63 protein-coding genes and 1 riboswitch (2 of these 64 cut by a window edge) are annotated in these 54,541 nt (G+C 45.5%); of the genes, 41 read left to right on the top strand and 22 right to left on the bottom strand.

The window, feature by feature from the left end; translation table 11 throughout:
* The 18 genes from rpsQ to rplQ all read left to right on the top strand — a co-directional run.
* Positions 1-225, top strand: partial view of a 30S ribosomal protein S17 gene (gene rpsQ, locus ATB76_RS08655; protein ID WP_038864900.1) — the 3' portion only. It extends 30 nt beyond the left edge of the window; only the last 225 of its 255 coding nucleotides appear in the window; its start codon lies beyond the left edge, outside the window; it ends in the stop codon at positions 223-225.
* A gap of 162 nt (positions 226-387) precedes the next feature.
* On the top strand, positions 388-759 hold the full coding sequence (rplN, locus tag ATB76_RS08650) for a 50S ribosomal protein L14 (RefSeq protein ID WP_005489425.1): 372 nt from the start codon (positions 388-390) through the stop codon (positions 757-759).
* 13 nt (positions 760-772) lie between these two features.
* Positions 773-1,090, top strand: a complete 318-nt coding sequence (rplX, locus tag ATB76_RS08645) for a 50S ribosomal protein L24 (protein WP_005435084.1) — start codon at positions 773-775, stop codon at positions 1,088-1,090.
* A 23-nt stretch (positions 1,091-1,113) separates the two neighbouring features.
* On the top strand, positions 1,114-1,653 hold the full coding sequence (gene rplE, locus ATB76_RS08640; protein ID WP_005528536.1) for a 50S ribosomal protein L5: 540 nt from the start codon (positions 1,114-1,116) through the stop codon (positions 1,651-1,653).
* A 17-nt stretch (positions 1,654-1,670) separates the two neighbouring features.
* A complete protein-coding gene (gene rpsN, locus ATB76_RS08635) occupies positions 1,671-1,976 on the top strand; it encodes a 30S ribosomal protein S14 (RefSeq protein WP_004410442.1) in 306 nt (101 codons plus the stop codon).
* Positions 1,977-2,005: 29 nt separating this feature from the next.
* A complete protein-coding gene (rpsH, locus tag ATB76_RS08630; protein ID WP_005450567.1) occupies positions 2,006-2,398 on the top strand; it encodes a 30S ribosomal protein S8 in 393 nt (130 codons plus the stop codon).
* 12 nt (positions 2,399-2,410) lie between these two features.
* A complete protein-coding gene (rplF, locus tag ATB76_RS08625; protein ID WP_038864901.1) occupies positions 2,411-2,944 on the top strand; it encodes a 50S ribosomal protein L6 in 534 nt (177 codons plus the stop codon).
* Positions 2,945-2,953: 9 nt separating this feature from the next.
* Positions 2,954-3,307 (top strand): 50S ribosomal protein L18, encoded by a 354-nt coding sequence (rplR, locus tag ATB76_RS08620; protein WP_005435088.1) that lies wholly within the window; start codon positions 2,954-2,956, stop codon positions 3,305-3,307.
* A gap of 14 nt (positions 3,308-3,321) precedes the next feature.
* Complete coding sequence (gene rpsE, locus ATB76_RS08615) at positions 3,322-3,825, top strand: 30S ribosomal protein S5 (RefSeq protein WP_005435090.1); 504 nt, start codon at positions 3,322-3,324, stop codon at positions 3,823-3,825.
* Positions 3,826-3,832: 7 nt separating this feature from the next.
* Positions 3,833-4,009 carry a 50S ribosomal protein L30 gene (gene rpmD / locus ATB76_RS08610; protein WP_000201159.1) on the top strand — a complete coding sequence of 59 codons (177 nt, stop codon included), beginning with the start codon at positions 3,833-3,835 and terminating at the stop codon, positions 4,007-4,009.
* Positions 4,010-4,015: 6 nt separating this feature from the next.
* Positions 4,016-4,450, top strand: coding sequence for a 50S ribosomal protein L15 (rplO, locus tag ATB76_RS08605; RefSeq protein ID WP_038864902.1), 435 nt, complete (start codon positions 4,016-4,018; stop codon positions 4,448-4,450).
* A 20-nt stretch (positions 4,451-4,470) separates the two neighbouring features.
* Positions 4,471-5,805, top strand: a complete 1,335-nt coding sequence (secY, locus tag ATB76_RS08600; protein WP_005435093.1) for a preprotein translocase subunit SecY — start codon at positions 4,471-4,473, stop codon at positions 5,803-5,805.
* 39 nt (positions 5,806-5,844) lie between these two features.
* Entirely contained in the window at positions 5,845-5,958 is a 114-nt protein-coding gene (gene rpmJ / locus ATB76_RS08595) for a 50S ribosomal protein L36 (RefSeq protein ID WP_000868186.1), read from the top strand.
* A gap of 149 nt (positions 5,959-6,107) precedes the next feature.
* Positions 6,108-6,464 (top strand): 30S ribosomal protein S13, encoded by a 357-nt coding sequence (rpsM, locus tag ATB76_RS08590; protein WP_038864904.1) that lies wholly within the window; start codon positions 6,108-6,110, stop codon positions 6,462-6,464.
* Between the two features lie 18 nt (positions 6,465-6,482).
* A complete protein-coding gene (gene rpsK / locus ATB76_RS08585; RefSeq protein ID WP_001118870.1) occupies positions 6,483-6,872 on the top strand; it encodes a 30S ribosomal protein S11 in 390 nt (129 codons plus the stop codon).
* A gap of 27 nt (positions 6,873-6,899) precedes the next feature.
* Positions 6,900-7,520, top strand: coding sequence for a 30S ribosomal protein S4 (rpsD, locus tag ATB76_RS08580; protein ID WP_005383146.1), 621 nt, complete (start codon positions 6,900-6,902; stop codon positions 7,518-7,520).
* Positions 7,521-7,544: 24 nt separating this feature from the next.
* The gene (gene rpoA / locus ATB76_RS08575) at positions 7,545-8,537 is read left to right on the top strand and encodes a DNA-directed RNA polymerase subunit alpha (protein ID WP_005383143.1); all 993 of its coding nucleotides are present in this window, start codon (positions 7,545-7,547) and stop codon (positions 8,535-8,537) included.
* A 26-nt stretch (positions 8,538-8,563) separates the two neighbouring features.
* Complete coding sequence (gene rplQ / locus ATB76_RS08570; protein WP_005383141.1) at positions 8,564-8,944, top strand: 50S ribosomal protein L17; 381 nt, start codon at positions 8,564-8,566, stop codon at positions 8,942-8,944.
* A 175-nt stretch (positions 8,945-9,119) separates the two neighbouring features.
* Here the strand turns inward: rplQ and ATB76_RS08565 are convergent, their stop codons facing one another.
* A complete protein-coding gene (locus ATB76_RS08565) occupies positions 9,120-9,599 on the bottom strand; it encodes a DUF2780 domain-containing protein (protein ID WP_038864906.1) in 480 nt (159 codons plus the stop codon).
* A gap of 166 nt (positions 9,600-9,765) precedes the next feature.
* A complete protein-coding gene (locus tag ATB76_RS08560; protein ID WP_042599796.1) occupies positions 9,766-10,386 on the bottom strand; it encodes an FKBP-type peptidyl-prolyl cis-trans isomerase in 621 nt (206 codons plus the stop codon).
* Positions 10,387-10,618: 232 nt separating this feature from the next.
* Here ATB76_RS08560 and ATB76_RS08555 point away from each other — a divergent pair, with 232 nt between their 5' ends.
* Entirely contained in the window at positions 10,619-11,218 is a 600-nt protein-coding gene (locus ATB76_RS08555; protein WP_038864910.1) for a LysM-like peptidoglycan-binding domain-containing protein, read from the top strand.
* A gap of 112 nt (positions 11,219-11,330) precedes the next feature.
* Here ATB76_RS08555 and ATB76_RS08550 read toward each other — a convergent pair whose 3' ends face one another.
* Both ATB76_RS08550 and ATB76_RS08545 read right to left on the bottom strand, forming a co-directional pair.
* On the bottom strand, positions 11,331-12,167 hold the full coding sequence (locus ATB76_RS08550; RefSeq protein WP_042599795.1) for a DMT family transporter: 837 nt from the start codon (positions 12,165-12,167) through the stop codon (positions 11,331-11,333).
* The gene (locus ATB76_RS08545; protein WP_039974663.1) at positions 12,168-12,620 is read right to left on the bottom strand and encodes a GNAT family N-acetyltransferase; all 453 of its coding nucleotides are present in this window, start codon (positions 12,618-12,620) and stop codon (positions 12,168-12,170) included. It abuts the gene before it with no gap.
* Positions 12,621-12,766: 146 nt separating this feature from the next.
* Here ATB76_RS08545 and dbpA point away from each other — a divergent pair, with 146 nt between their 5' ends.
* Entirely contained in the window at positions 12,767-14,146 is a 1,380-nt protein-coding gene (dbpA, locus tag ATB76_RS08540; RefSeq protein WP_038864916.1) for an ATP-dependent RNA helicase DbpA, read from the top strand.
* Between the two features lie 63 nt (positions 14,147-14,209).
* Here the strand turns inward: dbpA and ATB76_RS08535 are convergent, their stop codons facing one another.
* The 3 genes from ATB76_RS08535 to cpdB all read right to left on the bottom strand — a co-directional run bounded on the left by ATB76_RS08535 (position 14,210) and on the right by cpdB (position 17,389).
* Entirely contained in the window at positions 14,210-14,557 is a 348-nt protein-coding gene (locus ATB76_RS08535; RefSeq protein WP_042599794.1) for a hypothetical protein, read from the bottom strand.
* Between the two features lie 205 nt (positions 14,558-14,762).
* On the bottom strand, positions 14,763-15,338 hold the full coding sequence (locus ATB76_RS08530) for a Crp/Fnr family transcriptional regulator (RefSeq protein ID WP_038864920.1): 576 nt from the start codon (positions 15,336-15,338) through the stop codon (positions 14,763-14,765).
* An 86-nt stretch (positions 15,339-15,424) separates the two neighbouring features.
* The gene (cpdB, locus tag ATB76_RS08525; protein ID WP_042599793.1) at positions 15,425-17,389 is read right to left on the bottom strand and encodes a 2',3'-cyclic-nucleotide 2'-phosphodiesterase; all 1,965 of its coding nucleotides are present in this window, start codon (positions 17,387-17,389) and stop codon (positions 15,425-15,427) included.
* Positions 17,390-17,664: 275 nt separating this feature from the next.
* On the opposite strand from cpdB, the gene cobA reads away from it, so the two are divergent.
* The 5 genes from cobA (at position 17,665) to cysC (ending at position 23,532) form a co-directional block, all read left to right on the top strand.
* Positions 17,665-18,540: a uroporphyrinogen-III C-methyltransferase gene (gene cobA / locus ATB76_RS08520; protein WP_042599863.1), complete on the top strand. Its 876-nt coding sequence runs from the start codon at positions 17,665-17,667 to the stop codon at positions 18,538-18,540.
* A 59-nt stretch (positions 18,541-18,599) separates the two neighbouring features.
* A complete protein-coding gene (gene cysD, locus ATB76_RS08515) occupies positions 18,600-19,508 on the top strand; it encodes a sulfate adenylyltransferase subunit CysD (RefSeq protein ID WP_038864925.1) in 909 nt (302 codons plus the stop codon).
* Positions 19,509-19,526: 18 nt separating this feature from the next.
* A complete protein-coding gene (cysN, locus tag ATB76_RS08510; RefSeq protein ID WP_038864927.1) occupies positions 19,527-20,957 on the top strand; it encodes a sulfate adenylyltransferase subunit CysN in 1,431 nt (476 codons plus the stop codon).
* A 208-nt stretch (positions 20,958-21,165) separates the two neighbouring features.
* A complete protein-coding gene (locus tag ATB76_RS08505; RefSeq protein ID WP_038864929.1) occupies positions 21,166-22,890 on the top strand; it encodes an SLC13 family permease in 1,725 nt (574 codons plus the stop codon).
* A gap of 24 nt (positions 22,891-22,914) precedes the next feature.
* A complete protein-coding gene (cysC, locus tag ATB76_RS08500; protein ID WP_038864931.1) occupies positions 22,915-23,532 on the top strand; it encodes an adenylyl-sulfate kinase in 618 nt (205 codons plus the stop codon).
* Between the two features lie 91 nt (positions 23,533-23,623).
* On the opposite strand, the gene ATB76_RS08495 is transcribed toward cysC, so the two are convergent.
* The 7 genes from ATB76_RS08495 to ATB76_RS08465 all read right to left on the bottom strand — a co-directional run bounded on the left by ATB76_RS08495 (position 23,624) and on the right by ATB76_RS08465 (position 29,217).
* A complete protein-coding gene (locus tag ATB76_RS08495) occupies positions 23,624-24,529 on the bottom strand; it encodes a TIGR03899 family protein (protein ID WP_038864933.1) in 906 nt (301 codons plus the stop codon).
* Positions 24,530-24,844: 315 nt separating this feature from the next.
* The gene (locus tag ATB76_RS08490; RefSeq protein ID WP_039974669.1) at positions 24,845-25,339 is read right to left on the bottom strand and encodes a DUF3299 domain-containing protein; all 495 of its coding nucleotides are present in this window, start codon (positions 25,337-25,339) and stop codon (positions 24,845-24,847) included.
* 5 nt (positions 25,340-25,344) lie between these two features.
* Positions 25,345-26,604: an ABC transporter permease gene (locus tag ATB76_RS08485; RefSeq protein WP_038866072.1), complete on the bottom strand. Its 1,260-nt coding sequence runs from the start codon at positions 26,602-26,604 to the stop codon at positions 25,345-25,347.
* Positions 26,601-27,329 carry an ABC transporter ATP-binding protein gene (locus ATB76_RS08480; protein WP_038878341.1) on the bottom strand — a complete coding sequence of 243 codons (729 nt, stop codon included), beginning with the start codon at positions 27,327-27,329 and terminating at the stop codon, positions 26,601-26,603. The genes ATB76_RS08485 and ATB76_RS08480 overlap by 4 nt, the downstream gene beginning before the upstream one ends.
* A 52-nt stretch (positions 27,330-27,381) precedes the next feature.
* Positions 27,382-28,104, bottom strand: a complete 723-nt coding sequence (locus ATB76_RS08475; RefSeq protein WP_042599792.1) for a DUF2796 domain-containing protein — start codon at positions 28,102-28,104, stop codon at positions 27,382-27,384.
* A gap of 94 nt (positions 28,105-28,198) precedes the next feature.
* On the bottom strand, positions 28,199-28,501 hold the full coding sequence (locus tag ATB76_RS27125; protein ID WP_080774269.1) for a DUF2607 family protein: 303 nt from the start codon (positions 28,499-28,501) through the stop codon (positions 28,199-28,201).
* Positions 28,502-28,665: 164 nt separating this feature from the next.
* Complete coding sequence (locus tag ATB76_RS08465) at positions 28,666-29,217, bottom strand: YtfJ family protein (protein ID WP_038866079.1); 552 nt, start codon at positions 29,215-29,217, stop codon at positions 28,666-28,668.
* Between the two features lie 214 nt (positions 29,218-29,431).
* Between ATB76_RS08465 and ATB76_RS08460 the strand changes: the two genes are divergently transcribed.
* A complete protein-coding gene (locus ATB76_RS08460) occupies positions 29,432-29,632 on the top strand; it encodes a DUF1107 domain-containing protein (protein WP_038866081.1) in 201 nt (66 codons plus the stop codon).
* Positions 29,633-29,681: 49 nt separating this feature from the next.
* Here ATB76_RS08460 and msrA read toward each other — a convergent pair whose 3' ends face one another.
* Positions 29,682-30,320 (bottom strand): peptide-methionine (S)-S-oxide reductase MsrA, encoded by a 639-nt coding sequence (gene msrA, locus ATB76_RS08455; RefSeq protein WP_038878338.1) that lies wholly within the window; start codon positions 30,318-30,320, stop codon positions 29,682-29,684.
* 166 nt (positions 30,321-30,486) lie between these two features.
* Between msrA and ATB76_RS08450 the strand changes: the two genes are divergently transcribed.
* The 5 genes from ATB76_RS08450 (at position 30,487) to ATB76_RS08430 (ending at position 37,266) form a co-directional block, all read left to right on the top strand.
* Complete coding sequence (locus ATB76_RS08450) at positions 30,487-32,199, top strand: autotransporter assembly complex family protein (RefSeq protein ID WP_038866086.1); 1,713 nt, start codon at positions 30,487-30,489, stop codon at positions 32,197-32,199.
* The gene (locus ATB76_RS08445) at positions 32,196-36,107 is read left to right on the top strand and encodes a translocation/assembly module TamB domain-containing protein (RefSeq protein WP_042599791.1); all 3,912 of its coding nucleotides are present in this window, start codon (positions 32,196-32,198) and stop codon (positions 36,105-36,107) included. The genes ATB76_RS08450 and ATB76_RS08445 overlap by 4 nt, the downstream gene beginning before the upstream one ends.
* 32 nt (positions 36,108-36,139) lie before the next feature.
* Entirely contained in the window at positions 36,140-36,487 is a 348-nt protein-coding gene (locus tag ATB76_RS08440; protein ID WP_039974675.1) for a gamma-glutamylcyclotransferase, read from the top strand.
* 64 nt (positions 36,488-36,551) lie between these two features.
* Positions 36,552-36,890 carry a DUF2799 domain-containing protein gene (locus ATB76_RS08435; protein WP_038866091.1) on the top strand — a complete coding sequence of 113 codons (339 nt, stop codon included), beginning with the start codon at positions 36,552-36,554 and terminating at the stop codon, positions 36,888-36,890.
* A 16-nt stretch (positions 36,891-36,906) separates the two neighbouring features.
* On the top strand, positions 36,907-37,266 hold the full coding sequence (locus tag ATB76_RS08430; protein ID WP_038878330.1) for a DUF2799 domain-containing protein: 360 nt from the start codon (positions 36,907-36,909) through the stop codon (positions 37,264-37,266).
* 63 nt (positions 37,267-37,329) lie between these two features.
* Here the strand turns inward: ATB76_RS08430 and ppa are convergent, their stop codons facing one another.
* Complete coding sequence (ppa, locus tag ATB76_RS08425; protein WP_038866096.1) at positions 37,330-37,860, bottom strand: inorganic diphosphatase; 531 nt, start codon at positions 37,858-37,860, stop codon at positions 37,330-37,332.
* Positions 37,861-37,977: 117 nt separating this feature from the next.
* Positions 37,978-38,994 (bottom strand): class 1 fructose-bisphosphatase, encoded by a 1,017-nt coding sequence (fbp, locus tag ATB76_RS08420; protein WP_038866098.1) that lies wholly within the window; start codon positions 38,992-38,994, stop codon positions 37,978-37,980.
* Positions 38,995-39,307: 313 nt separating this feature from the next.
* Here fbp and mpl point away from each other — a divergent pair, with 313 nt between their 5' ends.
* From mpl to thiQ, 5 genes are all read left to right on the top strand, one after another.
* Positions 39,308-40,666: a UDP-N-acetylmuramate:L-alanyl-gamma-D-glutamyl-meso-diaminopimelate ligase gene (mpl, locus tag ATB76_RS08415; protein WP_061035045.1), complete on the top strand. Its 1,359-nt coding sequence runs from the start codon at positions 39,308-39,310 to the stop codon at positions 40,664-40,666.
* Complete coding sequence (locus tag ATB76_RS08410; RefSeq protein ID WP_061035044.1) at positions 40,666-41,304, top strand: flavin prenyltransferase UbiX; 639 nt, start codon at positions 40,666-40,668, stop codon at positions 41,302-41,304. The genes mpl and ATB76_RS08410 overlap by 1 nt, the downstream gene beginning before the upstream one ends.
* 32 nt (positions 41,305-41,336) lie before the next feature.
* Positions 41,337-41,486: riboswitch (TPP riboswitch) on the top strand.
* A gap of 68 nt (positions 41,487-41,554) precedes the next feature.
* Positions 41,555-42,547 (top strand): thiamine ABC transporter substrate binding subunit, encoded by a 993-nt coding sequence (thiB, locus tag ATB76_RS08405; protein WP_061035043.1) that lies wholly within the window; start codon positions 41,555-41,557, stop codon positions 42,545-42,547.
* A 14-nt stretch (positions 42,548-42,561) separates the two neighbouring features.
* Complete coding sequence (gene thiP / locus ATB76_RS08400; protein WP_081094900.1) at positions 42,562-44,148, top strand: thiamine/thiamine pyrophosphate ABC transporter permease ThiP; 1,587 nt, start codon at positions 42,562-42,564, stop codon at positions 44,146-44,148.
* Positions 44,148-44,852 carry a thiamine ABC transporter ATP-binding protein gene (gene thiQ, locus ATB76_RS08395; RefSeq protein ID WP_061035041.1) on the top strand — a complete coding sequence of 235 codons (705 nt, stop codon included), beginning with the start codon at positions 44,148-44,150 and terminating at the stop codon, positions 44,850-44,852. The genes thiP and thiQ overlap by 1 nt, the downstream gene beginning before the upstream one ends.
* Positions 44,853-44,945: 93 nt before the next feature.
* Here thiQ and ATB76_RS08390 read toward each other — a convergent pair whose 3' ends face one another.
* From ATB76_RS08390 to argR, 4 genes are all read right to left on the bottom strand, one after another.
* On the bottom strand, positions 44,946-45,383 hold the full coding sequence (locus tag ATB76_RS08390) for a universal stress protein (RefSeq protein WP_005437370.1): 438 nt from the start codon (positions 45,381-45,383) through the stop codon (positions 44,946-44,948).
* 44 nt (positions 45,384-45,427) lie between these two features.
* Positions 45,428-48,007 carry a TRAP transporter permease gene (locus tag ATB76_RS08385; RefSeq protein WP_038866109.1) on the bottom strand — a complete coding sequence of 860 codons (2,580 nt, stop codon included), beginning with the start codon at positions 48,005-48,007 and terminating at the stop codon, positions 45,428-45,430.
* 310 nt (positions 48,008-48,317) lie between these two features.
* Positions 48,318-49,286 (bottom strand): TAXI family TRAP transporter solute-binding subunit, encoded by a 969-nt coding sequence (locus ATB76_RS08380; protein WP_009707802.1) that lies wholly within the window; start codon positions 49,284-49,286, stop codon positions 48,318-48,320.
* 384 nt (positions 49,287-49,670) lie between these two features.
* Positions 49,671-50,141 (bottom strand): transcriptional regulator ArgR, encoded by a 471-nt coding sequence (argR, locus tag ATB76_RS08375; RefSeq protein WP_005430583.1) that lies wholly within the window; start codon positions 50,139-50,141, stop codon positions 49,671-49,673.
* A 358-nt stretch (positions 50,142-50,499) separates the two neighbouring features.
* Between argR and mdh the strand changes: the two genes are divergently transcribed.
* Positions 50,500-51,435, top strand: coding sequence for a malate dehydrogenase (mdh, locus tag ATB76_RS08370; RefSeq protein ID WP_038878319.1), 936 nt, complete (start codon positions 50,500-50,502; stop codon positions 51,433-51,435).
* A 122-nt stretch (positions 51,436-51,557) separates the two neighbouring features.
* Positions 51,558-51,749 (top strand): hypothetical protein, encoded by a 192-nt coding sequence (locus ATB76_RS08365; protein ID WP_038866116.1) that lies wholly within the window; start codon positions 51,558-51,560, stop codon positions 51,747-51,749.
* Between the two features lie 82 nt (positions 51,750-51,831).
* Here ATB76_RS08365 and ispB read toward each other — a convergent pair whose 3' ends face one another.
* Positions 51,832-52,803, bottom strand: a complete 972-nt coding sequence (gene ispB / locus ATB76_RS08360) for an octaprenyl diphosphate synthase (protein WP_038866118.1) — start codon at positions 52,801-52,803, stop codon at positions 51,832-51,834.
* 257 nt (positions 52,804-53,060) lie between these two features.
* Here ispB and rplU point away from each other — a divergent pair, with 257 nt between their 5' ends.
* The 3 genes from rplU to cgtA all read left to right on the top strand — a co-directional run.
* Positions 53,061-53,372: a 50S ribosomal protein L21 gene (rplU, locus tag ATB76_RS08355; RefSeq protein ID WP_038866119.1), complete on the top strand. Its 312-nt coding sequence runs from the start codon at positions 53,061-53,063 to the stop codon at positions 53,370-53,372.
* Between the two features lie 20 nt (positions 53,373-53,392).
* Positions 53,393-53,650 (top strand): 50S ribosomal protein L27, encoded by a 258-nt coding sequence (gene rpmA / locus ATB76_RS08350; protein WP_005383095.1) that lies wholly within the window; start codon positions 53,393-53,395, stop codon positions 53,648-53,650.
* A 208-nt stretch (positions 53,651-53,858) separates the two neighbouring features.
* A protein-coding gene (gene cgtA / locus ATB76_RS08345; RefSeq protein ID WP_038866120.1) for an Obg family GTPase CgtA crosses the window boundary here: on the top strand, positions 53,859-54,541 show its 5' portion. 493 nt of this gene lie beyond the right edge of the window; the window shows 683 of its 1,176 coding nt (coding positions 1-683); its start codon is at positions 53,859-53,861; its stop codon lies beyond the right edge, outside the window.

Here is a 54,541-nt window from a genome sequence, read left to right as displayed (position 1 = left end):
CGTGTAGTTAGCGACAAGATGGACAAGTCTATCGTTGTTGCTATCGAACGCATGGTGAAACACCCAATTTACGGTAAATACGTAAAGCGTACGACTAAAGTACACGCACATGACGAAAACAACACTTGTGGCCTAGGCGACAAAGTTGAAATCGCAGAGTGTCGTCCACTGTCTAAGACTAAGTCTTGGACATTGGTAAAAGTCCTAGAAAAGGCGAAGATGTAATCTTCACTATTCTATAGGTAGGAAAGCGGCTCCAAAAAATTTTTGGGGCCGTTTATTTTTTGACTACCCAATCACAAAAAAGGGTGGTACAATCCGCGTCTCTTTTAAGAGGCAGCCCGACCCGTGATGGGTCTAGTTATTAATATTTAGCGGAGCACTAACATGATCCAAATGCAAAGTATGCTGGACGCAGCTGATAACTCAGGCGCACGCAGCGTAATGTGTATTAAGGTTCTGGGTGGCTCACACCGCCGTTATGCACATATCGGTGACGTCATCAAAGTTACTGTTAAGGAAGCAATTCCTCGCGGTAAAGTAAAGAAAGGTGACGTTATGAAGGCGGTTGTAGTGCGCACCCGTAAAGGCGTACGTCGTCCTGACGGTTCTGTCATTCGCTTCGACCGAAATGCTTGCGTACTGTTGAATAACACTACTGAGCAACCAATCGGTACACGTATCTTTGGTCCTGTGACACGCGAACTTCGTGGCGATAAGTTCATGAAGATCGTTTCACTGGCTCCAGAAGTTCTGTAAGGAGCACGTAGAAATGGCAGCTAAAATCCGTCGTAATGACGAAGTAATCGTTCTTGCTGGTAAAGACAAAGGCAAGAAAGGTAAAGTAACTAAGGTCCTAGCAACTGGTAAAGTTATCGTTGAAGGTATCAACCTTGTTAAGAAACACCAGAAACCTGTTCCTGCACTAGGTATCCAAGGCGGTATCGTAGAGCAAGAAGCAGCTATCGATGTTTCTAACGTGGCGATCTTTAACGCAGCTACTGGTAAAGCTGACCGTATCGGTTTCCGTTTTGAAGATGGTAAGAAAGTTCGTTTCTTTAAATCTAACAACGAAATCGTTTCTAACTAATAGAAGTAATTTGGAGTTCTACTATGGCGAAACTGCATGATTACTACAAGTCGTCTGTAGTCGCTGAACTGACCAAACAGTTTAGCTACACAAGCGTCATGCAAGTCCCTAGAATCGAGAAAATCACCCTAAACATGGGTGTTGGTGAAGCAATCAACGATAAGAAACTGCTAGAAAACGCAGCTGCTGATATGGCAACGATCTCTGGTCAAAAGCCACTTATCACTAAAGCTCGTAAATCTGTTGCAGGTTTCAAAATCCGTGAAGGCTACCCTATCGGTTGTAAAGTAACCTTGCGTGGCGAACGTATGTGGGAATTTTTAGAGCGTTTAATCTCTATCGCACTTCCACGTGTACGTGACTTCCGTGGTGTTAGCGCTAAGTCTTTTGACGGTCGCGGTAACTACAGCATGGGCGTTCGCGAGCAAATCATCTTCCCGGAAATCGACTTTGATAAAGTTGATCGAGTACGCGGTCTAGACATCACTATTACGACGTCTGCTGGTACTGATGAGGAAGGCCGTGCTCTGCTGGCTGCCTTTAACTTCCCATTCCGTAAGTAAGGTGAAGGGTTACTGTTATGGCTAAAAATTCAATGAAAGCACGTGAAGCAAAACGTGCGAAGCTAGTAGCTAAGTTCGCTGAAAAGCGTGCGGCGCTAAAAGCTATCATCAGCGATGTAAACGCATCTGAAGAAGATCGTTGGAATGCGGTTCTTACACTGCAATCTCTTCCACGTGATTCAAGTGCATCACGTCAGCGCAACCGTTGCAACCAAACTGGTCGTCCACACGGTTACCTACGTAAGTTCGGTCTAAGCCGTATTAAGGTTCGTGAAGCTTGCATGAAAGGCGAGATTCCGGGTCTTCGTAAGGCTAGCTGGTAATTGCCACTTAATCATTTGGAGTAAATCATATGAGCATGCAAGATCCGATTTCGGATATGCTGACCCGCGTTCGTAACGGTCAGGCAGCAAACAAAGTTGCTGTTAAAATGCCTTCTTCAAAGCTTAAAGTTGCAATTGCTGCACTACTAAAAGCTGAAGGTTACATCGTTGACTTCGCTGTTGAAGGCGAAGCAAAACCTGAGCTAGAAGTTACACTTAAGTACTTCCAAGCAAAACCAGTAATCGAGCAACTTAAACGTGTTTCTCGTCCAGGTCTACGTGTTTACAAGAAGAAAGATCAACTTCCTTCTGTAATGGGTGGTCTTGGTATTGCTATCGTTTCAACTTCCAAGGGTCTTATGTCAGACCGCGCTGCACGTAAAGCAGGTCTTGGTGGTGAAATCATCTGCTACGTAGCTTAATAGGAGTAGAATATGTCTCGTGTTGCTAAGGCACCTGTCGCTATTCCAGCTGGCGTAGAGGTGAAACTAAACGGCCAAGAAATCACTGTAAAAGGTGCGAAGGGCGAACTAACACGCGTTGTTAACAATGCAGTTGTTGTTGCTCAGGAAGAAAACAACCTAACTTTCGGTCCTAAAGAAGGTTTTGCTAACGCATGGGCACAAGCTGGTACAGCTCGCGCTCTAGTTAACAACATGGTTGTTGGTGTTACTGAAGGCTTTACTAAGAAGCTAACTCTTAAAGGTGTTGGTTACCGTGCTGCTATTAAAGGCAACGCTGTAGGTCTAACACTAGGCTTCTCTCACCCAGTTGAGCACGAGTTGCCAGCGGGTATTAAAGCTGAATGTCCAAGCCAAACTGAAATCATCATTACTGGTTGTGATAAGCAACTAGTTGGTCAAGTTGCGGCTGACATTCGTTCTTACCGTCAACCTGAGCCTTACAAAGGTAAAGGTGTTCGTTACGCAGATGAAAATGTGCGTACTAAAGAAGCTAAGAAGAAGTAAGGTAACACTATGGATAAGAAAGCATCTCGCATCCGTCGTGCTACACGCGCACGTCGTAAGATTGCAGAACTGGGTGCGACTCGCCTAGTTGTACACCGTACTCCTCGTCACGTGTACGCACAGGTTATCGCGGCTAATGGCTCTGAGGTTATCGCAGCAGCTTCTACTGTAGAAAAAGCGATCCGTGAGCAAGTGAAATACACTGGTAACGTTGATGCAGCTAAAGCAGTAGGTAAAGCTGTTGCTGAGCGCGCTCTTGAAAAAGGCGTAACTGCAGTTGCATTTGATCGTTCTGGTTTCCAATACCACGGTCGAGTAGCGGCGCTAGCAGAATCTGCTCGCGAAGCTGGTCTGAAATTCTAAGGTAGGGTTGGAAGATGGCTAAAGAACAACAAGTTCAAGCGAATGATTTGCAAGAAAAATTAATCGCAGTTAACCGTGTTTCTAAAACGGTTAAAGGCGGTCGAATCATGAGCTTCACTGCACTAACAGTAGTTGGTGACGGTAACGGTCGTGTAGGTTTCGGTTACGGCAAAGCTCGTGAAGTACCTGCAGCGATTCAAAAAGCAATGGAAAAAGCGCGTCGTAACATGACTACTATCGCGCTAAACGAAGGCACTCTTCACCACCCAGTGAAAGGTCGCCATTCGGGCTCTAAAGTTTACATGCAGCCTGCTGCTGAAGGTACTGGTGTTATCGCAGGTGGTGCGATGCGTGCAGTGCTAGAAGTTGCTGGTGTACACAACGTACTATCTAAAGCATACGGTTCTACGAACCCTATCAACATCGTTCGTGCAACGATCGATGCACTAGGTAGCATGAAGTCGCCAGAAATGGTTGCTGCTAAACGTGGTCTAACTGTTGAAGCTATTTCGGAGTAAGAACACCATGGCAACTATTAAAGTAACTCAAACTAAAAGCTCAATTGGTCGCCTGCCAAAGCACAAAGCTACTTTGCGCGGTCTAGGCCTTCGTAAAATCAACCACACAGTAGAACTTGAAGATACTCCGTGCGTGCGCGGTATGATCAACAAGGTTTACTACATGGTTAAAGTTGAGGAGTAATCAGAAATGCGTTTGAATACTCTATCACCGGCTGCTGGCTCGAAAACTTCTCCGAAGCGTGTAGGTCGTGGTATCGGTTCTGGCCTAGGTAAAACTGGTGGCCGTGGTCACAAAGGTCAAAAGTCACGTTCTGGCGGCTCTGTTCGTCCAGGTTTTGAAGGCGGTCAAATGCCTCTAAAACAACGTCTACCTAAATTCGGTTTCACTTCTCGCAAGAGCCTAGTGTCTGCTGAAGTTCGTCTAGCTGAGCTAGCGAAAGTAACAGGTGACGTAGTTGATCTTAACAGCCTAAAAGCTGCTAACGTTATCACTAAGAACATCGAATTCGTTAAGATCGTTCTTTCTGGTGACCTAAGCAAAGCTGTGACTGTTAAAGGTCTACGCGTGACTAAAGGCGCTAAAGCTGCAATCGAAGCTGCAGGCGGTAAAATCGAGGAATAATCTCGAGGAACGAGGTACAGATGGCTAAGAAACCAGGACAAGATTTTCGTAGTGCTCAGAGCGGCTTAAGTGAACTAAAGTCGCGCTTGTTATTCGTAATTGGTGCACTTTTAGTATTCCGAGCCGGCTCATTTGTGCCGATTCCTGGTATTGACGCTGCTGTACTTGCCGATTTGTTCGAACAGCAAAAAGGTACCATCGTAGAAATGTTTAACATGTTCTCCGGTGGTGCACTTGAGCGTGCATCTATATTAGCATTGGGCATCATGCCGTATATTTCGGCATCTATTGTTGTCCAATTGCTAACTGTAGTTCATCCAGCGTTAGCGGAACTCAAGAAAGAGGGTGAAGCAGGCCGTCGTAAGATCAGCCAATATACACGCTACGGCACGCTTGTACTTGCAACATTCCAAGCTATTGGTATTGCAACTGGCTTACCAAACATGGTCGACAATCTGGTTGTAATGAACCAAACCATGTTTACGCTAATTGCTACCGTAAGTTTAGTAACCGGTACCATGTTCCTAATGTGGTTAGGTGAACAAATTACAGAGCGAGGAATCGGTAATGGTATTTCCATTCTGATTTTTGCAGGTATTGTTGCTGGATTGCCTTCTGCAATCGGTCAAACAATCGAGCAAGCGCGTCAAGGTGAATTGCATGTACTTCTTCTACTGTTAATCGCGGTATTAGCTTTCGCAGTAATTTACTTCGTTGTTTTCATGGAACGTGGTCAACGCCGAATCGTCGTTAACTACGCTAAGCGTCAACAAGGTCGTAAAGTATTTGCTGCACAGAGCTCGCATCTGCCACTTAAAATTAATATGGCAGGTGTTATTCCAGCGATTTTCGCATCAAGCATTATCCTGTTCCCAGGAACACTGGCTCAGTGGTTTGGTCAGAACGGTGAGAGCAGCGCGTTCGGTTGGTTAACTGACGTGTCTTTGGCTCTTAGCCCAGGTCAACCTCTGTATGTAATGCTTTATGCAGCAGCGATTATCTTCTTCTGTTTCTTTTACACGGCGTTGGTTTTCAACCCGCGTGAAACAGCGGATAACTTGAAGAAGTCCGGTGCATTCGTACCCGGTATCCGCCCAGGTGAGCAGACAGCGAAGTACATCGATAAAGTAATGACACGTTTAACCCTAGCGGGCGCACTGTACATTACCTTTATCTGTCTGATTCCCGAGTTCATGATGGTCGCGTGGAACGTACGTTTCTATTTCGGCGGTACATCACTACTTATCGTAGTTGTTGTTATCATGGACTTTATGGCACAGGTACAGACTCATCTGATGTCTCAACAGTATGATTCTGTGTTGAAGAAAGCGAATCTGAAAGGCTACGGTCGTTAATAGCGACGGTAGACTCAGTTTCAATTACGGAGTTTAGCAATGAAAGTTCGTGCTTCCGTTAAAAAAATCTGCCGTAACTGTAAAGTAATCAAGCGTAACGGTGTCGTTCGCGTGATTTGCAGTGAGCCAAAGCACAAACAGCGCCAAGGCTAATTAGCAGAAATTTTTACTTGAAAACGAAGGTTAGGTCGAGTATATTCCTCGGCCTACCTTTTGCGTGCAAAAGAAGTAGTATCCCGCAGCGTATCCATAACGGGCTTTGCTGCGGCTAATTCTTTTATAGAACCACTTAGGAGTGAATAATGGCCCGTATAGCAGGCATTAACATTCCTGATCAGAAACACGCTGTAATCGCTCTAACAGCGATCTACGGCATCGGTAAAACTCGCTCTCAAGCTATCCTAGCTGAAGTGGGTATTGCTGAAGATGTTAAGATCAGTGAACTAACTGAAGATCAGATCGATCAACTGCGTGATGGTGTAGCTAAGTACACTGTAGAAGGTGATCTACGTCGTGAAGTATCTATGAACATCAAGCGTCTTATGGACCTTGGCTGTTACCGTGGTCTTCGTCATCGTCGCAGTCTACCACTACGTGGACAGCGTACTAAAACCAACGCTCGCACCCGTAAGGGTCCGCGTAAGCCGATCAAGAAATAATCGGGAAGGTAGAGTACAATGGCTAAACAACCAACTCGCGCTCGTAAGCGCGTACGCAAGCAAGTTGCAGATGGCGTTGCGCACATCCATGCTTCTTTCAATAACACAATCGTAACCATTACTGACCGTCAAGGTAACGCTCTAGCTTGGGCTACTGCAGGTGGTTCTGGTTTCCGCGGTTCTCGTAAGTCTACTCCGTTCGCTGCACAGGTTGCTGCTGAGCGTTGTGCTGAAATGGCTAAAGAATACGGTCTAAAGAACTTGGAAGTTATGGTTAAGGGTCCTGGTCCAGGTCGTGAATCTACTGTTCGCGCTCTGAACGCTGCTGGTTTCCGCATCACAAACATCGTTGATGCTACACCAATCCCTCATAACGGTTGTCGTCCACCTAAGAAACGTCGTGTATAACGTTTTTTAGATTACTGGAGAAAGATCATGGCAAGATATTTGGGTCCTAAGCTGAAGCTTAGCCGTCGTGAAGGCACTGACTTATTCCTTAAGTCTGGTGTTCGCGCGATCGATACCAAGTGTAAAATTGATAACGCACCAGGTGTACACGGCGCTCGTCGCGGTCGTCTATCTGAGTATGGCGTTCAGCTTCGTGAGAAGCAAAAAGTTCGTCGTATGTACGGCGTTCTAGAAAAACAATTCCGTAACTACTACAAAGAAGCTGCACGCCTTAAAGGCAACACAGGTGAGAACCTGCTTCAGCTTCTTGAAGGTCGTCTTGATAACGTAGTTTACCGCATGGGCTTTGGCGCAACTCGCGCAGAAGCACGTCAGCTAGTTAGCCACAAAGCTATCCTAGTTAACGGTAAAGTTGTAAACGTTCCTTCTTTCAAAGTAGCGGCTAATGACGTTGTTTCTATTCGCGAGAAAGCTAAACAGCAAGCTCGTATTAAAGCGGCTCTAGAAGTTGCTGAACAACGTGAAAAACCAACTTGGATTGAAGTAGATGGTGGCAAGATGGAAGGTACATTCAAGCGTATGCCTGAGCGTTCTGATCTATCAGCTGACATCAACGAACAATTGATCGTCGAGCTTTACTCTAAGTAAGGTTTAAACTAAAGAGAGGACACAATGCAGGGTTCTGTAACAGAATTTCTTAAGCCACGTCTAGTTGACATCGAACAAATCAGCTCGACTCACGCAAAAGTAACTCTTGAGCCATTAGAGCGTGGCTTTGGTCATACTCTGGGTAATGCACTTCGCCGTATCCTTCTATCTTCTATGCCAGGTTGTGCTGTGACAGAAGTAGAAATCGAAGGCGTACTTCATGAGTACAGTACTAAAGAAGGCGTACAAGAAGATATTCTTGAAATCCTTCTAAACCTTAAAGGTTTGGCTGTACGCGTTGCCGAAGGCAAAGATGAAGTGTTCATTACTTTGAACAAATCAGGCTCGGGCCCTGTGGTTGCAGGTGACATCACCCATGATGGTGATGTAGAGATCGCTAACCCTGAACACGTTATTTGTCACCTAACGGATGACAATGCTGAAATCGCAATGCGTATTAAAGTAGAACGTGGTCGTGGTTATGTTCCAGCTTCTGCGCGTATCCATAACGAAGAAGACGAGCGTCCAATCGGTCGCCTACTAGTAGATGCTACTTACAGCCCTGTAGACAAAATTGCCTACGCTGTAGAAGCAGCTCGTGTAGAACAGCGCACTGATTTAGACAAGCTAGTTATCGATATGGAAACAAACGGTACTCTAGAACCTGAGGAAGCAATCCGTCGTGCAGCTACTATCCTAGCTGAACAATTGGATGCGTTCGTAGATCTTCGTGATGTACGTGTACCTGAGGAGAAGGAAGAGAAGCCAGAATTCGATCCGATCCTACTGCGTCCTGTAGACGATCTTGAACTAACAGTTCGCTCTGCTAACTGTCTGAAAGCAGAAGCGATTCACTACATCGGTGATCTAGTACAACGTACTGAGGTTGAGCTACTTAAAACGCCTAACCTTGGTAAAAAATCTCTTACTGAGATTAAAGACGTACTTGCGTCACGTGGTCTGTCTCTGGGCATGCGCCTAGAAAACTGGCCACCTGCATCAATCGCTGAAGATTAATCGATACTAGTTAGAAGGATTAGGTCATGCGCCATCGTAAGAGTGGTCGTCAACTCAACCGCAACAGCTCACATCGTAAAGCGATGTTTAGCAACATGGCTAGCTCTCTAGTACGTCATGAAGTTATCAAGACTACTTTGCCAAAAGCAAAAGAGCTACGTCGCGTAGTTGAGCCTTTGATTACACTAGCTAAGACTGACAGTGTTGCTAACCGTCGTCTAGCATTTGCACGTACTCGTGATAACGAAGTAGTTGCAAAACTGTTTAACGAACTAGGTCCACGTTTTGCTGCTCGTCAGGGCGGTTACACTCGTATCCTAAAAGCTGGCTTCCGTGCTGGTGATAAAGCTCCAATGGCTTACATTGAGCTTGTAGATCGCCCAGCTGCTGAAGAAGCTGCTGAGTAATCTCAGTTCGTAAGAACAAAAAAAGCCGAGCAATAGCTCGGCTTTTTTGTGTCTGAAATTTGTTTCCTAGAGATAATCGAGTATCGAAATTTTCTCTTTACCTTTAGCGGACTCACTCCCTTATCTCACATTTAAAATCACTACTGCTGGTTTTAAGTTTCCTGATTTTACGTTTTTAGCTTTCCGCTCCCCAAAGTCCACTAAGGGAATTTAGCAACCCTTCACTTGCACCTTGGTCGCCTAAGTATCCTAAAATGACTGGAGCAAACTGGCTGATCATCGATGGGTCTAAGCCTAGTTTGTCGAAAGTGCTTTGGACAGCGCCTAAGTTTTCAATGCTCCCAAGTAGACTTTGAGCCCCTTGTAAATTTTCCATTCCCGGAATGAGCGATTGAAGCTCACTGCTATTCTGATCCGATAATTGGCCTTGCGCTAGAGCTAACAGTGCACCTGTGCCGCCGGCAGCTTGCTCAGTCGAGACGGGAAGTTGGCTCGTCAATAAATCCGTCAGCGGTGAAGATTCCACACCCATTCCCTCACTGACCATATCCATCAAACCACTTTGGGTATCTTTATCGGTAACGGCATCGAGAAAAGCGTGGGCAGTACCAATGCTCATTGAGAGCAAGGTTAAGGTGAGAAGAGTTTTACGCATAATACCTCCGTGTGGCTTGCGATTATTATTGTTGTTTCTTAGCCCAAGCATTTAGAGGTTACTTGGGAGACTACTCAAGATCGTTGAGCTCAAGTCTGTTTATTCTAGACAAAAAAAGCGGCGCTAGTGAGCGCCGCTTCGAATTTGTTATTGAGAGAGGTCTCAATTATAGGATGTCTAGTAGTTCTACTTCGAATACTAGAGCTGCAAATGGAGGGATTGCAGCACCTGCGCCACGCTCACCATATGCAAGGTCTTGTGGGATGTATAGTTTCCACTTAGAACCAACAGGCATTAGTTGAAGTGCTTCAACCCAGCCTTTGATTACGCCAGTTACTGGGAACTCAGCTGGTTGGCCACGAGAAACAGAGCTGTCGAATACAGTACCGTCAGTTAACTCACCGTGGTAGTGAACGCGAACTTGAGCTGCAGCTGTTGGGATTTCACCAGTACCTTCAGTGATGATTTCGTATTGAAGACCAGAGTCAAGAACGTTTACTTCCGGACGTAGAGCGTTGTCTTTTAGGAAAGCTTCGCCGTCAGCTGCTGCTGCTTTTGCTGCTTCTTGACGAACGGCTTCTGCGCGAGTGTGAAGCTCTTGCAGTGCGTTGTTGATTTTGTCAATTTCGATTGATGGCATGTCGCCAGTTAGTGCTGTAGCGATACCTGCTGCGATAGCGTCAACGCTTAGACCTTCTAGACCAGAACCAGCAAGTTGCTGACCCATTTGCAGACCAATACCGTAACTTGCTTTCTGCTCTGCAGTTTCAAATTTAATTTCAGACATGAATGTCGCTCTTATTAGGAGTGATAAAGGTAACAGGATAGCAGTTTCGCGCTTAGGTTTAAATGATTGCGCATCAATGTGTCGATGTGAGGTTTAGGGTGTGACTTATCTCTTACTCCAAGTGAAATTTCTGCTAATTTACGCCAAATTACATTTTACTTTGGCGAAAAACATATACTCTCCGCGCTGGTATTTTTATACTGACACTAGAAGTATTAAGGGACTCATCAGAATGAATCGTCGCAGAAAGAAAAAGCAGCAAGTCGACCAAGTCGAGTTGATGAAGCAGAAATTCGCTGCTATCGACTGGAAGCAGCCTTTCAATAAAGAAAAGTGGCAAGAGCGAATGCAACCTGTCACCGAATTTTGGCATCGTCTTCCAAAGCTACATCAGCGAGCTTTAATGGTATTGGTACCTGTGGTGCTGGTACTTCTGATTATTCCAGTACCTAAAGATACTGAGCAGCTGATCGAGCCCCAAGCTGAGAAAGAGACTCAACGTGTGGCGATTCAACTTAACGCGCAAAGCTTGAGTGAGCAACGCTCTGCACAAAACGCAGAGCAAAAATCGGAACAGTGGAAAGAATACACGGTGAAAAATGGTGATACTCTTGCTCAAGTGTTCCGTAGTAATCAGCTTTCGATGGGCGATTTGAATGCCTTGGTAAAAATTGAAGGCAGCGACAAGCCGCTAAGTCGAATCAAGCAAGGACAATTAGTCCGCTTTAAGCTCGCCGATGATGGTAAACTAGACATGCTGCAACTAGAAAAAAGTGGTGAGTCGGTGATGTTTTTCCGTTTATCTGATGGCACATTCGGTCGCAATAAGTAACGTTAAAGAAGAACTCCTAGAAGGCGCGATGATTCGCGCCTTTTTTGTTTCTAACTACTCGTTGCTTGTTCTCTGCCATTTACTATCCTTTTGTCTTGTTCCTGTTAAGAGGTTAGTTCCTTTTCTTATTCCAAGGAAGAAGAGGCAATACGATCATCAAAATTCCCACTGCAGTGAGCCAGTCTGGAATCTCATCAAACCACCATATTCCAAAGAGTGTCACGAATACGAGCCCTGAGTATTCCGCCAAGGCAATCTCTCCGGCGGGGGCTTTTTGATATGCCAACACTGCCAGACCGTTATAGCTCAAAATACAGATCGCACTCGCGATTACCAACGTTAGTTCCTGCCAAGTCATAGGTTGCCAATAAACCCCAGCTAATAGCGTCGACACAGGCAGGGAGAATAAGGTTGTCCACCAAAGCGTCGTGACGACAGATTGTTCGCTAGGCAGTTTTCTTACCAATATATTGAACATCGCCAGCGTGGTTGCAGTACCGAGTGCAAACAACGCAGCCCAATGGAAGTGATTTGGCCGGAGTACCACTAAGACACCAAAGAAACCAAAACCAGTCAGTAATACTTTTCTTAATGGTGGATGTTCTTTGAGAAACAGTACTGACAGTGGCAACATTAGAATTGGTGCGGCGTAAAAGACGGCGTTGGCGGTTGCGAGGGGCAGGTAAGTAACTGCGACCATCATGCACCCGCTACCAATCAATATTAGGTGTGCTCGCAACAAAGTAATAGGAACTTGCTTGAGGATGCGTTTACTTGGGTTTTGTTTGAGGTAAAAAGGTAAGAGGATCAACAGTGAAGCCAATTGGCGCACAAACATGTATTGGAAGGGGGAAATTCCGCCTTCGATCAGTTTAACGGCAACATCGGAAAGTGATGCTGCCAAGTTACCGATAACCAGTAAGAATAGCGCCAAATGATGAGGTGACATTTAGTTTACTCGGCGCATATCCACATGAGGTATACCATCCTCAAGGTAGCTTTCAGAAATAACTTCAAAGCCATGAGTCGCATAGAAAGCCACCAGGTGTTCTTGTGCGCCGATATCTATCGTTTGACCTGCCCAAAGCAGTTGGCAACGTTGTAAGGCTTGCTCAAGTAGTTCATGTCCCAGACCTCCGCCTCGTGCACTTTGTTTCGTCACCACACGACCAATACTCACATTGTCGTAAGTGGTGCCTGCAGGTAATAAACGAGCACAAGCGACGAGTTCATCTCCGTTATAACCCAACAAGTGATAGACACCATCAAGCGTATCTTTGCCATCGAGCTCTGGGTAGGGACAAGTTTGCTCTACGACAAAGACATCCACACGCAAACGCAGCATTTCATACAGTTGAGTCGTGGTCAGTTGAGTAAAAGGGAGGGCTGTCCAGTTGATCATTTCCAGTATCCATTAATAAGCGAATGCAGCAGACTTTACGTCGTTTTCTGCTATTACTCATTAACAATGGTTAATTTTAACTGGTCTTCGTGACAAATCTGGCGATAATGTGCCCTCTTTTCCATCCCACCTGAGGATATTTCCCTGTGAGCAAACAAACTTTTGACCAAGTAGGGCTTAATCCAGCGCTACTAGAGACGCTTGAATCATTGAACTACACCCATATGACGCCAATTCAAGCGTTGAGCTTACCTGCGATTTTGAATCAGCGCGATGTGATTGGTCAGGGTAAAACAGGCTCAGGTAAAACAGCGGCATTTGGTCTCGGCGTATTATCAAACCTCAACGTAAAGCGTTTTCGCGTGCAGTCGTTGGTGCTATGCCCAACCCGTGAGTTGGCTGATCAGGTGGCGAAAGAGATCCGTACACTAGGTCGCGGTATTCACAACATTAAAGTTTTGACCTTGTGTGGCGGTATGCCAATGGGGCCTCAAATTGGTTCTCTAGAGCATGGTGCACACATCTTAGTAGGTACACCTGGACGTATCCTTGATCATCTAGATAAAGGCCGCATCAACCTTGAAGAGTTAAATACGCTCGTGTTGGATGAAGCGGATCGCATGCTCGATATGGGGTTCCAAGATGCGTTGGATGCGATCATTGATGCTGCGCCTAAACAGCGCCAAACTTTATTGTTTAGTGCGACATTCCCAGAAAAAATTGAGCAGATTGCTCAACGTATCATGCAATCGCCAGAAATGATTAAAGTGGAAGCGACACACGATACATCAAGCATCGCGCAATACTTTTACAAGGTCGAAGGTTCGGAAGCTCGCGATGAGGCGCTGGCTAACCTGTTACTGACTCACCAACCGGAATCAGCTGTTGTGTTCTGTAACACCAAAAAAGAAGTGCAGAACGTGACCGATGAGTTGCATCATAAAGGGTTCAGTGTAATTGACCTTCATGGTGACCTTGAACAGCGTGAGCGTGACCAAGCATTGGTTCAGTTTGCGAACAAGAGTGTTTCTATCCTGGTTGCAACCGATGTTGCCGCTCGTGGTCTTGATGTAGATAACCTTGATGCGGTATTTAACTTTGAATTGTCTCGTGATCCTGAGGTTCACGTGCACCGCATCGGGCGTACAGGTCGAGCGGGTAGTAAAGGCTTAGCATTTAGCTTCTTTGGTGAGAAAGATGGCTTACGCGTTGCTCGTATCGAAGAATACTTGGATATGGATGTGATGCCAGCAACATTGCCAGCAAAGTCAAACCAGCAACCATATCAGGCGAAAATGGTGACCATTAATATCGATGGTGGTAAGAAACAGAAAGTACGTGCTGGCGATATTCTCGGTTGCTTAACGGGCAAAGGCGGCATTACTGGTGCGCAAGTAGGTAAAATTCAATTGATGGCGATGCGTTCTTATGTGGCTGTTGAGAAGTCTGCCGCGAAGAAAGCATTGCAAACCATCAGCAACGGCAAGATGAAAGGTCGTCAATTTAGAGCTCGAATTCTGAAGTAGAGCGTTATTTTTAAAATAAAAGCGGCTACTTAGGTAGCCGTTTTTATTCGTTCTTCTTCTATGCTACAGCTTTAATCCTTCCATTACGGCCGTTGGTAGCTGTTGCTTAAAGTCGGCGATGAGTTCGACTTTGTCTTCTGATAATTCAAGTAGTTCACTACGAAGGTGGAACATACAGGTCCCAAATTTCTCGTCAAAGTTAGGCACCATAGAGGTTACGCCGGACGATGCGGCTTGTAGAGCAACTAAAGTCGGTTCAATGACGTGGCTTTGATACGTGTCGTCTTCCATAATGATGGTCGGAGAGAACCCTTGAATTTCCTCCATAACGGGTTCTACATGTGCAGTGATCAATGTTGCTGCTTTATTGTTGGCGGCATCACCAGCTGCTGCTTTTAGTTTTCCAAACATAATCCTCTTCCTTTATTCGTATTGGTTCACTCGCGTATAAAATCGGCGAGTGAGGTAAAAATATGGTTAAGGAGGGTGTGGTATATTTGGGTGTATATCTAGGTGGCAAATTTAATTTTTGCTTATACTTCAAAGTAATAGCTTTGCTTAGTAATAAGACTATGACTATTTGTGTTGATTGTTTTCTGTCAATATTATTTTAGTTTTACTTTTCGTGATGTATTTTTAATCGAGATTTAATACGACTCAAACTGATGGCTGTAATTCCCAAATAAGCCGCGATTTGACTATCAGTAATGCGCTGTTCTAAATCTGGATAGTGCTGGCAAAATAATTGGTAGCGCTCTTCTGGAGAGTAGAGCAACATAAAGCGTTCTTTGTTTTCTTTATGCATTAATTGAGCTTCGAGCAGCTTGAGGTAAATAGGGTGCTTCTCTGCTCGCCATTGATGTAGTACCTCTATGGGCAAGCAAAATAAATCACAAGGCGTTAGCGTTTCTAATAAATAAGGGGAAGGCTGGCTCTTAATGAGTCCCTCAAAACCAATCACCCAATCTTTTTCCCAGTAGAACTCTTTACTGAATTCCTTACCTTTGTCGGTCAGGTAACTCGCGTGGCATAACCCCGCTAAAACAAAGTAAATATGAGAGCTGAATTCACCTTGGTGGTTAAGAATATGACGTGTCGGAAGTTCGAGTTGCTGACCGTGTTCAATAAGTTGGTTCGCTTCGCTTTCGAGGAAGCCGTGATTGATTAGGTCAGAAAAAAGATCGTTGTGCATGTGATGACTCAGAAGCGGTTTTCTATATTCTAGCGGAACAAAAAAGCGGCTCACAAGAGCCGCTTAACATCATTGCCAAATAAGACTTATTTTTGGTTTAAGTCGATTTGGTAAATCGCAAAACCTACCTCGTCAGTTGCTACACGTTTCATCGGGTATTGTCCTTTTTCTTTGATGAATTGCGCGGCTTTGTCACTTGGTGACGTTTCAAAGCGAACATCGAGTTTGTTGTTTGATTTAATTGGCGCGAAAGACCAGTTGTTGTCTGCACTCGGTGTTACTTCCCCTTGCTCTTTACTAATGCGAGAGATGTATGCGGCAACCACAGAACGGTTCTCGTCTGGAGAATCAAATGCGATGAAGTCCGGGCCAGTACCAGGGAAGGTTGCACTGTAAGCGCGGTAGTTGTTGGTTGCGATGATGAAGTCTTGCTTCGGATCAACCGGTTTACCGTTGTAAGTCAGGTTCAAGATACGCTGTGAGTCAGGGTTAATCACTTTACAATCAGCATCGTATTTTGGAGGTTGAGTCACGTCGATCTGGTAACTAACACCATCGATCACGTCGAAGTTATACGTACGGAAACTATCCCAGTTGATCAAAGACTGAGGTTTAGTGCTATTCACATCAATATGGTTGAACTGACCAGCACTACACTCTAGCCACTCGTGTACTTCTTTACCTTTAACCTTCATTGCAACAAGCGTGTTCGGGTACAGATAAAGATCTGCGGCGTTACGGAAAGTCAGCTGACCAGACTCTACTTCAGTGAAACCGTTTGGATCGTCTTTGCGTCCACCTACTTTAAATGGTGCCGCTGCACTCAATACCGGAATGTCAGCAAGATCTGGGTCTCCTTGGATAAAGCGTTCCACGTAATCTTTCTGCGCTAGGTTGACGATTTGAATCGTTGGGTCATCTTGCACAAGTGCCAGGAAGCTGTACATTACGTCATTTGCTTTACCAATTGGTTGGTTAACAAACTCGCGCGTGCCTTTGTGGTCCTCTACCAATGCATCCACAATGCCTTTATCCGCTTTAGCCAGAGACTTCTTGTTTGTTTTGTCAAAGATAGGACGAGCTTCTGATTGACCCTCTACGACCTGCCACTTGCCGTCTTTCTCTTTCAGCATCAAGTCCATTACACCAACGTGGCTACCCCAGCGACCCGGCATCACAGCCGTTACGCCATTGATAGTACCTTTTGCGTTGTCAACGCCTTGTAGGTTGGCAAAGTCTCTACCCGGGAATACCGCATGAGAGTGACCAAACGCAATGGCATCAATGCCTTCTACTTCCGTTAAGTAGTAGACTGAGTTTTCTGCGCCTAACTTGTATGGGTCAGTGGAAATGCCAGAGTGAGGTATAGCAACAATCACGTCCGCGCCTGCTTTTTTCATCTCAGGGACCAGTTTTTTCGCTGTCTCTGTGATGTCTTTTGCAAAGACTTTGCCTTCTAGGTTGTTTTTGTCCCATACCATGATTTGTGGTGGTACGAAGCCAATGTAACCCACTTTGATTTCATGGCTTTGACCGTCGGTATCTTTGAACGTATGCGTTTTGATTAGATAAGGCTTGAAGTAGTGCTCGCCAGTCTTTTTGTCGAAAACATTCGCACTAATATAAGGGAAGTTCGCACCATCAATTGTTTTCTTCAGGAAGTCGAGACCGTAATTGAATTCATGGTTACCTATATTACCCACATCGTAGTTGAGTTGGTTCATTGCTTTGTAAACAGGGTGAACTTCGCCAGTCTTAATCCCTTTCGCTGCCATGTAATCGCCCATTGGGCTACCTTGAATCAAGTCTCCATTGTCGACTAAAACACTGTTCACTGCTTCTTCACGAGCTTGTTTAACCAGTGTTGCAGCGCGGCTTAAACCAATTTGTTGTGAAGGTTGGTCTTTGTAGTAATCATAATCCATCACATTGGTGTGAATATCGGTGGTTTCGATGATTCGAAGCTTGATGGTATCGGCCATTGCTGGGCCTGCAAGCGTCAACATACCGCTCAAAACTGCGACGGATACGGGATTAACTGCCATTTTCATGAGGTGCTCCAATTAAATGGGATAGAGGGGTCGTACAGCGTAATGTAACAAATATTAGTGCAAGCTCAGGCTAAGATGCAGAAAACTGTGAACATTAGGCAATTAAATGCGGAGGAATGTGTAAAATTGATGCCTTTTTCACCATTTTGAATGAGACCTAACAAAAGCTTCTTAGCAGTTTTTTGAATAAAAAATGAAATTTTAGAATTTCCGGTAATATAAACCCACCGCCATAATGCCTTGCATAACGATATCAATGGATGATGAGCAAGCACATGGCAGTTAAAGATTCAGTAACGACTTTCCCAATCAATAGGCCTCGGCTGGTTTCGGATAACCAAGCTGCCGATCTTCCGCGTTTCAGCAAACAATCTCTTCAATCTGGTGAAGTCGCCCTTGTAGGTGCAGGTCCGGGTGACCCTGAACTATTGACGTTAAAAGCACTTAACTGCCTGCAACAAGCTGAAGTCATACTTTACGATTATCTGGTTTCTGACGAGATCATGGCGCTAATTCCAAGCGAAACCATTTTGGTTTGCGTGGGTAAACGTGCAGGTCATCACAGCGTGCCGCAAGAGAAGACCAATCAACTGTTGGTGGATTTTGCTAAGCAAGGTTACAAAGTGGTGCGCATTAAAGGTGGCGATCCATTTGTGTTCGGGCGTGGTGGCGAAGAGTTAGAAGTCTTGGCTGATGCGGGCGTGCGTTTTCAAGTTGTGCCAGGTATTACAGCTGCTGCGGGGGCGACGGCTTATGCTGGGATTCCATTGACTCATCGTGATTACGCGCAATCGGCCTTATTTGTTACCGGCCATCTCAAAGAAGAAAGTGACGATATGAATTGGTCGACACTTGCACGCGGTAATCAAACTTTAGTGATCTACATGGGTTTGATGAAATCACACTATATTCAGAATCAGCTCATCAAACATGGTAGGGCGGCCTCAACACCTATCGCCATCATTGAACGTGGCACTCAAATTCAACAAAAAGTTTTCTCGGGAGATTTATCCCAACTATCTGAATTATCTAAAAAAGCTCAGGCTCCTTCTTTGATCGTTGTCGGTGAAGTTGTGCGTCTGTCTCAAAAGTTGGACTGGTTTTTGTCTAGTACTGAAATCAACAAAAGTGCTATTGCCAGATCCATATAATTTCAGACCAAAGATTAGGGACGTAATGAGCCTTCAAGCTTAAAAAGGAAATACTAAACATGGACCAACAACGTTTAACTCACCTTAAACAACTCGAAGCGGAAAGTATTCATATTATCCGTGAAGTTGCTGCTGAGTTTGATAACCCAGTCATGATGTATTCGATTGGTAAAGACTCCTCAGTCATGCTGCATCTTGCACGCAAAGCCTTTTATCCGGGCAAAATTCCATTCCCTTTACTGCACGTAGACACGGATTGGAAGTTCCGCGAGATGATTGAGTTTCGTGATCGTACCGCAGAGAAATATGGCTTCGAGCTTTTGGTTCATAAGAACCCAGAAGGTCTTGCAATGGGGTGTAGCCCTTTTGTACACGGGTCTTCTAAGCATACAGATATCATGAAAACTCAAGGCCTTAAACAAGCTCTGAATAAGTACGGTTTTGATGCGGCATTCGGTGGAGCGCGTCGTGATGAAGAAAAATCTCGTGCTAAAGAGCGTGTTTATTCTTTCCGCGATAAGAACCATACCTGGGATCCTAAAAACCAGCGTCCTGAACTTTGGAAGACATACAACGGTCAGGTGAACAAAGGGGAAAGTATTCGCGTATTCCCGCTTTCAAACTGGACTGAGCTAGATATCTGGCAATACATCTATCTAGAGAACATTGAGATTGTCCCACTTTACCTTGCTGACAAGCGTCCAGTTGTTGAACGTGATGGCATGTTGATCATGGTGGACGATGAACGTATGGAGCTTCAACCTGGTGAAGTGATTGAAGAGAAGAGTGTTCGTTTCCGTACTCTTGGCTGTTACCCACTGACGGGGGCCATTGAATCTGAGGCAAATACGCTGACGGGCATTATTGAAGAGATGTTGGTGGCAACCTCAAGTGAACGTCAAGGGCGAGCGATCGACCACGATCAGTCTGGATCGATGGAACTTAAGAAACGCCAGGGTTACTTCTAAAGGATCTAAGGAAAGATAATGAACAGTGCAGTTGAAGCTCAATTAGCCGAGCTTGGAATTGAAGGCTATTTAACACAACACCAGTACAAGTCTCTGCTTAGATTCCTGACTTGTGGCTCGGTAGATGATGGTAAAAGTACGTTGATTGGACGTTTGCTCCATGACTCAAAACAAATTTATGAAGATCAATTAGCAGCGGTTCACTCAGACAGCCAACGAGTGGGTACGACAGGTGAGAAGCCTGATTTGGCATTACTAGTTGATGGACTGCAAGCTGAGCGTGAACAGGGCATCACCATTGATGTCGCTTACCGTTACTTCTCGACTCAGAAGCGTAAGTTCATCATTGCAGATACGCCGGGACACGAGCAGTACACGCGTAACATGGCAACTGGTGCATCGACCTGTGATCTTGCCGTGATCTTGGTTGATGCGCGTAAAGGTGTATTAGATCAGACTCGTCGTCACTCATTCATTTCTAATCTATTGGGTTTGAAGCACTTTATTGTTGCGATCAACAAGATGGATTTGGTGGATTACTCACAAGAACGTTTTGAAGAAATTCGCGACGAGTATTTAGAGTTTTCTGAGAACCTTGAAGGTGAAACGGACATTCAAATCATTCCAATCTCCGCATTGGAAGGCGATAACGTGGTAGACAAGGGGCAGAACCTGAGTTGGTTTGAAGGCCCGTCGCTACTAGAGTTGCTTGAGAATGTGGATGTTGACCAAGAGAAAGGCGCAGGTGATTTCCGTTTTCCTGTCCAGTATGTGAATCGCCCTAATCTCGACTTCCGTGGCTTCGCTGGCACGATTTCATCGGGCTCGGTGAAAGTTGGTGATGCCATTAAAGCACTGCCGTCTGGGAAAACATCGACCGTTGAACGTATTGTGACTTTTGATGGTGATGTACAAGAGGCGCAGGCTGGTTTAGCGGTAACTCTGACGCTCAACGATGAGATTGATATCAGTCGTGGCGATTTGATTGTGCTGGAAAACGCGCAAGTGGAATCGACAAACCACTTACTTGCTGATGTGGTATGGATGACAGAGCAACCTCTGCAACCGGGTCGTGACTATGACATTAAGATTGCCGGTAAGAAGACCGTTGGTCACGTTGAGGCGATTCGCCACCAATACGATATTAACAACCTTTCAACTCATAGCGCACCAGAGTTACCTCTCAATGGTATTGGCTTGTGTGAGTGGTCACTCAACGAATCCGTTGCGATTGATAACTATCAAGAATGTGCTGATACCGGTGGTTTCATCATCATCGACCGTCTGACTAACGTTACCGTTGGTGCTGGTATGGTGAAAGAGAGTCTCGCGGCAGTTGAGCGAGACTTAACCGATGTCTCTGCGTTTGAACTTGAGCTAAATGCACTGGTTCGTAAGCACTTCCCACATTGGGAAGCCAAAGACCTGAGCCAGTTACTGAAGAAGTAATGAGTTCATTGAGCCTGACCGAATTGCGAATGCAGTCAGGCTGATTTTCCCCCGAACCCAGAATGCTAGGAAGCCCAAGAAACCAAGCATTCTGGCGTTCTTTTTCGCTTGCTTTGCTTTTTATCTTGTGACTCATTTGTCACTCTGTGCAGCCAGTATGCACATGTCGTTGTTATGCCCGAATCGGGATTGTTGGTAAGGAAAGGCTATGTGGGAACAAGGATTTGTATTAGCGATATTGCTTGGCATTATCACTTGTTTACTTGTAACCAAACTGAAGCCGAGTTATGTGTTTGCTGGCGCTGCCTTTATTGCGTTTATGGCGGGCATGTTAGAGCTCAATACCATTGCGGCTAACTTTACTAACTCTTCTCTTCTGACGCTGGTCTTGTTGATTCTCGCATCGAGCGCATTAGAAAAAACCTTATTGATCAGTTGGGTAAGTCGCAGTATTTCAGAGGGCAATCTTGGTAGCGTGATTGCCAAGTTAGGCTTTTCTACCGCGTTGCTTTCTTCTTTTACTAATAATACCGCGGTTGTGGTGTCGTTAATTGGTGCGATCAAACGTAATCAGCAGCACGCACCCTCTAAGCTATTGATCCCGCTTTCTTATGCCGCGATTTTTGGTGGCACACTGACACTTATTGGCACCTCTACCAACTTAATAATCAACAGCTTTGTTGAGGATGCGGGCTTACCAAGTCTCAGCTTTTTTACACCGACCATGATTGGTTTAGCCGTGCTGGTTGGGGGCGTGCTTATTTTGATCCCGTTGAGTTATTTGTTGCCTAATTATGATGATCAAAGCCAAGAAGATTTACCTTATTTCTTAGAATCTCGAGTTGAGCCGGGCTCACCTTTGGTTGGGCGCACTATCACGGAAAATAATTTACGAGCATTAAGAAAGCTGTTCCTTGCCGAAGTCGTTCGTGATGGCGTGACCGTACCGTCAGTTGGGCCTGATTTTGTTCTCAACGCAAAAGACCGATTGTTGTTTTGTGGTGATGTTGAAAGCGTTGCTACGTTGCAAGAGATCCCTGGACTGACGCTCTTTGGTCATCAGCATCTCAATGGCCAAAACTTTATCGAGGTGGTAGTAAGCTCTTCAGCCACGTTCTGTCACAAAACATTGAAAGAGAGTCGATTTCGGGACCGATTCGATGCTGTAGTCGTGGCGATTCGCCGTGGTCATGAACGACTTGAAGGTGGTTTGGGTAACATTACCCTAGCGGCAGGAGATACGCTGGTTTTGGTACCCGGAAAGCGTTTTGAAACTGAACGTCGAGCCCATCGTAAAGAGTTTGTTCTGGTTAACGATTTGGATTCCAGCGCACGTTTGGATGCCAATAAATCGGCATTAGTGCTTATTGGCTTTTCCGCTGTGATTGCCTTTGCTCTATTGGAGTTGGTGCCAATTATTAAAGGTTTGGCGGTTTATCTTATTGCTCTGCTCGCGTTTGGTGTCATTCAGCTTTCTGAGCTGCGTCGTCGTTTCCCAATCGATATTGTGGTGATTGTTGGTTCTGCGTTATCTATCGCTCAACTGATGATTTCCTCTGGACTGTCCGTACGAATGGGCGACATGTTTATTGAAGCGTTCAATGGTTGGGGTGTGTTTGGTGCGCTGGTGGCAACCTACATCATGACCTTGGTATTGACTGAGCTTGTAACGAACAATGCGGCAGCGGCGCTGTCTTTCCCTATTGGCTATAGCATGGCGGTAGGTTATGGCGTTGACCCTATGCCTTTTATCATGGCGGTGTTATTTGGTGCTAGCGCAAGTTTTATTTCTCCTTACGGATACCAAACCAATTTGTTGGTGTACAGCGTAGGGAATTACAAATTGACCGATTATGTGCGAATTGGCGTGCCGATTTCCATCGTGTATTCAGTGTTAGTACTGACGCTGATTCCGGTCTTTTTTCCGTTTTAATCTGTAAATTTACAAGGATACGTTATGACTGCCGAAACTCCGGTAAAAGATGAAAACATCGTTTGGCATCAGCACTCGGTTGATAAACAGTTTCGTGCTGGATTAAAAAAACAGAAGCCAGCGGTACTTTGGTTTACCGGGCTATCTGGTGCGGGTAAATCAACGGTGGCAGGCGCCTTGGAAAATCGCTTAGCTGAACTGGGTTACCACACTTATTTGCTGGATGGCGACAATGTGCGCCACGGTTTATGTAGCGATTTAGGCTTTTCTGAACAAGACCGTAGAGAAAATATTCGTCGCATTGGTGAGCTCGCTAAGCTGATGGCAGACGCAGGGCTAATCGTATTGTCTGCGTTTATTTCTCCTCATCGTGCTGAGCGCCAATTAGTGCGTGATTTAGTTCCTGAGGGCGAGTTTATTGAGGTGTTTGTCAACGCCTCTCTTGATGTGTGTGAAAGTCGCGATCCTAAAGGTTTATACAAAAAAGCGCGTGCAGGTGAAATTCCTAACTTCACGGGAATTGATTCGGAATATCAAGCGCCAGCAAATCCAGAAATTGATTTGCCTGCGGGTGAGAAGAGCGTCGAAGAGCTTGTTGAGTTGTGCTTAATTGACCTCAAACAGCGCGGAGTGATCCGATAAAAAAGCATTTGGATCATCGGTGACCAAAAAGTCATTGTACTGCTCAGGGAGCTTTTGGATCATAGGTGGCCAAAAGCTCTTTTGACATCGTTTAGACGGTGTAATTAACATGACTTTTGGTGTCGCTATGTACACTAAATTTATGATTTAAAAGCGATAACATTTGGTCGTAATATTGATTGTTTGGCTTGTTTCCGAGTAATTTACACAACTCATTGCCCGTCGGTGTAAAACGGTAATACAAAAGTCGTACACCTTTGGTATTCACTTGCAGTGATAAATTCTTGCCTTGATAGTTGAGCATCAATGGTGTCTCAATGCCAATCTCTCCAGACTCTAATTCAGTACTGTGAAGTAAGCCCAATTCAATCAACACTAATAAGCTGGAATAGGGAAGTTGGAAACTCCCCATATTGAGATTGCTGGTGGTGTCACGTTTACCAAAGCTGAACATTCCGCCATGTGCTTTGTAGCCAATCAGTAACTTTCTACTGGTATCTCCACCAAAGCTGCATGCTAACGTCGCGGCTCTTTGTAGGGTTTGGGCTTCCCGTGGTGACATGTCTTTCAGCACTTTTAACGCTTTCATGGAAGTCGAACCAGGGTTGGTAACTTCTCGCTTCATGACTTGCGCCCAAAGTTTTTGCATTGAGCTGTTGTGGATGTCTTGCGCCATATCGAAAAATCGATACAACCAATCTTGATCAGGCTCTCCGGCGGTTTCATCACGGCATGAGCTGTGCGCGAGTTTAAGGATTTGTTCGAGGTTTTTTTGTCTTTGTTCTTGGCGACGTTGTTCGCGTAAATGTGCCCGTTCTAATGCAGGTTTTGCTGGAGGTTCGTTTTGCAGCAAAGCATCGAGCCCATAGATCTGAGCAATGCTTTGAACACGGCTTGCGCTGTCTTTGATATAGCCAGACTTTTTCTCGTGATGTGTTTGTTTTTGTGTATTCGATTCGTGTTCGATGACAACGGGTTGCTTTGTCGGTTCTGCCATTTGTTTTCCTGCCAAGAGCTTGCGGTTAACGCTTGCTTAAATTTACACCTTTCTGCTTTTTGCGACTAGAGAGGCACGTCCGGATTTTGACAGAATAAAGGCTATTCAAAATGATAATGAGTTGTTAAAATTGTTATCGTTATTTTGGAGGGGCGATGAAATATTCAGACGCAAGTAAACTGAAAAAGCACCTGTCGATAGCGCTTCTTTTGGTTCTTTATGTTGGTGTATTAGCGTATTTATCTCGCTATATAGTCTAACTGACAGGCATAAAAAAGGCGCCAAATTGACGCCTTGGTGTGAAATCAAAACAAACTACATATCGTCGTAGGCTTCAATACTCGTGCCTTCGATCTCGTATGCGGTTTCTGCGAGCTCGTGGTTGATGGTCTCAGTCTTCAATTTGCCCACCACATAAATCACATCCCACAACTCTTGTACTGGCGCTCCCTTAGGAAACTTCACATAGATTATTTGGTTCGGTGGCGGTGGCGGCACGTGAATACAAGCACCAAAATAAGGCACTAACAAAAACTCCGTGACGGTATTTGCATCGCCTTCTAATGGGATGACAAAACCAGGAATCTTGACTGTGCTTCCGTTCAATTCAGGACGAACGTTACCGACCTTAGATTGCATTGCTGCACCACCGCTGTGGTCTGTGGCTGGCATTCCCATACTATCGAACATCTTGCGTTCGGCTTCTGGGACGAGATCTATCCAATCAAGCTTTAATGGTTCGTCACTGGCCATCACAGGCGCGGTAAACGAAATCATCAGCAAACAGCTAGCGAGTATTTTTTTCCACATTTTTACTAAATCCTTATTGTCATTCCATCACTTAGCGATTGTCGGTAAGCGCGAAATGCCGGGATGAAGCCAATCACAATGCCTGCACATTGTACAAAGCCAAGCAACATCCATTCATACGGCGACAGTGCCGTTAGTGTTAGGTGTATACCATAACTTTGTTGGATTATTGGTTGCAAGAGGGCAAGCATGGAATAAAGACCCACTAATCCCGTCACAATACCTGCGAAGGTCAATAAGCTGGCTTCACTTATCAGTAAGGAAAAGACGTGTTTTGGTCTTGCCCCCATGGCTCGCAGGATCGCCATTTCACGACGACGCTCTTGCAGACTGGTCAATAGGCTGCTTAGCATGCCTAACAACCCTGCCACAACCACAAAGCCTGATACAGCCATGAGTGCTTGCTCGGCAACGGACATCATGCCCCATAATTCATGCAAAGCGACGCCTGGCATGATGGCACTGAGAGGTTCTTTCGGATAGGTGTTGATCTGCCTCTGTAGGGCAAAGGTTTGAATTCGTGATTTTAACCCAACCAACATGGCAGTGATTTGTTTAGGTTGGAAGTCGCGTGATTTTAGCTCATTAGCACTTGGGGTCGGACCTAAACGGGCACCGCTTTCCCAACCTACGTGAATCGCTTCGATCGCCTCTAAAGAAACGTGTACGGTTTTATCGACAGGAGTGCCAGTAGGAGCAAGAATGCCAACCACCTTAAATGGTAAGTTGTCATGCCGGCTAAAACCAACGTCACTGATGCCGTGTGCAATGATGATTTCGCTACCGATTTTATATCCAAGCTGTTTTGCGACATCAGAGCCGAGCACAGTTTCAAACAGGCCATTGAACTCCCTGCCTTCGGACAATTTTAAAGGCTGTTTATTTCCGTATTTATAGTGTTCGAAATAGCTCTGGTTGGTGCCCATTACGCGGAACCCTTTGTGGGAATCTCCGAGTGAGATTGGAATTGCCCAATCGACGGCACTGTGGTTAGCAAACTCTTCGTAGCTTTTCCAATCTATGTTGTTGGTGGCATTGCCGATTCTGAATACTGAGTACAGCAGCAAGTTGACTTGTCCAGAACGGCCACCGACGATTAAATCGGTACCAGAAATGGTGTTAGCGAAGCTGTCCTTAGCTTGGGTACGAATGCGTTCAACACCCAATAAAAGGACAACTGAAATCGCGACTGTCATGATGGTGAGAATAGCCGTCGCTTTGCGGTTCATCAGGCTTTTCCAAGCGAGCTTTACTACGGCACTCATGATGCGGCTCCTAGGGTTTGCGCTTGATTGATTTCAGGCAAGTTTAGTGTTCTGTGGAAGAGAGATTCCAGAGTTGGGTCATGGCTAACAAAAACCAATGTGGCGCTGGCAAGATTGGCTTGTTCCATCAATAACTCAATAAACGCTTTGCGGTTGTCATGGTCCAATGCTGAAGTTGGCTCGTCAGCAATCACCAGTTCAGGTTGGCCGATCAGTGCACGGGCGGCTGCAACGCGCTGTTGCTGGCCAATACTCAGCTCAGAGACAGGCTTATTGTGCAGTGCTTTCGGAAGATGCAAACGTTCTAGCAGTGATGTTGCTTGCTCTTCAAGCGTTGCATTCGAAGCATTTGGTGCAACGCGATCTCGGCGAATTTTGCTGAATTGGCATGGAATTAGGACGTTTTCGATCACATTCAAGTAAGGCAACAAATTGAATTGTTGGAAGATATAGCCAATGTGATCGGCACGAAATTTGTCTCTTTGGCTTGCTCTTAAGCTTGCAAGATCGGTATCAAGTACAGACAGAGAACCCGATGTAAGAGTATTGATTCCAGTTAGTAGGGCAAGCAGAGTCGATTTACCACAGCCGCTAGGGCCTTTGATAAAGACATGCTCACCTTGAGCGATGTGTAAGTGTGGAATATTAATGGTCGCGCTTTCTGAGCCGGGCCAGACAAACTGGGCATTATTCAGCTCAACAACGTTTGACGTGGTTTCAGTCATAATAAATTACCAAGGCAATAGCGTGTGAGCACTCACTCACACGCTATGTGATTTATTTAATTGCGATCTTAGTGTTGTTTTTGCTTAGGCTTGTCGCAGACTGAGTTGTGTCAGTAAATAAGTTGACGCTGATGGATTCTGTTGCTGGGAATTGCTTGAACCAAGTCGTATCAATGCTATTTAGATCGGCGACTGAATCACAGTGGAAACGGTACTCAACGGTGAACTCACCGTGACCGCCGTGCTCGTGATCGTGTCCTTCGTGGTCGTGTCCTTCGTGGTCATGACCTTCGTGATCGTGGTGGTCATCATGAGCATGTTCGTCATGGTCGTGACCCTCGTGGTCGCCATGCTCATGTTTGTCATGGTCGTGACCCTCATGGCTATAGTGGTCGTGCTTATCATGATCATGTCCTTCGTGGTTACCATGATCGTGGCCTTCATGAGAATCTTGGCCAAGCGTATGCGCGACTTGAACTTCTTCAATCACACACTTCGCTTGCTGGTTAATTGCAAACAGTTTGTTTGTGTCTTTTAGTGCGGCAACCGCTCGTTTTAAGGCTTGCTCTTGCTCTGCATTTTCAGGTGCGTGCTCAAAACCAACCACGTCAGCACCTGGAGAAGTGATTTCAATTAGTAAGTCTTTTCCGTCTTGAGCAATGTTGAATTCGACATGACCATGAACGTGCGCTTCATGTTGACGATATTCTTCTGCGTTAGCAGTAGCTGATAGAGAAAGTCCGATAACAAGAGCTAAAGCGTGTTTAGATGGCATTTTCTTATTCCTAATTTTGTTTAATTTTTTATGTGTTACTTGCTCAAATAGCAAAGTGAATAACAAGGTTTGTTCTTAGTATGGGTAGTGGTTTTTAGAACGCAAAATTAGGTGGTGCACGCGCGGTATACGTGACGTCCTCTAAATGAGAGGTGATTTCGGCTACATCTACGTGAGCGAGTCTAGAGAAGGTGGGCGCACTGAGTTCTGGCTGAGCCTTCGCAAGCCCTTGATGCGCTCCGGCAAACATTTGGCAATGATGTTCACTGTGGTGTTCGGGAATGAGGTCGAGTTGATGAGCAATAGTGGCAAAGTTCCAAGCGATCAACAACGCAACACTGAACAATACAACAGTGCGATGCCAATGATGTGTAATTGCTTGCCAACGACAGTGCATCTTAAAGCCCGAAACGATACCTAGTGTTATAATATAACACCCATTTTTATGAAAAGTTCACTCTTTTGTTCGTATAGAGCAAATTATCTATGCAGGAATAAGAACTTACGCAGAAAGAAAGGAATGACGCTCCTCGCTTGAGAGTAACAAGGAGCGAGTGAGTATTAGATGCTTTGTTTAATGAGGCCAAGTACTTGGTTGATTTCATCTGCTGTCAATGCGCCTTCTTTGATAAACAGGATCTTACCTTGCTTATCTTGCACTACGATTGCCGAGCTTTCTTCTTGTAGTGCCCAAGTGCTAGCCACAACACCGTTCTCATCTAAAACCATTGATGACCATGGGAATTCTTTTTTACTGTCTTGTGCTGATGATTTCACAAAAGAGCCAGTTCCCCAGATTGAGTCGTCTTGGTTGATGATGGTTGTAGTTTGGTAGGCATCTTCCGGGAACTTAGCGTCAGTTAGCGCTGTCATCAACGGCGCGTTCATTTCTTTCGAGCTGCTGCGTCCTGCAATGGCATGAATCACTCGTACTTTTCCTAGCATTTGTTGTGTCGCCCAAGGCTGGTACGCCACACCTTCACCTTGCAGTACGATTTCGCCGTACGCGTCTACTTTTGCTGCTGGAACTGCTTCACCCATTGAAAGGTTGTGAGCAAGCGCAAGACCAGGTGCAAGAGCGAAGAAAATAGGAAGGAGAGTCTTAGTTTTCATATTGTTATGTTCCGTATGGGTTGTGAGACTTACCAAGTATATACTTACGATGCATAAAAATGTAGAACTGGTTATAACAATTATTTAACGTACAGAGTTAAGTAATGTTGCGTTTAGGTTGGAATTTGGTACAATGAACCTCGTCGCAAATAGCGCATAAAGATTGCCAAGGAAAGAGCAATCATGTTTTTCTCAAAAGGATATTGAGGTGGTTATGCTTCGTGAGTTTGCTGTTTACCGTCCACGTCAGGTGGCGCGTTTCGTTAAGACTTTATTCAAAGGTCAGTTCTCAATTGCTGGAGTTGGTCAGTTCCGTTTTGATAACGGTAAAGTGTTACTACCAGACATCAAAAACCCCCAACAATTGTCGGTATTCAAAGAAGTTAACAGGGCCATTTTATCTCTACCTGTTTAATTGTCAGAATTGTAAAAGAGCGACTTTCGTCGCTCTTTTTAGTTTGGGACTAACCTTGAAGGCTTGGTGGGAAGCAGACCCCCGTGCCGCCTAAACCACAGTAACCGTTTGGATTCTTTGCTAGGTATTGCTGGTGGTACGTTTCAGCGAAGTAATAAGGCCCAGCGGCTTGAATTTCTGTGGTGATGGCTGCGCGTTGATCTTCTTGTAATGCTTGTTGGTATTGTGTTTTCGATTTTTCTGCTACTTCTAACTGTTCTTGTGAGTAGGTATAAATCGCGGAACGGTATTGAGTGCCGAGATCATTACCTTGGCGCATGCCTTGAGTTGGATCGTGTTTCTCCCAAAATGCGGCAAGCAGTTGCTCTAGAGAAATTACTCGTTCATCGAAGATGACTCTTACGACTTCTGTATGTCCTGTTTTTCCGCTACACACTTCATCGTATGTTGGATTCTGCGTATAGCCTCCGGCGTAGCCTACAGACGTCGACATCACACCTTCAAGTTGCCAGAAAAAACGTTCTGCTCCCCAAAAACATCCCATACCGAATAATATTTGTTGTTGGTGAGCTTGCGGTGATGCCGTTAAGCTTGATTGATTAACAAAATGGGTGTCATCAATCTGCATTGATGCCTCTCTACCTGGCAGTGCATCTTCTATACTGATCATTGTCTGTTTGTTGAGCATAGTATTCGTCCTTCAATACGTGTCTTAATTTTGCGAACTTTAATATTCAGTCTGAATCTGATGGTGTAATGACATAGACCGCGGTAAACCTATTAATATTACAGACTTAGCCTTTATTTGGCGTTATTATTGTTTACGTTTATTTAACCTCATCCAGCTAAAAAGCATGATAAAAAAAGCTATCCCAATTATTGCTAGCCTACTTGTTTTTTCTCATAGCGCTTATGCCGATGTATCCCTGACTGTAAAAGGGATCGATGGTGCGCTAGAAGACAATGTGAACGCTTACCTATCATCGATACCAGAAGATGATTATTCGACGTCTTTACGCTTTCAGGCGCGATTAAGTCAAAGTATCACCGAAGCGATGAATGCGCTTGGCTATTATCATGCGAAAATTTCATACTCTATTACGAAAGATAATGATGAATTGATCGTCAACGTTACACCGGGCGAGCCTGTAAGGGTAAAGGTCATGGATGTGGTGATCTCCGGTGAAGCAGAAAAAGATGAAGAGTTTACTAACCTCATCAACAAATCACGATTGAAAGAGGGCCGTATCCTTAATCAAGGGGAATACGATAGCCTCAAATCCAGCATTCGTAACTTAGCTTTGCAGCGTGGCTACTTTAATGGTGATTTTACGCTGAGTAAGTTGGAAGTGGTTCCAGAGTTGAATGAAGCCAATGTTCGCCTGCACTATGACAGTGGTATCCGATATCACTTTGGTACAGTGGAAATCTTGGGGAGTCAGATCTGGGAAGACCGCGTGGACTCTTTGCGCCCATTTAAAACCGGTGAACCCTACTTAGTGTCTGAAGTGGGTGAGTACAACCAAAACCTGTCGAATACCGATTGGTTCTCCTCCGTGTTTGTTGAACCAGACCTCAGTAAACTTGATGATGGTCGAGATCTACCGATTAAAGTCTCGTTAGCTCCCGCAGCAAAAAACCAACTCGAAACTGGTATTGGTTACTCTACCGATACCGGTGTGCGTGGTACGTTAAAGTGGAAAAAACCATGGGTAAGTGCGCGTGGTCACAGTTTTGATACGGCGCTATCTCTTTCTAAGCCTGAGCAGACGATTACCGCAGGCTACAAAATCCCTCTCGATGATGTACTGCATGAGTATTACCAATTGCAGTTTGGTTTGAAGCACCTCGATAACCGCGATACAGAGAGTTTGGAATCGAATCTTGCGGTAGAACGCCACTGGATCACCGATGGTGGTTGGCATAAGACGTTATACGTTCGTCACTTGTACGAAAACTTTTCACAAGGTTTGCAAGAAGACGGAGTGCAATTCGTTCTGCCTGGTGCTTCTTTCTCACGGACTCGAACTCGCGGTGGCAATATGCCAATGTGGGGAGACAAACAAAGTGTCACCGTTGAATACGGTGATCCCGCTTTGTTGTCTGAAACTCGCGTTCTTCGTTTGTTAGGTCGGACGTCGTGGATTCGTGGCATTGGTCAGAATCATCGTGGTTTATTCCGCTTAGAAGGTGGTGCCAACATCACCGAAGAATTTGAAAAACTATCACCATCGCTGCGTTTCTTTGCTGGTGGTGACAACAACATTCGTGGTTATGGATACGAATCTATCTCGCCTACAGATGCCAGTGGAGCATTGACTGGTGCGAAATACATGGTGACCAGTACCCTAGAGTATCAGTATCGCGTTTATGGCAACTGGTGGGGTGCAGCCTTTTATGACATCGGTGATGCGTTCAATGAAACTCCAGTGTGGAAATCGGGTGCAGGTGTTGGTATTCGCTGGGCATCCCCTGTTGGACCCGTGAGTTTTGACTTTGCTTGGGGCTTAGACGCTGAGCCTAAACCAGAATTTCGTATCCACTTCTCATTGGGGCCTGAGCTATGATGAAAACAACGCTTAAGTGGACGAAGTGGTTCTCGATCAGTCTGCTGAGTTTGGTGCTCTTGCTGGTGATTTTCATCGGTACAGTCTTGTTCACCCATCCCGGTTTAAAGCTGGCTTTGTGGGGAGCAGAAAAGGCACTACCACAACTGAAGGTCGAAGAGATCAAAGGATCTTTGTTCCCTCGCTTTGCTTTGCACAACGTCAGCTTTGTCGATGAATCGTTGAATGTCGACGCAAAGGTTGAACGCCTTACCCTTGCGATAAATTTCCGTTGTTTCTTCGATCCAAAAGTGTGCGTGGATGAACTTGCACTCCAAGGTGTGAACTTCCAAATGCCGGAGTTGCCGCCGAGTGAGGAACCAGTAGAAGAAACGCCGCCACTGCGCTCAATTAGCACACCAGTACCTATTTTCGTAAATAAAGTTAGCCTGAATAACATCAACTTGAATATTTTGGGTAACAAGATTGATTGGCAAGATTTTTCTACAGCGCTGTCGATGCAAGGCGACCGTTTGGTAATTGCTCCCACGGCATTGAAGGTGATCAATGTGGCATTGGCGTCAACAGACGAAACGCCAAAAGAAGATCAATCATCGACAACGGCACAAGCGACAGCTGTTGATGAATCGGGCAGCGCTGCGAGTAATCAGGACGATGCTGCGAAGACATCAAAGCAGGCTGTGAAACAAAAAGAAAAACTAAAAACTCAAGATGTTGCGGTAAAAAAAGAAGCGGAAAACAAAGCGGCGAAAGCTGAGTCTGAACCTAAGGGCATTGTTCTGCCTGAAGTGTGGATCCCCCTAACGATAGAAGCGCAGCGACTGGATATTCACGATTTCAAATTGGCTGGTGACACTCCGGTTATTGTTCATCACTTAGGGCTCGAAGCCAAAGCTGGTGGCGATAAAGTTGAGGTAAAAACGTTAGAACTCGACATGCCTGAAGTGGAAGGCAAGTTGAGTACGCAAGTGACGTTATCTGGCGACTATCCAATTCAAGCACAAATTGACGCGCTCGTTAAACAAGCTGATGTGAAAGGTCAGAAACTGTCTTTATCAGCTTCAGGGTCTGTCGGTGATTTGTCCTTGCAGGCAACGCTGTCTGATTTGGTTAAAGCGAAGATTGAAGGGCAAATCCAACCACTGAAAACGGAGCTGCCATTTGATATCAAGCTGAACAATGTTGAGGCGCAATGGCCATTGAGTGGTAAGAGTGACTACCAAGTTTCGGTGCCTAGCTTAGCGGCTAAAGGTTCACTAGAGGGCTACACCGTTGCATTAGAAACCAAAGCATCTGGTAAGGATATTCCTGCGTTAGATGTTGCTTTGAATGGTAAAGGCACTTTAGAACAGATTGACCTAGACAGTATTGTGGTGAAAACCTTAGGCGGTGAACTGGCTGGTAAAGTGATGGCGAATTGGGCTACACCTATCAACTGGCAAGCGAACTTGAACCTGAAGCACATTCAACCGGGTTTGCAGTGGCAAGAAGCGGAAGGGGACATCAGCGGTAGTTTATCTACTTCAGGCTCTTTAACGGAGCAAGGCGGTTGGCAAGTGAGCCTTCCTAAGCTTGATATTGACGGTATTTTGCGTGGTTATCCGCTGAATATAGAAGGTCAATTAGAGGCGTCTGACAAGAATGGTAAGGGTGAAGATATCCAGCTAAATACTCAAGGTTTAGCGTTATCGCATGGTCCTAACCAACTGCATGCCAAAGGTAAAATTGACAAGCAAATCTTGATGGATGTTGAGGTGAATTTCCCTGACTTTTCGAAAAGTGTGCCCGATCTTAGCGGCAAGATGAATGGTACGGTTGCGCTACGTGGCAGTTTGAAGCAACCAGACATCAACCTGGATCTTGCGCTGAACCAACTCGATTGGCAACAGCAAGCAAAGGTTGAAACTATTACTTTGAAAGGTGATGTGACTCCTCTACCTGCGCCAAAAGCGGACGTGAGCTTAATTGCCAAAAACATTACCTATGACGACATCAAAATTGATAGTGCAGATCTCGAAGTCACTGGTGACGAAAAGCTGCACCAACTGACATTGGATGTGGTGTCTGACATTGTTTCAAGTAGTTTAGAAATCGAAGGTACTTTTAAGCAAAAGCCCGAGATGATCTGGGATGGAGCGCTGCGCCGTTTAACGTTGAGTACACCACAAGGTCCATGGGCTCTGCAAAAATCGACGGCAGTTAAAATCAACATTGATAAACAGATCGCCGATGTCCAAGCACACTGTTGGTTACAGTCTGATTCAAGCGTATGTCTGAGTGAAGACATTAGTGTCGGCAAGAGCGGCGAGGCGAAGTTAGCCATTACTAACTTTGACTTCGACCAAATCAAACAATTCTTACCTGCAGAAACCAAGCTAAATGGTTCAGTGAACGCGAATGCGTTTGCGAAATGGGCACCAGACATGAAACCGGAAGTCACGGTGAATGTCGATATGCCAAAAGGTCAGGTAGAGCAAACGCTAGAGCAACCAGTGAAAGTCGGTTGGGAAAGTGTGAGTTTTAAAGCCAAATTGGCGCAAGATAAGCTTGATGCTGAGTGGTTACTTGATGTCACGGATAACGGGGATTTGTCTGGTAAGGTCGCTCTGAATGATGTGTCGTCCGAGAAGCCTACGATTAACGGTAAAGTGTCGCTATCGACGTTCCACTTGGACTTCTTGGCGCCACTTATCGGTGAGTACAGCTTGTTCAAGGCGAACATGAACACGGATCTCGCTTTATCTGGTGATGTGATGCATCCGAAGGTGAATGGCCAGTTTTTGATTGACCAAATGAAGCTGCAAGGTGAAGTAACACCAATTGACATCGACTCAGGACAAGTTGCGATTAACTTCAAAGGGCATCAAGCAGACTTAAATGCGGGCATCATCACGCCGGATGGCAAGCTGGAGATCAATGGTGACGCGGATTGGCGTGATTTAGAAAATTGGCACACGAAGGCTCGCGTATTTGCGAAAGAGTTGAAAGTGGATATGCCGCCAATGGTAAGAATCAAAGTCGAGCCAGACATGACCATTGATGTGACCCCTAAGCTCGCTAAGGTTGAAGGTAACATCAATCTCCCATGGGGACGTATTTTGATTGATGAGTTGCCGCCAAGTGCCGTTGGTGTGTCGAGCGATACCGTTATATTAAATAAAGACATGCAGCCGGTAGATGGTGATGAGGCATTACCATTTAACGTAGAGACAGATATCAACATCAAAATTGGAGATGATTTCCAGTTGTCAGCATTTGGTTTGAAGGGCGATTTGCAAGGTAACCTAAACGTTACTCAGAAAGATAAAGGGCCATTCATCGTTGGTGAGGTGAACATCATTGATGGTTCATACCGTTCATTTGGTCAGGATTTGGTGATCGAAGAAGGTAAGATCATGATGAACGGTCCTGCGGATCAGCCTTATGTTTCTATCAAAGCGATTCGTAACCCAGATAACACGCAAGATGACGTGACGGCCGGTGTGCGTGTGACTGGCCCGGCAAGTGACCCTACGGTAGAAATTTTCTCCGACCCTGCGATGCCGCAAGCGAACGCGCTGTCTTACTTATTACGTGGTCAAGATATTGATGCTGAGTCTGGCGGTAATGCGATGACAACAACACTGATTGGTTTGAGTTTAGCGAAGAGCGGTAAAGTCGTCGGTGAGATTGGCGAAGCCTTTGGTGTACAAGATTTGCAGTTGGATACCGCAGGCTCTGGTGATGATTCTCAAGTGACGGTAAGTGGTTACATACTTCCTGGCCTACAAGTTAAATACGGTGTAGGTATCTTTACCTCATTAGGTGAATTCACCGTGCGATACCGATTGATGAAAGATTTGTACTTAGAAGCGGTTTCTGGCGTGGATAGTGCTGTTGATTTGCTGTACCAATTTGAATTCGACTAAGCTTAGCTTTTTATCGTAACTAAGGAATGGTTATGCAGCATTTGATTTTTGTTTATGGCACTTTGCGCAAAGGAGAGGGAAACCATCACTTTTTGAATAGCGCCGAGTTTTTAGGTCACCATGAGACCGAGGCTCAATTCGCACTGTATGATTTAGGGCGATACCCTGCTTTATCGGTAGGACAGAAGGCGATACAGGGTGAAGTTTATCTGATTGATAATGAAACGCTGGTGGAGCTCGATAAACTTGAGGATGTACCTGTAGAGTATCGCAGAGAAAGCATCATCACGCCGTTTGGCCAAGCTTGGATCTATTTGTACCAAGATACCGAGCAATTGACTGAAGAGATTGCATCTGGTGATTGGTGTCAACGAGTGTGAACTATAATTAGAGCAGTAACGTATGCATTGACGATATATACAACAAAGACTTGGGAGGTCTGCGATGAAATATCTATCACCAATGATACTGCTGCTTTTAGTGGGGTGCTCAAGCACGACACCACCGAGTAGCAACGACAGTATGGAATGGAAGCAATATGGCATGCAGCAAGCTGAAGCCGGGGACACCAAACTGTCAATGCAAGAGTTCAACAATGGCGACGAACTCTACGTGGCATACAGCAATGGTTATGAAGCGGGGCGCTCAAACTACTGCGCACAAGATGCATTCTCGTTGGGAGAAAGTAGGCGCTACTATCGCGGGATATGTGATGATGTTGATGATCGCTTCCGCCGAGAATATGAATTAGGGCGAACTGCAAAGGGCAGTAAACGCTACTAGATTTTAAGGGGTGAACATGAGGTTATTTGCTATCGGTGCAGCGCTGGTCTTGCTCAGTGCTTGTGCGCAAACATCACTACCAACATCTGCCAACGTCACAGATTGGCAGGCTTTTGGTAAGCAATCTGCCCTTGATGGTCTAATCGAGCTATCGGAAGAGCGAATCGCCAAACTTGATGAAACGAATCGTGCTACACCCGAATTGGTTATGGCTTATCAATCCGGCTATCAGGAAGGTAAAAAAGAGTACTGCGAACAGAGTGCTTACATGCTAGGTGTGAGAGATATGCCGTACTTCGGTATTTGCGATGACATTGACCCATTCTTCCAACAAAACTATGAATCGGGCAGACACTCAACCGCAGGCGAGTACTGATCAAAGCCATAAAACTACAAAGAGCTGCTAACGTGCAGCTCTTTTACTTTTAAGCGTTCGCAGTTATTTGTTTTGCGCGCGTTCGTAAGATTCTAGGATTTCTGCTTTTGCTGCGGCCACATCTGCCCAGCCATCAACTTTCACCCACTTACCAGCTTCCAGCTCTTTATAGCGCTCAAAGAATTGTGTAATTTGTGCCTTCAATAGTTCCGGGATGTCACCGACATCTTGAATGCCCTCGTACTCCTTTGAGATTTTAGAGTGCGGGACAGCGAAGACTTTTGCGTCTTCACCTGACTCATCCGTCATCTTCAATACGCCAACTGGGCGACAACGAATCACAGAACCTGGCATCAGTGGGTAAGGAGTCGGAACCAGTACGTCTACTGGGTCGCCGTCTAGAGAAAGGGTGTCGTTCACGTAACCATAGTTGCAAGGGTAAAACATAGGTGCAGACATGAAACGATCAACGAATACAGCACCAGTGTCTTTATCTACTTCGTATTTGATTGGATCGGCGTTAGCAGGGATTTCGATCACGACATAGATATCGTCAGGCAATGATTTACCCGCTGGTACGTTGTTTAAGCTCATTTGAATAGTCCTTTTCAGTGAGGATGAGTCAGGCTCATCTTACGATTGATTCGTTACTCACTTTAGCGACAAAAATGCGGCAGGTAAACACCCGCCGCGTTGGACAAAGGTCTGAAATTATTCTTCGTCGCGATGCAGTTCAAGGAATGCTTCGACTTTGTTCACCATGTTTTTAGAACCGACAAAGAAAGGCACGCGTTGATGCAATTCTGTTGGTTTCAAATCCATGATGCGATTAACGCCGTCAGACGCTAAACCACCTGCTTGCTCAATCAAGAATGCCATTGGGTTGCACTCGTACAACAAGCGAAGTTTACCTTGAGGGTGGCTTTGCGTGCTTGGATACAAGTAGATGCCGCCTTTCAGCAAGTTGCGGTGGAAATCAGCAACCAGCGAACCGATGTAGCGAGAGGTGTATGGGCGACCATCTTCAGGTTCGTTTTCTTGGCAGTACTTAATGTACTTCTTAACGCCTTGTGGGAAGCGGATGTAGTTGCCTTCGTTGATCGAGTAAATCTTGCCATCTTCAGGGATCATCATGTTTTCATGAGAAAGACAGAAGCTGCCTATCGATGGGTCATAAGTGAAGCCGTTTACGCCATTACCTGTGGTGTAAACCAGCATGGTGGATGAACCGTAAATTACGTATCCAGCTGCCACTTGTTTGTGGCCTGGTTGTAGAAAGTCTTCTTCTGTTGGTGGGGTTCCAATAGGAGAAACTCGACGGTAAATAGAGAAGATGGTCCCGACTGATACGTTCACATCAATGTTTGATGAGCCATCGAGTGGGTCCATAAGTACAACGTACTTTGCGTTTTGATTGAGTTCTTTATTGAACGCAACCGCTTCATCTTCTTCTTCACTTGCAACGCCACATACTTGGTCGCGAGCTTCGAGGGCCGCTTTGAATTTGTCATTCGCATACAGATCAAGTTTTTGTTGGTCTTCGCCCTGTACGTTTTCCGTACCTACAGCGCCAGTGATGTCACCAAGACCGGCCGCGTTGATTTCGCGGTTAACAATTTTTGCAGCTAAGCGAATAGAAGCTAAGAGAGATGAAAGATCACCGCTAGCGTGGGGGAAATCCGCTTGTTTCTCAACAATGAATTCGCCTAGGGTGCGCAGTCCTGACATGGTTTATCCTTACATTTTCATTTCGTTGGGGGTGTCGCGCAATAGAGGCATCTCTTTATGGGTGTTAAACGATTGCGCTAGATGTAAGTTTATGACGCAGATCTTATTAATGGTAATGAAGTAACCGACTGAGATCGCAAATTATTTGTCTTATTGCATAAGAAGGGAATCTCTTGGTTAATGCTTGGTCAGTCAGTGCTAAGCCCTGTCAGATTTGTGAAAGAGACTGCACGAACAGGGCGAAAGGCACTCGCTTTTCTGGTAGTTATCACGATAATGAAAGGATTAAAGAACGCATTACAAGGTTAAGTTTATGCACATTCATATCTTGGGTATCTGCGGCACGTTTATGGGCGGTGCAGCAGTTTTGGCTCGTCAGTTAGGTCATAAAGTAACGGGTTCAGATGCCAATGTTTATCCACCAATGAGCACCCTGTTAGAGTCGCAAGGTATTGAAATAATTGAAGGCTTTGACCCTTCTCAGCTTGACCCTCAACCCGATCTTGTGGTGATTGGTAACGCGATGAGCCGTGGTAACCCATGTGTTGAGCATGTATTGAACACTAACATGCGTTATACCTCTGGCCCGCAATGGTTACAGGAGTTTTTACTCCACGATCGCTGGGTACTTGCGGTTTCAGGTACTCACGGCAAAACCACCACTTCAAGCATGCTGGCTTGGATTTTAGAAGACTGCGGTTACCAGCCTGGTTTCCTCGTTGGCGGCGTATTAGGTAACTTCGGAGTGTCGGCTCGCTTGGGTGAAAGCATGTTTTTTGTCGTAGAAGCCGACGAATATGACAGTGCTTTTTTCGATAAGCGATCTAAGTTTGTTCACTACCATCCACGTACACTGATCATGAACAACCTTGAGTTTGATCATGCGGACATCTTCGACGATCTAGAGGCGATTAAACGTCAATTCCACCACTTAGTGCGCACTGTTCCGGGCAACGGCTTGATCCTAGCACCTAAGCAAGATCAGTCGCTGCAAGACGTGATCGAGCGCGGTTGTTGGACTGAAAAGCAGTTCTCAGGTGTCGACGGTGATTGGCAAGCGCACAAATTGGTTATCGATGGCTCTAAATTTGAAGTTTCATTGCAAGGTGAGAAAGTTGGCGTCGTGGATTGGGATCTTGTCGGTGACCACAACGTGGATAACGCTTTGATGGCGATTGCTGCTGCTCGCCATGTGGGTGTTACACCAGAACTTGCATGTCAGGCTCTCGGTCGTTTTATTAACACCAAACGTCGCTTGGAGCTGAAAGGTGAAGAGCATGGCGTGACGGTTTACGACGATTTTGCTCATCATCCAACGGCGATTGAACTGACATTGGGCGGTTTACGTAACAAGGTTGGCGAAAAACGTATTTTTGCCGTTTTGGAGCCACGCTCTGCGACGATGAAGCGCGGTGTTCATAAGAATACACTGGCAGCTTCATTGCACAGTGCTGATGAGGTGTTCCTCTTCCAACCAGACAACATTGATTGGTCAGTACAAGAGATTGCAGACCAGTGTAAACAACCTGCTTTTGTGGGTGCAGAGATGGACAGCTTTGTCGCTAAAATCGTAGAACGAGCACTGCCGGGTGACCAAATCCTCGTAATGAGTAACGGTGGCTTTGGTGGTATCCACGGCAAGCTTCTAGAACAACTGAAACAAAAAGCTTAATGACATTTATGCAACAAAAAGTAACCCCTAAAAAAGCCATCACATTAGCATTAACGGGCGCCTCTGGTGCCCCGTATGGGCTCCGTCTTCTTGAATGCCTGGTTGCTGCGGATTACCACGTTTACGTGTTGATCTCTTCGGCTGCTCGTGTCGTGATGGCGACCGAGCATGACCTGAAACTACCAAGCGGCCCTGAAGCGGCGCAAAAGGCGTTAGTTGAGCATCTCAAGTGCAATCCAGATAATATCACCGTTTGTGGCAAAGACGATTGGTTCTCGCCAGTGGCCTCTGGTTCGGCTGCGCCAAAGCAAATGGTGGTGTGTCCATGTTCCGCGGGCAGTGTCGCGGCCATTGCACACGGCATGTCAGATAACTTAATTGAACGTGCTGCAGACGTGGTGATGAAAGAGCGTGGGCAACTGTTACTTGTGGTGCGTGAAACGCCGTTTTCAACACTGCATCTTGAAAACATGCACAAACTTTCGCAAATGGGCGTCACCATCATGCCCGCAGCGCCGGGGTTTTATCATCAACCAAAGAGTATTGAAGACTTGGTGGATTTTATGGTGGCAAGAATTCTCGATCACCTTGGTATTGATCAAGGCTTGGTGCCACGCTGGGGTTATGACCAACGTTGATTGTGTAATCAATAAAAGATCTTTACAATCCATCCAACTCATCGGGGAGCAAACCCATCAGGTATTGACCTTGTCAATGCCAAGGAGCGCTGAGACCTAATTGTTTAACATTGTTGAGCAGGCAGGGACCCGTATTACCTGAACCAGATAATGCTGGCGTAGGAATTGAGTCTGGATATTGGAAGTCCTAAATACCGCCTCAACCCTGTGCCGCTCAACTCATGTTAATAATGCAAATGGAGAGCGAGCAGTGAAAACCACTCTTAGTCTGATTGCCCTTGCAACCATCACTTCTACTTCAGCGTTTGCCGCTGAAAACACCCTAACTGTCTACACATACGATTCTTTTGCTGCCGATTGGGGACCGGGTCCTAAAGTCGAAAAAGCATTCGAAGCCAAATGCGGTTGCGACGTTAATTTTGTTGCGCTGGACGACGGTGTTTCAATCCTTAACCGCCTTCGTTTGGAAGGAAACAATAGCAAAGCGGATATCGTGTTAGGTTTGGATAATAACCTGATGGCGGAAGCGAAAAAGACCGGGCTTCTGGCTGAGCATAATGTTGATACCTCAAAGACTACGCTACCTAATGGTTGGGACGATAAGACCTTCGTACCGTACGATTACGGCTACTTTGCGTTTGTATACAACAAGGAGAAGTTGGTGAATCCTCCAAAAAGCATGAAAGAGCTGGTGGAAGAGCGTGATGATCTGAAAGTGATTTACCAAGACCCTCGCACTTCGACGCCGGGTCAAGGCTTGATGTTGTGGATGAAGTCCATCTATGGCGATGATGCGACTCAAGCGTGGAAGCAACTGGCAACGAAAACAGTTACGGTTACTAAAGGCTGGTCAGAAGCTTACTCGATGTTTTTGAACGGTGAGTCCGATCTCGTGCTGTCTTACACGACCTCTCCCGCGTACCATTTGATTGCAGAAGATGACGCGAAATACGCAAGCGCAAATTTTTCCGAAGGACACTACATGCAAGTGGAGGTGGCGGCTAAGGTCAAAGGCTCAAAAAATTCGAAGTTAGCAGATGAGTTCATGGACTTTATTTTGAGTGATGATTTCCAATCTGCGATGCCAACAGGTAACTGGATGTACCCAGTAACTAACGTTGAGTTACCAAAAGGCTTTGAAACTCTGAGCGTGCCAAGCAAATCATTGAGCTTTAGTGCAGACGAAGTAGCGAAAATGCGCAAGACTTGGATTCGCGAATGGCAAAGCGCATTGACGTTCTAACATAGGTTCTACTTTTGAATTCTGTTCCGAAAATAGGGTTAGGGGTCGCGATGATTATCGCGACCTTTGTTATTTCTGCCCTGGGTGCTTTGATTGTTCAAGCGCCTTCACTTGATGTGTCTATGGTGTGGGGAGACCCATACTATCAACACGTCACCAAGTTCAGCTTCTACCAAGCTTTCCTTTCTACACTATTGAGTGTTGGCTTTGCTATTCCTGTTGCTCACGCACTTTCTCGACGTGAGTTCTTTGGGAAGTCTCTATTACTCAAGTTGTTTGCGTCTACCTTAGTTCTGCCGGTGTTAGTTGGTGTATTTGGCTTATTGGCGATTTACGGTAACAGCGGCTTATTAGCGCAATGGCTGAAAAGTATCGACGCTGAGCTACCGTTTTCCATCTATGGTCTGAACGGCATTTTACTTGCGCATGTGTTCTTCAATATGCCTTATGCGGCTCGGCTACTTTTGCAGGCATTAGAATCTATCCCAGCAGAGCAACATAAACTGTGTGCACATCTTGGAATGAGTCATTGGGATAAATTTCGCTGGGTGGAATGGCCACGCCTAAGGCAGCAATTACCACACGTAAGTGGCTTAGTGTTTATGCTTTGCTTTACCAGTTTTGCCACCGTGATGGCGTTAGGCGGCGGACCGAAATCGACCACTATTGAGCTTGCCATTTATCAGGCAATTAAGTTCGACTTTGATCTGCAAGCCGGGGCGCTTTTGGCACTGTGGCAAATGTTGTTGTGCGGCTTGTTAGCAATTGGCGTACAAAAGTTGACGAAGCCAGTCTCAGTAAGCACTGGCAGCACATCGGTACAGCAATATTTAACGAAGGATCATGGGTGGTCAAAAGCTTGGGATAGCTTTTGGATCATAGGTGCCTTTTTACTAGTCATACCGCCACTTTTGATGGTGGTCTTCAGTGGTATCAACCAGCAAGTTTGGCCAGTATTGAGTGATGAGCGTTTTTGGTCTGCACTGTTCAATTCACTCAACGTTGCGGTACTGGCGAGTTCTCTTGCCGTGGCCGCTGGCGTATCGATTTTGCTGACTAGCCGACGTTGGCGTTTGCAGTATAAAAATACTCGCGCTGATCAAATTGAGCTTATTGGTACCATCATTTTGGTGACGCCGGGCTTAGTGATCAGTACGGGATTGTTCCTATTGCTGCGCTCATTTACCGATGTATTCAGCTTAGCGTTTTTTGTGGTTATTTTGGTTAATGGTTTGATGGCCTTGCCATATGTCATTAAGACTTTATCTCAACCTATGTTGCACATTGATCAGCAATATCAGTATGTCTGTGCCAGTTTGGGTATGCGTGGTTGGCAACGTTTTAGAGTGGTGGAGTGGCAAGCACTGCGCAAGCCATTTGCACATGCTTTTGCTATCAGCTTTATGTTTGCGATTGGTGACTTGAGTGCGATTGCTTTGTTTGGTGGGCAAGAGTTTAGAACCTTACCGCTGTATTTATTCCAACTGCTCGGCAGTTATCAAATGGATGCTGCAGCGGTTGTGTCGGTTACCTTGTTGTTACTCAGCGTCGGTTGTTTTGCTGTGATTGAAAAAGTATTGAAAACAAAGGGGAAAGCGTAATGTTAGTGTTGGATGATGTTCAGTACACCTATCAACGTGAGCTATTTCACTTTGATTTAGAGATTAAGCGTGGACAAATTGTGTCGCTGATGGGACCGAGCGGTGCTGGCAAATCAACCTTATTGGCGTTAGTTGCTGGTTTCATCAATCCAGACCAAGGCGATATTCTGGTTGATGGAGAATCTATCGTAAGTAATGAGCCGTATCAGCGTCCGTTCTCAATGTTGTTCCAAGAACATAACCTGTTTGCTCACCTGTCAGTAAGAGACAACATCGGTTTGGGCTTGCATCCGGGGTTAAAGCTTACGGCAGACCAAAAGCTTCTTGTCGAGCAAGCGGCAAGACAAGTGGGTGTAGCTGAGTATCTGGACCGCTTACCTGAACACCTTTCTGGTGGTCAGCGTCAGCGTGTGGCACTCGCCCGATGTTTTGTTCAGTCGCATCCGATGTGGCTGCTCGATGAACCTTTCTCAGCTCTCGATCCCGTGTTGCGTGAAGAGATGCTGATATTGGTTAAACAGCTTGCTGCTGAGCGTGGCATCACCGTTTTGATGGTGACGCACCACTTAAGTGACGCCAGAGCGATTGCTAGTCATTTTGCATTTGTGGCAGGTGGTCAGGTAGAAGCGTCAGGTGAGATTGGTGAATTAACGTTATCGCACTCTAGCGATGTTTTAACCGCGTTTGTGCGAGCGGCAGGGTAGAGCGTTGTTTATATTGATGAATAAGGCGTAAGAAAAACAAAAGGTTGATGCGAGCATCAACCTTTTTCTATTTTGGGAGTTTGAATGAGTACGTTAGCCTTGTGGCTTCACTACCATCACATTGATTGGTGAGTTTTCAACAACTTTGCTTGCGACTGAGCCTAACATCACTTTATTGATCTTCGAACGTTTGTGGCTTGGCATAATGATGAGGTCTGCGCCTAAGCGCTCAGCGTAATCAAGGATGGTTGCATACGCTTTGCCTTCTGCAACGTGGACTTTGTAAATCACTTCATCATCGATGTGTTGATCGGCAAATGTTTTTAGCTGCTGCTTCACATCTTGCTTCATCTTCGCCGCCGCATCTTTCGGGAAGTAAGTCGCGACCATCGACATGTGGATACCGGGCAGTACAGTCAGTAAGTGAACTTCCGCGTTGGCTTGTTTAGCTTGCCAAACAGCCAACTCAACAGCTCGGTCAGAGAAGCCTTGGTCATTTAGATCAACCGGCACAAGAATTTGTTTATACATTCAGTGTCTCTCATCATGGCCCCTTATCCTCGGGGCCTAATCGGTTATGCGCTCAACTGTTCCTTACGAGCACGACGTTTTTGGTTCATGGCAAGTACCAGCAAGATCATTAAGCAAGGCACAAATACCCATTCTTTCATTGGGCGCTCAGCGTCTTGAACGATCCATTTGATCTCCCAGTCGAAGTCGACGCCAGACGATTCTGCCGGACTACCAAACTCGACCATGTCTACGATCATTTTGCCGTCGTTCTCGGTTAGCATTAGACCCATAGAAGAGATGCGCTCTTCAGCGGTTTTTGCTTTATCTTCGAACGGAAGACGTACCGTTTTCTCTACGTAATCACCTTCGAGGTTTTCACCTGCGACTCGTAGCTCAATGGATTCTCCTACATTTAGCCCTTCCGTGATTTGAGCTATCTCAACCCCAGGGGAAAGAACTTTCGCTGGGTACAACATGTCCCACCAAAATCCAGGGCGGAAGAATGAGAAGGTCAATACCAATAGTAAGACGGTTTCCCACCACTTATTACGTGTGAACCACCAGCCTTGTGTTGCCGCTGAGAAGATTAACATCGCAATGATTGAAGAGATCACGGTCAATGCTAAATGCCACCATGAGTCGATACCCATCAACAATAGCTGAGTATTGAAGACAAACATGAAAGGCAGGATTGCGGTTCGAATATCATAGGTAAAGCCTTGAATACCAGTCCGAATTGGATCCGACTTTGCAATCGCTGCAGCCGCAAATGCCGCTAAGCCAACAGGTGGTGTATCATCGGCCAGAATACCGAAGTAGAACACAAACAAGTGGACCGCAATCAGTGGGATGATCAAACCGTGTGCCGCACCAAGCGTTACGATAACCGGTGCCATCAAGGTTGAAACCACAATGTAGTTGGCCGTCGTTGGTAGGCCCATACCCAGAATCAAACTAATGACCGCGGTAAACAGCAACATTAGGATAATGCTACCGCCCGAGATGAACTCGACAAAGTCGGTCATGACAAGGCCAATACCAGTCAGCGTTACCACACCAACAACCGTACCGGCAGCAGCGGTTGCGACACCGATACCGATCATGTTGCGCGCACCAGATACTAAGCTTTCTGCTAGGTCAACAAAGCCGTTTTTGGTTTGTTCGACAAGATCGCCTTCTTTAGATAGCAACGCAATCAAAGGGCGTTGTGTCAGCAAGATGAAGATCATAAACACCGTTGCCCAGAATGCAGATAGACCTGGAGAGAAACGTTCCACCGTCAAACACCAAACCAGTACCACGATAGGCAATAAAAAGTGCAAACCAGATTTAATCGTCGGACCTGGGTCTGGTACTTCAGTCAGTTCAGCATCGATTTCAATCGCCCCATCTTTTGCGTGGTTAGCGGAAATCTTTACAAGACCCACATAAGCAATTAGAAGTACGACGGTCACGATAGGGGTTGCTGCATCACCAAAGACATCTTTCGTCCAACCCACACCGTAGTAAACCAAAGCGCTGATAACACATAGGCCCAAAATCGTACCAGTGAAGGACAGCAAGCTCTGCACAAGCGTAGGGGTATGGCGACGAGGAAGCCCTGTCATACCTGCTTTACACGCTTCAAGGTGAACGATGTAAATCAGTGCAATATAAGAGATAAGCGCAGGGAGTAGAGCTGCTTTGATAACTTCAACGTAGGAGATACCAACGTATTCCACCATTAAGAATGCGGCAGCACCCATGATAGGCGGTGTCAGTTGACCGTTGGTTGATGCTGCTACTTCTACCGCACCCGCTTTCGTTCCCGGGAAGCCAACACGCTTCATGAGTGGAATCGTAAATGTACCTGTCGTTACTACGTTAGCGATGGAAGAACCTGAAACCAGACCAGACAAGCCAGAAGCGACTACCGCAGCTTTCGCAGGACCACCTTTCATATGACCAAGTAGCGAGAACGCGACTTTAATGAAGTACGCACCTGCGCCCGCACGCTCTAGCATGGCACCAAACAGTACAAACAAGAATACGAAAGAAGTTGATACACCCAGTGCAACACCAAATACGCCTTCAGTTGTTAGCCAAAGGTGCGACATGGCTTTGTTCAAGCTCGCGCCTTTATGAGCAATCACATCTGGCATGTATGGGCCAGCAAAGGTGTAAGTTAGGAACACCGCAGCAACCACCATAAGTGGTGGACCGAGAGCTCGGCGAGTTGCTTCAAGTAGTAACGCCATACCTGTGACGGATACCACGATATCAACCGTGGTTGGGGCGCCAGAACGGCCGGCGAGTTCGGTATAGAAGATGTAAATGTAAGCCGCTGCAAAACTGCCTGCGAGTGCCAATATCCAATCAATAAGAGGGATATGATCTCGTGGAGAGTTTTTCATGGCTGGATAAGCAGTGAAAGCGAGAAAAGTAGCAAAAGTTAAATGGATTGCTCGCGCTTCAGTGTCGTTGAGTACGCCAAAATTAAAAATAAATGGTAGCGGAGACGCGTACCATAATTGAAATAGCGACCAGCACAGTGGAACGAACCATAAGATTCGACCTTGCAAGCCCATTGGGCTACGCGCACCTGTGTCTGCCTGAGCCACCATTTCTTGCACATCTTGTGACGGAGTGTTGTTCGTCGCCATGTACTTTTTCCTTATTATTGATGGTCCTGTCTGTATTGTGTATCGAGAACCGCGCTTCGCTTTAACAGTGTAGTGAATAGAGCGAAGTTTGCTTTCGAGTGAATCGCTACAGTCCTTCAACTCATTGATTTATGAGAGGAGGGCATGTGCGTTTTCTTTTTTTAGGTGTGTGAGCGCGACTTCCGAAAAAGAAATCGGCAGATTGCATAAAGCAAATTGAACAAAGCATGCTGGAAGAAGGTGTTCGACCAGCATACTCAATCAGGCAGAAAACCATCCTTCTCTGCCTGAGCTTGGAGTCAGTAGCTGCTTACTTAAGCAGACCTACTTCTTTGTAGTACTTCTCTGCACCTGGATGAAGAGGGATTGAAAGACCAGCTTTCACCATGTCTTCTTTTTTCAGGTTTGCAAATGCAGGGTGTAGACGTTTGAATGTATCGAAGTTTTCGAACACAGCTTTAGCAACGTTGTAAGCCACGTCATCTGAAACATCAGAAGTCGTTACCATTGTTGCCGCAACACCAAAGCTGTTTACGTCTTTATCTGTACCACGGTACATACCAGCAGGCACTGTGCTGAATGCGTAGTATGGGTTGTTAGCAACGATTTTCTCGATTTCTGGACCAGTTGCAGGAACTAGCTTCGCATCACAAGAGGTTGTTGCTTCTTTGATTGAACCGTTCGGGTGGCCAACCATGTAGATAAACGCGTCGATCTTGTTATCACACAGTGCTTGAGAACGTTCTGAGCCTTTTAGTTCTGATGCAAGTTTAAAGCTGTCGTTAGTCCAGCCCATTGCATCCATCACTACGCCCATTGTCGCGCGGTCACCAGAACCAGGGTTACCGATGTTTACACGTTTACCTTTTAGGTCTTGAACGTTTTCGATACCAGAATCTGCACGTGCGATGATGTTAAAAGGTTCTGTATGAAGAGAGAACATTGCACGTAGTTTTTTGTACGGGCCTTGTTCAGCAAACTTGCTCGTACCGTTGTAGCCATGGTATTGCCAGTCCGATTGCACGATACCAAAATCTAGCTCGCCAGCACGGATAGTGTTGACGTTGTAAATTGAGCCGCCAGTCGATTCTACTGAACAACGAATGTTGTGATCTTTACGACCTTTGTTTACCAATTTACAAATAGCACCACCAGTAGGGTAGTAAACACCTGTTACTGAGCCAGTACCGATAGTAATAAACTCTTGAGCGTTAACTGCGCCTGCGCCCATAACTGCTGCAGCGATTGCGCCTACTTTAAGAAGTTTGTTAAATGCCATGAATTTCCCTTCCTTATATTCATTATTAACCCAGAAATAACTGTAAATTACTTCAGGAGTTTCCTATTTGGAAACGGCATCTTTTCCAATCCAATCGTTTGAAAAAGCGAGCGAATCATAACAAAAAATTGGCAGAAAATTATCCGATTGTTAAAAGTTATAGCGAATAAGTCTAAAGCTTGCGACAGTAGGTGGGGATAAATTCGCAAGCTAATCTGTTTTATAACAGTTACTTATACAGATTTTGTGTGAGGGTGTTAAAAAAATCAATAGCGTGATAATGATCACAAATAAGGTGGGCAAAAAATAGACGTTGGAATCATTTTGTTTACATAATTTATGGGCTACAAAATTCAACTAATTTCATAGCCCACAAACAGTTACTTAGCCTGTGTATTCGAAAAGCTCACACACTGATTTGAACAATTGTTCTGTTGAAACTGGCATTGTTGGGGTAATAAAGATGGTGTCATCACCTGCAACGACCCCCAAAATGCCTTCTGATTTGCCTAGTGAATCAAGTAGGCGAGCAATCAATTGTGCAGCACCTGGACCAGTATGGATAACGACTAACGCAGCGTTGTGGTCAATATCCAGTACAAGTTCACGTAAAGAGCTGCTTACCGTAGGAACTCCAAGCTCTGCTGGCAGACAGTAAACCATCTCCATTTTTGCGTTACGTGTACGTACCGCACCAAATTTGGTCAGCATACGGGAGACTTTAGATTGGTTGATGCTTTCGAAACCTTGTTGTTTTAATGCATCAACGATCTCACCCTGTGAGCCAAAGCTTTCTTCTTTTAATAAGGCTTTAAAAGCGCGAACTAAGTTATCTTGTTTTTCTGAATTGCGCATAGTCGTTATGATTCTCTTATTACAGGTCAGCAATTTTGCATATTCTCGCATAGATATTCATGCAGTGCCAAAAACTCACGGCATTATGTTAATTCCATCACTGTAAACCCTAAACAGGATAGGGTTCTTTAAGTATGAAATCGTTGACCTATTTATTGCATTGAATTTCTTGTCATTTCAACAGAATAAACCAATAATCAGACCTTTGTTTGTAGCACGATAACAGCGAGTTGCGCGAGGTCGCAAAGCTGGCGTTAATTGATTGTAATCAAGTTGTGATTCCGATAGCTTTATTTCAGTTGGTTACAAAATACCCTACGAATACGTTTATAAGAGAAATACTCTCAAGGAGAACTACATGAAAGTAGCCGTTATTGGTGCCGCTGGCGGCATCGGTCAAGCTCTGGCCCTTCTACTTAAGAACCGTCTTCCTGCAGGTTCAGATTTAGCCCTATATGATATTGCTCCAGTAACTCCTGGTGTGGCTGCAGATCTTAGCCATATCCCGACACCAGTATCTATTAAAGGTTACGCTGGTGAAGATCCAACGCCTGCACTAGAAGGTGCTGACGTGGTTCTTATCTCAGCTGGTGTCGCACGTAAGCCTGGTATGGATCGTGCTGATCTATTTAATGTAAATGCTGGTATCGTTAAGTCATTAGCAGAAAAGATTGCAGTAGTATGTCCAACGGCATGCGTGGGTATTATCACTAACCCAGTGAACACCACAGTGCCAATCGCCGCGGAAGTATTAAAGAAAGCCGGTGTGTACGATAAGCGCAAACTGTTTGGTGTTACAACGCTAGACGTTATCCGCTCAGAAACCTTCGTGGCTGAACTAAAAGATAAAGATCCAGGTGACGTTCGCGTTCCTGTTATCGGTGGCCACTCTGGTGTGACTATTCTTCCTCTTCTATCTCAAGTAGAAGGTGTTGAGTTCACCGCTGAAGAAGTAGAAGCGCTAACGAAACGTATCCAAAATGCGGGTACAGAAGTTGTTGAAGCAAAAGCGGGTGGCGGTAGCGCGACTCTGTCTATGGGTCAAGCAGCATGTCGCTTTGGTCTTGCTCTAGTACGAGCACTTCAAGGTGAAGAAGGCGTAGTAGAATGTGCATACGTGGAAGGTGGCAGTGAACATGCGCCTTACTTTGCACAACCAGTTAAACTGGGTAAAGACGGTGTAGAAGAAGTTCTAAGCTATGGCGCACTAAGTGACTACGAGAAGTCAGCACTTGATGGTATGTTGGAAACGCTAAATGGCGATATCAACATTGGTGTTGAATTTGCTAAATAAGCGTCTCTACAAAGAGAAAGCTATATAAAGAAGAAAGCCGATCTTAGATCGGCTTTTTTGATCCTTTCATTTTATCTCGCGTAACAGAGTCTGAATCAAACAACTTTGTGAGGGAGAAGATGATGGAAGCCAATCGAATCCGTAAAGGTATGGTGGTGGAATGCCAACAAGGTGTCGGAACAATCTTAGTGGTTGATCAAGAGGCGGAGACAGTGCTTCTTGCCAAACAAGGTTCGGAAGAGCAGTTGGCGGTCAGTTTCGACGAAATTGAAGATAACCCACAGCTTCACGATAGCTGCGATAGATACTATTAGATGGTAGCGGTGAGAAGAATTTGAGGTACACAAAAAGGAAGAGCCATGCTCTTCCTTTTTATTGTGGGTCTATTTTATGCCGTTAACTAGTGCGGTTCACTGACATGTGAGCCAGTGTAATAAGCGCTTGCTTGTACTCTGACTCTGGCAAGATTGCGAGTTCTGCAATCGCTTTGTCTGCTTCTTCTAGTGCTTTCTGCGTTGTGTACTCAAGTGAGCCGGCTACTTTCATTACAGCAAGAATGTCATCCAAGTGATCCATACCGTTGGCTTTTTCGATAGCCTCACGGATCATCTGTGCATTCTCTGGGGTGGTATTGCGCATGGCATGAAGTAGAGGAAGCGTTGGTTTGCCTTCAGCTAAATCATCACCAACATTCTTACCCATATCCTCACCGTCAGACGTGTAATCCATCACGTCGTCGATCAGTTGGAATGCTGTACCCAAATATTTACCGTAGTTTTGGAAAGCGACTTCTACTTCTTCAGGAGCATCGTTAAGAATCGCACCAATTTGGGTTGCAGACTCAAACAAACGTGCGGTCTTAGAGTAGATGACCTGCATGTAGCTTTCTTCTGTCGTGTCAGGATCATTGCAGTTCATTAACTGCTGAACCTCACCCTCTGCGATTACATTAACTGCGTCACTCATTAGTTTAAGGATCTTCATTGATCCTAGCTCAGTCATCATTTGGAATGAGCGAGTATAAATAAAGTCCCCAACTAACACGCTAGCGGCATTACCAAACGCAGCGTTTGCTGTCGCTTTACCACGGCGCATGTCTGATTCGTCTACCACATCATCGTGCAACAGTGTTGCTGTGTGGATAAACTCGATAAACGCCGCTGCCATTGTATGGCCGTTACCTTGGTAACCAAGAGCACGTGCTGACAATATCGCCAGAAGTGGTCTTAAGCGTTTGCCTCCACCACTCACGATATAGAAACCGAGCTGGTTGATTAAAGAGACATCAGAATTTAGTTGGGCTTGAATTGTTTCATTCACTTTTGCCATGTCATCGGCAGTAAGCGCTTGGATAGTTTTAAAATCCATCGTATATCCGGCTGAAGTTAGACCCTGCAAGGCTTATTCGATTTATATAATTGTCGAATAATACACTAAAAAACGTTGATTAATACATTACTAAAGGGCATGATTGCCGCACTTTTCTTTGGCGATTAGCTTTTCGCCAATTTTTTCAAAATATGGCTTGTCATAGGGGCATCTCTTCTGTAGAATCTGCGCCCTATTGATGATTAGTTTAGCGCACACCCTCATGAAAAGGCTGTGCGGAAAAAGCGGAGTAAAATATGTACGCTGTTTTCCAATCTGGTGGTAAACAACACCGTGTAAGCGAAGGTCAAACTCTTCGTTTAGAGAAATTAGACGTTGAAACTGGTGCAACTGTTGAATTTGATACAGTTCTTCTTGTTGCTAACGGCGAAGACATCAAAGTTGGCGCTCCTCTTGTAGAGGGCGGCAAAGTTGTTGCTGAAGTTGTACAACACGGTCGTGGCGATAAAGTTAAAATCGTTAAGTTCCGTCGTCGTAAGCACTCTCGTAAGCAACAGGGTCATCGTCAGTGGTTCACTGAAGTGAAGATCACTGGTATCAACGCTTAATCTATTAGGAGAGTTTAACAATGGCACACAAAAAAGCTGGTGGTTCTACTCGTAACGGCCGCGATTCAGAAAGCAAACGCCTTGGTGTTAAGCGTTTCGGTGGTGAGTCTGTTCTTGCAGGTAACATCATCGTACGTCAACGTGGTACTAAGTTCCACGCTGGTAACAACGTAGGTATCGGTAAAGACCACACTCTATTCGCTCTTACTGAAGGTAAAGTGAAGTTCGAGGTTAAAGGTCCTAAAAACCGTAAGTTTGTAAGCATCGAAGCTGAGTAATTTACCTTTTAGGTTAATTATTTAAGCTTTAAAGCTGAATTCAAAAGCCCTGCCGATTCGGCGGGGTTTTTTATTTGTAGCAGTCGACATATTCAAGTTTCTCGTTTTTACCTTGTTGGTAGGTTCAGGGTGCTTAGATCTGTCATCTGCTAAAATTGTTTGATGATAAGTCAGATTAAATCCACGCACGAAGTAGTCGGAGTAAAAGATGAAGTTCGTAGATGAAGCGGTAGTAAAAGTTCAGGCTGGTGACGGCGGTAGCGGCGTTGTAAGTTTCTGGCGTGAAAAATTCATCACTAAAGGCGGCCCTGATGGCGGCGATGGTGGTGATGGCGGTGATGTATACATCCAAGCCGATGAAAACCTAAATACCCTGATCGATTACCGTTTCCAACGCTTTTACGAAGCAGAACGCGGTGAAAATGGTCGTGGTGGTAACTGTACGGGTAAACGTGGTAAAGACATCACAATGCGTGTTCCTGTAGGTACGCGCGCAGTTGATATCCACACTAATGAAATCGTTGCAGAAGTTGCTGAACACGGCAAGAAAGTGATGGTCGCGAAAGGCGGCTGGCACGGTCTTGGTAACACGCGTTTTAAATCTTCAGTAAACCGCGCTCCTCGTCAGAGAACGCTAGGTACTAAAGGTGAAATTCGTGAAATCCGTCTAGAGCTATTGCTATTGGCTGATGTTGGTATGCTTGGTCTACCTAACGCAGGTAAATCAACCTTTATCCGCGCAGTATCAGCAGCAAAACCAAAAGTAGCAGATTACCCATTTACTACGCTAATCCCAAGCTTGGGTGTAGTGAGTGTCGTACCTGAGAAAAGCTTTGTAGTTGCTGATATTCCTGGTCTAATTGAAGGCGCAGCTGACGGTGCTGGTCTAGG

Origin of the sequence: Vibrio sp. MOR3, assembly GCF_001557775.1 — a bacterium.
GTDB classification, from domain to species: Bacteria; Pseudomonadota; Gammaproteobacteria; order Enterobacterales; family Vibrionaceae; genus Vibrio; species Vibrio jasicida.
This window is presented reverse-complemented; position numbering and strand designations above follow the sequence as displayed.

Excerpts from the sequence above, each read along its gene's own strand:
- cysC (WP_038864931.1), top strand. The coding sequence starts at position 22,915 with ATGACTGCCGAAACTCCGGTAAAAGATGAAAACATCGTTTGGCATCAG.
- rplR (WP_005435088.1), top strand. The coding sequence starts at position 2,954 with ATGGATAAGAAAGCATCTCGCATCCGTCGTGCTACACGCGCACGTCGT.
- cysN (WP_038864927.1), top strand. The coding sequence starts at position 19,527 with ATGAACAGTGCAGTTGAAGCTCAATTAGCCGAGCTTGGAATTGAAGGC.
- rplE (WP_005528536.1), top strand. The coding sequence starts at position 1,114 with ATGGCGAAACTGCATGATTACTACAAGTCGTCTGTAGTCGCTGAACTG.
- rpsD (WP_005383146.1), top strand. The coding sequence starts at position 6,900 with ATGGCAAGATATTTGGGTCCTAAGCTGAAGCTTAGCCGTCGTGAAGGC.
- cpdB (WP_042599793.1), bottom strand. The coding sequence starts at position 17,389 with ATGAAAATGGCAGTTAATCCCGTATCCGTCGCAGTTTTGAGCGGTATG.
- ppa (WP_038866096.1), bottom strand. The coding sequence starts at position 37,860 with ATGAGCTTAAACAACGTACCAGCGGGTAAATCATTGCCTGACGATATC.
- rpsH (WP_005450567.1), top strand. The coding sequence starts at position 2,006 with ATGAGCATGCAAGATCCGATTTCGGATATGCTGACCCGCGTTCGTAAC.
- rplX (WP_005435084.1), top strand. The coding sequence starts at position 773 with ATGGCAGCTAAAATCCGTCGTAATGACGAAGTAATCGTTCTTGCTGGT.
- rplO (WP_038864902.1), top strand. The coding sequence starts at position 4,016 with ATGCGTTTGAATACTCTATCACCGGCTGCTGGCTCGAAAACTTCTCCG.
- ATB76_RS08385 (WP_038866109.1), bottom strand. The coding sequence starts at position 48,007 with ATGGCGACGAACAACACTCCGTCACAAGATGTGCAAGAAATGGTGGCT.
- rpsM (WP_038864904.1), top strand. The coding sequence starts at position 6,108 with ATGGCCCGTATAGCAGGCATTAACATTCCTGATCAGAAACACGCTGTA.
- ATB76_RS08505 (WP_038864929.1), top strand. The coding sequence starts at position 21,166 with ATGTGGGAACAAGGATTTGTATTAGCGATATTGCTTGGCATTATCACT.
- argR (WP_005430583.1), bottom strand. The coding sequence starts at position 50,141 with ATGCGCAATTCAGAAAAACAAGATAACTTAGTTCGCGCTTTTAAAGCC.
- ATB76_RS08445 (WP_042599791.1), top strand. The coding sequence starts at position 32,196 with ATGATGAAAACAACGCTTAAGTGGACGAAGTGGTTCTCGATCAGTCTG.
- msrA (WP_038878338.1), bottom strand. The coding sequence starts at position 30,320 with ATGCTCAACAAACAGACAATGATCAGTATAGAAGATGCACTGCCAGGT.
- cobA (WP_042599863.1), top strand. The coding sequence starts at position 17,665 with ATGGCAGTTAAAGATTCAGTAACGACTTTCCCAATCAATAGGCCTCGG.
- ATB76_RS08550 (WP_042599795.1), bottom strand. The coding sequence starts at position 12,167 with ATGTCACCTCATCATTTGGCGCTATTCTTACTGGTTATCGGTAACTTG.
- ATB76_RS08480 (WP_038878341.1), bottom strand. The coding sequence starts at position 27,329 with ATGACTGAAACCACGTCAAACGTTGTTGAGCTGAATAATGCCCAGTTT.
- rplN (WP_005489425.1), top strand. The coding sequence starts at position 388 with ATGATCCAAATGCAAAGTATGCTGGACGCAGCTGATAACTCAGGCGCA.
- ATB76_RS08545 (WP_039974663.1), bottom strand. The coding sequence starts at position 12,620 with ATGATCAACTGGACAGCCCTCCCTTTTACTCAACTGACCACGACTCAA.
- ATB76_RS08365 (WP_038866116.1), top strand. The coding sequence starts at position 51,558 with ATGGAAGCCAATCGAATCCGTAAAGGTATGGTGGTGGAATGCCAACAA.
- ATB76_RS08555 (WP_038864910.1), top strand. The coding sequence starts at position 10,619 with ATGAATCGTCGCAGAAAGAAAAAGCAGCAAGTCGACCAAGTCGAGTTG.
- ATB76_RS08460 (WP_038866081.1), top strand. The coding sequence starts at position 29,432 with ATGCTTCGTGAGTTTGCTGTTTACCGTCCACGTCAGGTGGCGCGTTTC.
- rpmA (WP_005383095.1), top strand. The coding sequence starts at position 53,393 with ATGGCACACAAAAAAGCTGGTGGTTCTACTCGTAACGGCCGCGATTCA.
- ATB76_RS08565 (WP_038864906.1), bottom strand. The coding sequence starts at position 9,599 with ATGCGTAAAACTCTTCTCACCTTAACCTTGCTCTCAATGAGCATTGGT.
- rplQ (WP_005383141.1), top strand. The coding sequence starts at position 8,564 with ATGCGCCATCGTAAGAGTGGTCGTCAACTCAACCGCAACAGCTCACAT.
- ATB76_RS08530 (WP_038864920.1), bottom strand. The coding sequence starts at position 15,338 with ATGCACAACGATCTTTTTTCTGACCTAATCAATCACGGCTTCCTCGAA.
- ATB76_RS08380 (WP_009707802.1), bottom strand. The coding sequence starts at position 49,286 with ATGGCATTTAACAAACTTCTTAAAGTAGGCGCAATCGCTGCAGCAGTT.
- rpsK (WP_001118870.1), top strand. The coding sequence starts at position 6,483 with ATGGCTAAACAACCAACTCGCGCTCGTAAGCGCGTACGCAAGCAAGTT.
- ATB76_RS08430 (WP_038878330.1), top strand. The coding sequence starts at position 36,907 with ATGAGGTTATTTGCTATCGGTGCAGCGCTGGTCTTGCTCAGTGCTTGT.
- mdh (WP_038878319.1), top strand. The coding sequence starts at position 50,500 with ATGAAAGTAGCCGTTATTGGTGCCGCTGGCGGCATCGGTCAAGCTCTG.
- rpmD (WP_000201159.1), top strand. The coding sequence starts at position 3,833 with ATGGCAACTATTAAAGTAACTCAAACTAAAAGCTCAATTGGTCGCCTG.
- rpmJ (WP_000868186.1), top strand. The coding sequence starts at position 5,845 with ATGAAAGTTCGTGCTTCCGTTAAAAAAATCTGCCGTAACTGTAAAGTA.
- ispB (WP_038866118.1), bottom strand. The coding sequence starts at position 52,803 with ATGGATTTTAAAACTATCCAAGCGCTTACTGCCGATGACATGGCAAAA.
- ATB76_RS27125 (WP_080774269.1), bottom strand. The coding sequence starts at position 28,501 with ATGCACTGTCGTTGGCAAGCAATTACACATCATTGGCATCGCACTGTT.
- ATB76_RS08450 (WP_038866086.1), top strand. The coding sequence starts at position 30,487 with ATGATAAAAAAAGCTATCCCAATTATTGCTAGCCTACTTGTTTTTTCT.
- ATB76_RS08490 (WP_039974669.1), bottom strand. The coding sequence starts at position 25,339 with ATGTGGAAAAAAATACTCGCTAGCTGTTTGCTGATGATTTCGTTTACC.
- ATB76_RS08535 (WP_042599794.1), bottom strand. The coding sequence starts at position 14,557 with ATGTTTGGAAAACTAAAAGCAGCAGCTGGTGATGCCGCCAACAATAAA.
- cysD (WP_038864925.1), top strand. The coding sequence starts at position 18,600 with ATGGACCAACAACGTTTAACTCACCTTAAACAACTCGAAGCGGAAAGT.
- ATB76_RS08475 (WP_042599792.1), bottom strand. The coding sequence starts at position 28,104 with ATGCCATCTAAACACGCTTTAGCTCTTGTTATCGGACTTTCTCTATCA.
- rpsN (WP_004410442.1), top strand. The coding sequence starts at position 1,671 with ATGGCTAAAAATTCAATGAAAGCACGTGAAGCAAAACGTGCGAAGCTA.
- fbp (WP_038866098.1), bottom strand. The coding sequence starts at position 38,994 with ATGTCAGGACTGCGCACCCTAGGCGAATTCATTGTTGAGAAACAAGCG.
- thiQ (WP_061035041.1), top strand. The coding sequence starts at position 44,148 with ATGTTAGTGTTGGATGATGTTCAGTACACCTATCAACGTGAGCTATTT.
- ATB76_RS08435 (WP_038866091.1), top strand. The coding sequence starts at position 36,552 with ATGAAATATCTATCACCAATGATACTGCTGCTTTTAGTGGGGTGCTCA.
- ATB76_RS08465 (WP_038866079.1), bottom strand. The coding sequence starts at position 29,217 with ATGAAAACTAAGACTCTCCTTCCTATTTTCTTCGCTCTTGCACCTGGT.
- rplU (WP_038866119.1), top strand. The coding sequence starts at position 53,061 with ATGTACGCTGTTTTCCAATCTGGTGGTAAACAACACCGTGTAAGCGAA.
- rpoA (WP_005383143.1), top strand. The coding sequence starts at position 7,545 with ATGCAGGGTTCTGTAACAGAATTTCTTAAGCCACGTCTAGTTGACATC.
- ATB76_RS08440 (WP_039974675.1), top strand. The coding sequence starts at position 36,140 with ATGCAGCATTTGATTTTTGTTTATGGCACTTTGCGCAAAGGAGAGGGA.
- ATB76_RS08495 (WP_038864933.1), bottom strand. The coding sequence starts at position 24,529 with ATGGCAGAACCGACAAAGCAACCCGTTGTCATCGAACACGAATCGAAT.
- mpl (WP_061035045.1), top strand. The coding sequence starts at position 39,308 with ATGCACATTCATATCTTGGGTATCTGCGGCACGTTTATGGGCGGTGCA.
- rplF (WP_038864901.1), top strand. The coding sequence starts at position 2,411 with ATGTCTCGTGTTGCTAAGGCACCTGTCGCTATTCCAGCTGGCGTAGAG.
- secY (WP_005435093.1), top strand. The coding sequence starts at position 4,471 with ATGGCTAAGAAACCAGGACAAGATTTTCGTAGTGCTCAGAGCGGCTTA.
- rpsE (WP_005435090.1), top strand. The coding sequence starts at position 3,322 with ATGGCTAAAGAACAACAAGTTCAAGCGAATGATTTGCAAGAAAAATTA.
- ATB76_RS08485 (WP_038866072.1), bottom strand. The coding sequence starts at position 26,604 with ATGAGTGCCGTAGTAAAGCTCGCTTGGAAAAGCCTGATGAACCGCAAA.
- ATB76_RS08410 (WP_061035044.1), top strand. The coding sequence starts at position 40,666 with ATGACATTTATGCAACAAAAAGTAACCCCTAAAAAAGCCATCACATTA.
- ATB76_RS08390 (WP_005437370.1), bottom strand. The coding sequence starts at position 45,383 with ATGTATAAACAAATTCTTGTGCCGGTTGATCTAAATGACCAAGGCTTC.
- ATB76_RS08560 (WP_042599796.1), bottom strand. The coding sequence starts at position 10,386 with ATGTCTGAAATTAAATTTGAAACTGCAGAGCAGAAAGCAAGTTACGGT.